Origin of the sequence: Synechococcus sp. CS-197 (genome assembly GCF_025128215.1) — a bacterium.
Taxonomy (GTDB): domain Bacteria; phylum Cyanobacteriota; class Cyanobacteriia; order PCC-6307; family Cyanobiaceae; genus Synechococcus_C.
On sequence record NZ_JAHLZC010000020.1, the window covers coordinates 110431 to 164206 of the forward strand.

At 59.5% G+C, this 53776-nt stretch carries 64 protein-coding genes (2 of these 64 running past the window's edge); 38 read left to right on the forward strand and 26 right to left on the reverse strand.

The annotated features are described in order from the left end of the window. Positions 1 to 805 carry the final stretch of an NAD(P)/FAD-dependent oxidoreductase gene (locus KQ296_RS09505; protein ID WP_011932561.1) on the forward strand. 851 nt of this gene lie to the left of the window's left edge, so 805 of the gene's 1656 nt are visible here — the last part of the coding sequence; its start codon lies off the left edge, out of view; its stop codon occupies positions 803 to 805. A gap of 24 nt (positions 806 to 829) precedes the next feature. Here the strand turns inward: KQ296_RS09505 and pgeF are convergent, their stop codons facing one another. From pgeF to KQ296_RS09520, 3 genes are read right to left on the reverse strand one after another with little or no spacing between them, the layout of a single operon-like run. Next, on the reverse strand, positions 830 to 1654 hold the full coding sequence (pgeF, locus tag KQ296_RS09510; protein WP_011932562.1) for a peptidoglycan editing factor PgeF: 825 nt from the start codon (positions 1652 to 1654) through the stop codon (positions 830 to 832). A gap of 2 nt (positions 1655 to 1656) precedes the next feature. Then, positions 1657 to 2571, reverse strand: a complete 915-nt coding sequence (locus KQ296_RS09515; RefSeq protein WP_011932563.1) for a Tab2/Atab2 family RNA-binding protein — start codon at positions 2569 to 2571, stop codon at positions 1657 to 1659. Continuing rightward, on the reverse strand, positions 2568 to 3860 hold the full coding sequence (locus KQ296_RS09520; protein WP_041428398.1) for a S1 RNA-binding domain-containing protein: 1293 nt from the start codon (positions 3858 to 3860) through the stop codon (positions 2568 to 2570). The genes KQ296_RS09515 and KQ296_RS09520 overlap by 4 nt, the downstream gene beginning before the upstream one ends. A 51-nt stretch (positions 3861 to 3911) precedes the next feature. Between KQ296_RS09520 and KQ296_RS09525 the strand changes: the two genes are divergently transcribed. From KQ296_RS09525 to folE, 6 genes are all read left to right on the forward strand, one after another. Then, a complete protein-coding gene (locus tag KQ296_RS09525; RefSeq protein ID WP_011932565.1) occupies positions 3912 to 4757 on the forward strand; it encodes a creatininase family protein in 846 nt (281 codons plus the stop codon). 49 nt (positions 4758 to 4806) lie between these two features. After that, complete coding sequence (locus KQ296_RS09530) at positions 4807 to 5538, forward strand: aldehyde oxygenase (deformylating) (RefSeq protein ID WP_011932566.1); 732 nt, start codon at positions 4807 to 4809, stop codon at positions 5536 to 5538. A 138-nt stretch (positions 5539 to 5676) separates the two neighbouring features. Continuing rightward, entirely contained in the window at positions 5677 to 6717 is a 1041-nt protein-coding gene (locus tag KQ296_RS09535; RefSeq protein WP_011932567.1) for a long-chain acyl-[acyl-carrier-protein] reductase, read from the forward strand. A gap of 20 nt (positions 6718 to 6737) precedes the next feature. Continuing rightward, positions 6738 to 7727: an acetyl-CoA carboxylase carboxyltransferase subunit alpha gene (locus KQ296_RS09540; RefSeq protein ID WP_011932568.1), complete on the forward strand. Its 990-nt coding sequence runs from the start codon at positions 6738 to 6740 to the stop codon at positions 7725 to 7727. Positions 7728 to 7751: 24 nt separating this feature from the next. Further along, the gene (locus tag KQ296_RS09545; protein ID WP_011932569.1) at positions 7752 to 8459 is read left to right on the forward strand and encodes an SDR family oxidoreductase; all 708 of its coding nucleotides are present in this window, start codon (positions 7752 to 7754) and stop codon (positions 8457 to 8459) included. Between the two features lie 12 nt (positions 8460 to 8471). Beyond that, positions 8472 to 9230, forward strand: a complete 759-nt coding sequence (gene folE / locus KQ296_RS09550) for a GTP cyclohydrolase I (RefSeq protein WP_011932570.1) — start codon at positions 8472 to 8474, stop codon at positions 9228 to 9230. A gap of 31 nt (positions 9231 to 9261) precedes the next feature. Here the strand turns inward: folE and KQ296_RS09555 are convergent, their stop codons facing one another. Both KQ296_RS09555 and KQ296_RS09560 read right to left on the reverse strand, forming a co-directional pair. Next, positions 9262 to 9753 carry a hypothetical protein gene (locus KQ296_RS09555; RefSeq protein ID WP_259726463.1) on the reverse strand — a complete coding sequence of 164 codons (492 nt, stop codon included), beginning with the start codon at positions 9751 to 9753 and terminating at the stop codon, positions 9262 to 9264. A 27-nt stretch (positions 9754 to 9780) separates the two neighbouring features. Further along, positions 9781 to 10458, reverse strand: a complete 678-nt coding sequence (locus KQ296_RS09560; RefSeq protein WP_011932572.1) for a phosphoribosylanthranilate isomerase — start codon at positions 10456 to 10458, stop codon at positions 9781 to 9783. 72 nt (positions 10459 to 10530) lie between these two features. Between KQ296_RS09560 and KQ296_RS09565 the strand changes: the two genes are divergently transcribed. Continuing rightward, positions 10531 to 11781, forward strand: a complete 1251-nt coding sequence (locus tag KQ296_RS09565; protein WP_041428773.1) for a site-2 protease family protein — start codon at positions 10531 to 10533, stop codon at positions 11779 to 11781. Here the strand turns inward: KQ296_RS09565 and KQ296_RS09570 are convergent. Continuing rightward, positions 11778 to 12545 (reverse strand): lipoyl protein ligase domain-containing protein, encoded by a 768-nt coding sequence (locus KQ296_RS09570; RefSeq protein ID WP_011932574.1) that lies wholly within the window; start codon positions 12543 to 12545, stop codon positions 11778 to 11780. The two genes, KQ296_RS09565 and KQ296_RS09570, sit on opposite strands and share 4 nt — an antisense overlap. Between KQ296_RS09570 and KQ296_RS09575 the strand changes: the two genes are divergently transcribed. Next, positions 12544 to 13323 (forward strand): sulfite exporter TauE/SafE family protein, encoded by a 780-nt coding sequence (locus KQ296_RS09575; RefSeq protein ID WP_011932575.1) that lies wholly within the window; start codon positions 12544 to 12546, stop codon positions 13321 to 13323. The two genes, KQ296_RS09570 and KQ296_RS09575, sit on opposite strands and share 2 nt — an antisense overlap. A gap of 2 nt (positions 13324 to 13325) precedes the next feature. Here KQ296_RS09575 and KQ296_RS09580 read toward each other — a convergent pair whose 3' ends face one another. The 3 genes from KQ296_RS09580 to KQ296_RS09590 form a co-directional block, all read right to left on the reverse strand. Beyond that, complete coding sequence (locus tag KQ296_RS09580) at positions 13326 to 14315, reverse strand: hypothetical protein (protein WP_011932576.1); 990 nt, start codon at positions 14313 to 14315, stop codon at positions 13326 to 13328. Between the two features lie 105 nt (positions 14316 to 14420). Further along, positions 14421 to 15032, reverse strand: a complete 612-nt coding sequence (locus KQ296_RS09585; RefSeq protein ID WP_011932577.1) for a hypothetical protein — start codon at positions 15030 to 15032, stop codon at positions 14421 to 14423. After that, a complete protein-coding gene (locus tag KQ296_RS09590) occupies positions 15029 to 15529 on the reverse strand; it encodes a CRR6 family NdhI maturation factor (RefSeq protein WP_011932578.1) in 501 nt (166 codons plus the stop codon). The genes KQ296_RS09585 and KQ296_RS09590 overlap by 4 nt, the downstream gene beginning before the upstream one ends. 78 nt (positions 15530 to 15607) lie before the next feature. On the opposite strand from KQ296_RS09590, the gene psaM reads away from it, so the two are divergent. From psaM to KQ296_RS09605, 3 genes are all read left to right on the forward strand, one after another. Next, positions 15608 to 15712, forward strand: a complete 105-nt coding sequence (gene psaM, locus KQ296_RS09595) for a photosystem I reaction center subunit XII (protein WP_006043638.1) — start codon at positions 15608 to 15610, stop codon at positions 15710 to 15712. Positions 15713 to 15775: 63 nt separating this feature from the next. After that, positions 15776 to 16117 carry a hypothetical protein gene (locus KQ296_RS09600; protein WP_041428776.1) on the forward strand — a complete coding sequence of 114 codons (342 nt, stop codon included), beginning with the start codon at positions 15776 to 15778 and terminating at the stop codon, positions 16115 to 16117. Positions 16118 to 16185: 68 nt separating this feature from the next. Then, complete coding sequence (locus KQ296_RS09605; protein WP_011932580.1) at positions 16186 to 17136, forward strand: protochlorophyllide reductase; 951 nt, start codon at positions 16186 to 16188, stop codon at positions 17134 to 17136. Here the strand turns inward: KQ296_RS09605 and bchL are convergent, their stop codons facing one another. The 3 genes from bchL to KQ296_RS09620 form a co-directional block, all read right to left on the reverse strand. Then, positions 17137 to 18027, reverse strand: coding sequence for a ferredoxin:protochlorophyllide reductase (ATP-dependent) iron-sulfur ATP-binding protein (gene bchL, locus KQ296_RS09610; protein ID WP_011932581.1), 891 nt, complete (start codon positions 18025 to 18027; stop codon positions 17137 to 17139). Between the two features lie 151 nt (positions 18028 to 18178). Then, complete coding sequence (locus tag KQ296_RS09615; RefSeq protein ID WP_011932582.1) at positions 18179 to 19771, reverse strand: ferredoxin:protochlorophyllide reductase (ATP-dependent) subunit B; 1593 nt, start codon at positions 19769 to 19771, stop codon at positions 18179 to 18181. Between the two features lie 4 nt (positions 19772 to 19775). Further along, positions 19776 to 21050 carry a ferredoxin:protochlorophyllide reductase (ATP-dependent) subunit N gene (locus KQ296_RS09620; RefSeq protein ID WP_041428401.1) on the reverse strand — a complete coding sequence of 425 codons (1275 nt, stop codon included), beginning with the start codon at positions 21048 to 21050 and terminating at the stop codon, positions 19776 to 19778. A gap of 137 nt (positions 21051 to 21187) precedes the next feature. Between KQ296_RS09620 and KQ296_RS09625 the strand changes: the two genes are divergently transcribed. Beyond that, a complete protein-coding gene (locus KQ296_RS09625) occupies positions 21188 to 21709 on the forward strand; it encodes a hypothetical protein (RefSeq protein WP_011932584.1) in 522 nt (173 codons plus the stop codon). A gap of 56 nt (positions 21710 to 21765) precedes the next feature. Here the strand turns inward: KQ296_RS09625 and KQ296_RS09630 are convergent, their stop codons facing one another. Continuing rightward, the gene (locus KQ296_RS09630) at positions 21766 to 22173 is read right to left on the reverse strand and encodes a hypothetical protein (RefSeq protein ID WP_011932585.1); all 408 of its coding nucleotides are present in this window, start codon (positions 22171 to 22173) and stop codon (positions 21766 to 21768) included. Between the two features lie 95 nt (positions 22174 to 22268). On the opposite strand from KQ296_RS09630, the gene KQ296_RS09635 reads away from it, so the two are divergent. Then, positions 22269 to 23054 carry a BMC domain-containing protein gene (locus KQ296_RS09635; protein WP_011932586.1) on the forward strand — a complete coding sequence of 262 codons (786 nt, stop codon included), beginning with the start codon at positions 22269 to 22271 and terminating at the stop codon, positions 23052 to 23054. A 1-nt stretch (position 23055) separates the two neighbouring features. On the opposite strand, the gene KQ296_RS09640 is transcribed toward KQ296_RS09635, so the two are convergent. Beyond that, positions 23056 to 23634: a non-canonical purine NTP pyrophosphatase gene (locus KQ296_RS09640; protein ID WP_011932587.1), complete on the reverse strand. Its 579-nt coding sequence runs from the start codon at positions 23632 to 23634 to the stop codon at positions 23056 to 23058. A 289-nt stretch (positions 23635 to 23923) separates the two neighbouring features. Between KQ296_RS09640 and KQ296_RS09645 the strand changes: the two genes are divergently transcribed. From KQ296_RS09645 to cbbX, 13 genes are all read left to right on the forward strand, one after another. Continuing rightward, a complete protein-coding gene (locus tag KQ296_RS09645; RefSeq protein WP_006169870.1) occupies positions 23924 to 24235 on the forward strand; it encodes a BMC domain-containing protein in 312 nt (103 codons plus the stop codon). Between the two features lie 71 nt (positions 24236 to 24306). Continuing rightward, a complete protein-coding gene (locus tag KQ296_RS09650; RefSeq protein ID WP_011932588.1) occupies positions 24307 to 25722 on the forward strand; it encodes a form I ribulose bisphosphate carboxylase large subunit in 1416 nt (471 codons plus the stop codon). Between the two features lie 59 nt (positions 25723 to 25781). Beyond that, positions 25782 to 26123: a ribulose bisphosphate carboxylase small subunit gene (locus tag KQ296_RS09655; protein ID WP_006043651.1), complete on the forward strand. Its 342-nt coding sequence runs from the start codon at positions 25782 to 25784 to the stop codon at positions 26121 to 26123. A 101-nt stretch (positions 26124 to 26224) separates the two neighbouring features. Continuing rightward, positions 26225 to 28564: a CsoS2 family carboxysome shell protein gene (locus KQ296_RS09660; protein WP_011932589.1), complete on the forward strand. Its 2340-nt coding sequence runs from the start codon at positions 26225 to 26227 to the stop codon at positions 28562 to 28564. A gap of 7 nt (positions 28565 to 28571) precedes the next feature. Further along, positions 28572 to 30320: a carboxysome shell carbonic anhydrase gene (locus tag KQ296_RS09665; protein ID WP_011932590.1), complete on the forward strand. Its 1749-nt coding sequence runs from the start codon at positions 28572 to 28574 to the stop codon at positions 30318 to 30320. A 2-nt stretch (positions 30321 to 30322) separates the two neighbouring features. Further along, positions 30323 to 30667: a carboxysome peptide A gene (locus KQ296_RS09670; protein ID WP_011932591.1), complete on the forward strand. Its 345-nt coding sequence runs from the start codon at positions 30323 to 30325 to the stop codon at positions 30665 to 30667. After that, the gene (locus KQ296_RS09675; protein ID WP_011932592.1) at positions 30667 to 30918 is read left to right on the forward strand and encodes a carboxysome peptide B; all 252 of its coding nucleotides are present in this window, start codon (positions 30667 to 30669) and stop codon (positions 30916 to 30918) included. Before KQ296_RS09670 ends, KQ296_RS09675 begins: the two co-directional genes overlap by 1 nt. A 52-nt stretch (positions 30919 to 30970) precedes the next feature. After that, positions 30971 to 31603 carry a BMC domain-containing protein gene (locus tag KQ296_RS12710; protein WP_041428403.1) on the forward strand — a complete coding sequence of 211 codons (633 nt, stop codon included), beginning with the start codon at positions 30971 to 30973 and terminating at the stop codon, positions 31601 to 31603. Positions 31604 to 31684: 81 nt separating this feature from the next. Beyond that, the gene (locus KQ296_RS09685; RefSeq protein ID WP_011932594.1) at positions 31685 to 33529 is read left to right on the forward strand and encodes an NAD(P)H-quinone oxidoreductase subunit F; all 1845 of its coding nucleotides are present in this window, start codon (positions 31685 to 31687) and stop codon (positions 33527 to 33529) included. 7 nt (positions 33530 to 33536) lie between these two features. Further along, complete coding sequence (locus KQ296_RS09690) at positions 33537 to 35036, forward strand: NADH-quinone oxidoreductase subunit M (protein WP_011932595.1); 1500 nt, start codon at positions 33537 to 33539, stop codon at positions 35034 to 35036. Further along, positions 35033 to 36178 carry a CO2 hydration protein gene (locus KQ296_RS09695; RefSeq protein ID WP_011932596.1) on the forward strand — a complete coding sequence of 382 codons (1146 nt, stop codon included), beginning with the start codon at positions 35033 to 35035 and terminating at the stop codon, positions 36176 to 36178. Before KQ296_RS09690 ends, KQ296_RS09695 begins: the two co-directional genes overlap by 4 nt. A 27-nt stretch (positions 36179 to 36205) precedes the next feature. Continuing rightward, positions 36206 to 36457, forward strand: coding sequence for a 4a-hydroxytetrahydrobiopterin dehydratase (locus KQ296_RS09700; protein WP_011932597.1), 252 nt, complete (start codon positions 36206 to 36208; stop codon positions 36455 to 36457). Next, positions 36441 to 37364, forward strand: coding sequence for a CbbX protein (cbbX, locus tag KQ296_RS09705; RefSeq protein ID WP_011932598.1), 924 nt, complete (start codon positions 36441 to 36443; stop codon positions 37362 to 37364). The genes KQ296_RS09700 and cbbX overlap by 17 nt, the downstream gene beginning before the upstream one ends. 9 nt (positions 37365 to 37373) lie before the next feature. Here the strand turns inward: cbbX and KQ296_RS09710 are convergent, their stop codons facing one another. From KQ296_RS09710 to KQ296_RS09720, 3 genes are all read right to left on the reverse strand, one after another. Beyond that, positions 37374 to 37601 carry a DUF3136 domain-containing protein gene (locus KQ296_RS09710; RefSeq protein WP_011932599.1) on the reverse strand — a complete coding sequence of 76 codons (228 nt, stop codon included), beginning with the start codon at positions 37599 to 37601 and terminating at the stop codon, positions 37374 to 37376. A 42-nt stretch (positions 37602 to 37643) separates the two neighbouring features. Further along, entirely contained in the window at positions 37644 to 38138 is a 495-nt protein-coding gene (locus tag KQ296_RS09715; RefSeq protein ID WP_011932600.1) for a hypothetical protein, read from the reverse strand. Positions 38139 to 38244: 106 nt separating this feature from the next. Further along, on the reverse strand, positions 38245 to 38643 hold the full coding sequence (locus tag KQ296_RS09720; protein WP_011932601.1) for a RidA family protein: 399 nt from the start codon (positions 38641 to 38643) through the stop codon (positions 38245 to 38247). Here KQ296_RS09720 and KQ296_RS09725 point away from each other — a divergent pair. Next, positions 38642 to 39772: an ABC transporter ATP-binding protein gene (locus KQ296_RS09725; RefSeq protein WP_011932602.1), complete on the forward strand. Its 1131-nt coding sequence runs from the start codon at positions 38642 to 38644 to the stop codon at positions 39770 to 39772. The two genes, KQ296_RS09720 and KQ296_RS09725, sit on opposite strands and share 2 nt — an antisense overlap. On the opposite strand, the gene gloB is transcribed toward KQ296_RS09725, so the two are convergent. Then, a complete protein-coding gene (gloB, locus tag KQ296_RS09730; RefSeq protein WP_011932603.1) occupies positions 39747 to 40514 on the reverse strand; it encodes a hydroxyacylglutathione hydrolase in 768 nt (255 codons plus the stop codon). The two genes, KQ296_RS09725 and gloB, sit on opposite strands and share 26 nt — an antisense overlap. Before the next feature lie 29 nt (positions 40515 to 40543). Between gloB and hisG the strand changes: the two genes are divergently transcribed. Both hisG and KQ296_RS09740 read left to right on the forward strand, forming a co-directional pair. Further along, positions 40544 to 41197, forward strand: a complete 654-nt coding sequence (gene hisG, locus KQ296_RS09735) for an ATP phosphoribosyltransferase (RefSeq protein ID WP_011932604.1) — start codon at positions 40544 to 40546, stop codon at positions 41195 to 41197. Next, positions 41197 to 43026, forward strand: a complete 1830-nt coding sequence (locus KQ296_RS09740) for an ABC transporter ATP-binding protein (protein ID WP_011932605.1) — start codon at positions 41197 to 41199, stop codon at positions 43024 to 43026. Before hisG ends, KQ296_RS09740 begins: the two co-directional genes overlap by 1 nt. On the opposite strand, the gene KQ296_RS09745 is transcribed toward KQ296_RS09740, so the two are convergent. Beyond that, positions 42999 to 43754, reverse strand: a complete 756-nt coding sequence (locus KQ296_RS09745; protein WP_011932606.1) for an alpha/beta fold hydrolase — start codon at positions 43752 to 43754, stop codon at positions 42999 to 43001. The two genes, KQ296_RS09740 and KQ296_RS09745, sit on opposite strands and share 28 nt — an antisense overlap. A 79-nt stretch (positions 43755 to 43833) precedes the next feature. Between KQ296_RS09745 and KQ296_RS09750 the strand changes: the two genes are divergently transcribed. After that, complete coding sequence (locus tag KQ296_RS09750) at positions 43834 to 44337, forward strand: GNAT family N-acetyltransferase (RefSeq protein ID WP_011932607.1); 504 nt, start codon at positions 43834 to 43836, stop codon at positions 44335 to 44337. Here the strand turns inward: KQ296_RS09750 and KQ296_RS09755 are convergent. The 3 genes from KQ296_RS09755 to KQ296_RS09765 are packed head-to-tail and all read right to left on the reverse strand — an operon-like array spanning position 44334 to position 46824. Next, positions 44334 to 45035: a TIGR04283 family arsenosugar biosynthesis glycosyltransferase gene (locus KQ296_RS09755; RefSeq protein ID WP_011932608.1), complete on the reverse strand. Its 702-nt coding sequence runs from the start codon at positions 45033 to 45035 to the stop codon at positions 44334 to 44336. The two genes, KQ296_RS09750 and KQ296_RS09755, sit on opposite strands and share 4 nt — an antisense overlap. Further along, on the reverse strand, positions 45032 to 45673 hold the full coding sequence (locus KQ296_RS09760; RefSeq protein ID WP_011932609.1) for a TIGR04282 family arsenosugar biosynthesis glycosyltransferase: 642 nt from the start codon (positions 45671 to 45673) through the stop codon (positions 45032 to 45034). The genes KQ296_RS09755 and KQ296_RS09760 overlap by 4 nt, the downstream gene beginning before the upstream one ends. After that, positions 45670 to 46824: a trypsin-like peptidase domain-containing protein gene (locus KQ296_RS09765; protein WP_011932610.1), complete on the reverse strand. Its 1155-nt coding sequence runs from the start codon at positions 46822 to 46824 to the stop codon at positions 45670 to 45672. The genes KQ296_RS09760 and KQ296_RS09765 overlap by 4 nt, the downstream gene beginning before the upstream one ends. An 86-nt stretch (positions 46825 to 46910) precedes the next feature. Here KQ296_RS09765 and dnaA point away from each other — a divergent pair, with 86 nt between their 5' ends. Continuing rightward, a complete protein-coding gene (gene dnaA / locus KQ296_RS09770) occupies positions 46911 to 48305 on the forward strand; it encodes a chromosomal replication initiator protein DnaA (RefSeq protein WP_011932611.1) in 1395 nt (464 codons plus the stop codon). Here dnaA and KQ296_RS09775 read toward each other — a convergent pair. From KQ296_RS09775 to KQ296_RS09785, 3 genes are read right to left on the reverse strand one after another with little or no spacing between them, the layout of a single operon-like run. Further along, the gene (locus tag KQ296_RS09775; RefSeq protein ID WP_050815872.1) at positions 48302 to 48958 is read right to left on the reverse strand and encodes a ParB-like protein; all 657 of its coding nucleotides are present in this window, start codon (positions 48956 to 48958) and stop codon (positions 48302 to 48304) included. The genes dnaA and KQ296_RS09775 overlap by 4 nt on opposite strands. 41 nt (positions 48959 to 48999) lie before the next feature. After that, positions 49000 to 49524 carry a DUF2808 domain-containing protein gene (locus tag KQ296_RS09780; protein WP_011932613.1) on the reverse strand — a complete coding sequence of 175 codons (525 nt, stop codon included), beginning with the start codon at positions 49522 to 49524 and terminating at the stop codon, positions 49000 to 49002. A 6-nt stretch (positions 49525 to 49530) separates the two neighbouring features. Further along, complete coding sequence (locus KQ296_RS09785; protein WP_011932614.1) at positions 49531 to 49773, reverse strand: hypothetical protein; 243 nt, start codon at positions 49771 to 49773, stop codon at positions 49531 to 49533. A 148-nt stretch (positions 49774 to 49921) separates the two neighbouring features. On the opposite strand from KQ296_RS09785, the gene gorA reads away from it, so the two are divergent. From gorA to KQ296_RS09815, 6 genes are all read left to right on the forward strand, one after another. Beyond that, a complete protein-coding gene (gene gorA, locus KQ296_RS09790) occupies positions 49922 to 51283 on the forward strand; it encodes a glutathione-disulfide reductase (RefSeq protein ID WP_011932615.1) in 1362 nt (453 codons plus the stop codon). Between the two features lie 87 nt (positions 51284 to 51370). Then, entirely contained in the window at positions 51371 to 51892 is a 522-nt protein-coding gene (locus tag KQ296_RS09795; protein ID WP_011932616.1) for a MotA/TolQ/ExbB proton channel family protein, read from the forward strand. After that, on the forward strand, positions 51892 to 52254 hold the full coding sequence (locus KQ296_RS09800; RefSeq protein ID WP_259726464.1) for a hypothetical protein: 363 nt from the start codon (positions 51892 to 51894) through the stop codon (positions 52252 to 52254). The genes KQ296_RS09795 and KQ296_RS09800 overlap by 1 nt, the downstream gene beginning before the upstream one ends. After that, the gene (locus KQ296_RS09805) at positions 52251 to 52610 is read left to right on the forward strand and encodes a hypothetical protein (RefSeq protein WP_011932618.1); all 360 of its coding nucleotides are present in this window, start codon (positions 52251 to 52253) and stop codon (positions 52608 to 52610) included. The genes KQ296_RS09800 and KQ296_RS09805 overlap by 4 nt, the downstream gene beginning before the upstream one ends. Beyond that, a complete protein-coding gene (locus KQ296_RS09810) occupies positions 52573 to 53217 on the forward strand; it encodes a hypothetical protein (protein ID WP_011932619.1) in 645 nt (214 codons plus the stop codon). The genes KQ296_RS09805 and KQ296_RS09810 overlap by 38 nt, the downstream gene beginning before the upstream one ends. Positions 53218 to 53282: 65 nt before the next feature. Further along, positions 53283 to 53753, forward strand: a complete 471-nt coding sequence (locus KQ296_RS09815; RefSeq protein ID WP_011932620.1) for a hypothetical protein — start codon at positions 53283 to 53285, stop codon at positions 53751 to 53753. On the opposite strand, the gene KQ296_RS09820 is transcribed toward KQ296_RS09815, so the two are convergent. After that, positions 53750 to 53776, reverse strand: partial view of a GMC oxidoreductase gene (locus tag KQ296_RS09820; RefSeq protein ID WP_011932621.1) — the end only. It continues 1494 nt past the right edge of the window; only the last 27 of its 1521 coding nucleotides appear in the window; its start codon lies off the right edge, out of view; it ends in the stop codon at positions 53750 to 53752. The genes KQ296_RS09815 and KQ296_RS09820 overlap by 4 nt on opposite strands.

The following is a 53776-nucleotide window of genomic DNA, read 5'->3' on the forward strand; positions in this document are numbered from 1 at the left end:
GATGCTGGAACGGGTTGGTGTGGCCCTGGAACGCAAACCATTTGCCATCGGCGTGCGTATCGAACACCCTCAGGCGTTGATCGATCGTGCGCGCTGGGGAGACTGCGCCGGTCATCCACTGCTCGGTGCTGCTGAATACAAGCTGGTGCATCACGCCAGCAACAGCCGCTGCGTTTACAGCTTTTGCATGTGCCCCGGTGGATTTGTCGTGGGAGCGACCTCTGAGCCAGGCCGTGTTGTGACGAACGGCATGAGCCAACACTCCCGCAATGAGCGCAATGCCAATAGTGGGCTGGTGATTCCAGTTCTGGACGAAGACCTGGAGCCCCATGAACGCTTCCAGGGGGATCCCCTCGCAGGCATGGCGTTTCAACGCACGCTCGAAGGCCGGGCCTTCGAATTGGGAGGGGGCGATTACTGCGCCCCTGTCCAGCGCTTGGAAGACCTGCTCGAGGGCCGTGCATCAACGGACCTGGGTTCGGTGACACCCTCCTACCAGCCAGGCGTTCGTCCTTGCGATCTCGCCGAACTGCTGCCAGCGTCGATGACCGCTGCGCTCAGGGAGGCGCTGCCGGCTTTTGCCAAGCAACTCCCGGGCTACGACCACCCGGATGCCGTGCTCACGGCAATTGAAACGCGAACATCCTCGCCGCTGCGCATTGCGCGCGATGAAGCCTATGAATCGATCAACGTGCAGGGGTTGACTCCCGCTGGCGAGGGAGCCGGGTTCGCAGGGGGCATTCTGTCGGCTGCCATTGATGGAATCCGGGTTGCTGAAGCTGTGGCCTTACGCCTCTCGGCATGACCCTCGCCGTCAAAAAGTCTGGGTTCAGGCCGCGGCCTGACCGACGATGCCACTCCACTGAACCGCTTTCACCTGATCGCGTCGCCAGGAATGGAACAGGTCGGGTTCACTGACTGTGCAAAGAGGGCACAGGCTGACCCTGTCCGCTCGTAGACCCAAGTTCACAAGCTGGAGGAAGGCGGCCCTGCGGATATCGAGGCGACAACGACCGTGCTCAGGATCCGCCTGAGTGACTCCGTCTCGTTCCAGGGTTTGCAGCGATTGCTGGCGACTGCCCAACGCATTGCCAACCATTTCAGCCACAGCGTTTTCAACCTGATAGTTGGGTGCGCTCACAGCAGGACCCAGGGCAACCAGGAGGCGCTCCCTCCGGGCACCTAGGGCTTCCAGTTGAGATACCGCTTCGGGAAGAATCCGGCTCGCCACCCCTCTCCATCCGGCATGACAGGCCGAGGCGTGACCGCTGTCGGGGTCGGCAATCAGCACCGGCGTGCAGTCCGCTCCGCAGACCCAGAGACTTTGCCCACCACGATCGCTCACCAGCCCATCAGCCTCAGGCCAAGGGGATTCAGTGGCTTTTGAGGCTGGCAGAACAACGTTGCCGTGAACCTGCTGAGGACGATGCACGCTCGCACCCGTTGAAAGGTACCCGGCGAGCTCCTCAGGTCCCCGACCCTGCCATCGACGGGTGAAAAAACCATGCTCAAACCCAGCGGCGTGCAGCAGATCAGCCGTGAGGTAGTACCCCCCGTAACAGCCAACCCATGTCCACTGCTCAAGAACATTGAAGTAGCGATCTGGGCGCTGGAAAGGCTCCCCACTGGGACGATGGGCTGGGGTTGGGGCCACGTTCAGACCTCGGGTTGATCCCTGAGCATCCAGAAGCCATCAAACCGCTGGCTGTCGGGTGTGGCCTGCACGGAGATGAACTGAAGTCCCCGAGACCGGTGGACAGAGTCCTCGAGGGCATCACGGCATTCAACCGCCTCCGTCTGGCCCAGGTCGCTGACCAACCAGCTGTCATCCTGCCCCGCATCAAGAATCAGTTGCTGGGCGTTCATACGCAGCCGGACGGGCTCCAGCCCACCCAGCCAGCCAGCCAGGGCGAGGGCGCGGGTTTGGCTGAAGAGGCGCAGGCCCGGAACCGGAAGCTCAGGATCCATCGCCTCTGGAATCGGGAGCAGATCGTTGAATCCCATGGGCCATTCGCTCGCTTCCCGCAGACTTCCCAGAGGCAGGGCTGCCCAACACCAGGCGTCTCCTCGGACGGCCTCAGGCAGGGGCAGCGGGGGGGTGGCGATCGGTGCGGGAGGTGGCGCGAGCGGGCCAGCCATATATCCCTTGTCTAGGGGATAGAGGTCGCGCTCTCGTTCCTCCAGCCAGTCGAGGAGTGCATAGGTTCTTCGGCTCGGGATCATTTCCAATTCGAGCTCGCTGGCGGCCCGCTGCACCATGGTGCGCATCGCGCTGCGCCAGGTCCGTAAACGCCTTGGAGACATCCACCCGTGTGCCTGGGCCGTGTCCAGCGCCTCGCGGAGAGCTGATGCCAGCCAGGTGGAATTCACATCACCGGCAGGACAGCGTTTCTCGAACCGAAAACAGTCCGGCGCTGATGGGGTGGGAGTGCTTGTGATGAGGAGCTCCCATCGCTTTTTCCCATCGGCTTCGAGAATGGGTCTCGAATAGAAGTCCAGTTCCCAGTCAGCCTGCTTCGGTGCCGAGGATCGCTCTCCGTTGTTCCCGGCTGTCTGTGGAGCGGTGATCATCCAGCTGACTGTTCTTGCTGCCTGAGGACGTTACGAGCTCTATTGGCACGTTCGGAAGCTTCCGCCATCACAGCGTCACGATTGATCAGGAGTTCGCCGGGCTGTCCCTCGAGCATGGCCGTGTTCAGAGCAATCCGGCCGCGTCCAGGGTCGAGCTCGGTGATGAGTGCCTTGACGGTATCCCCTTGGTCGAAGACCTCTCGCAGTGAGCGCAGGCTGCCCCCGGTGATCATCGACTGGTGAAGGAGTCCGCTGATGCCTCCGAGATCGATGAACAGTCCGTAGGGCTTCACAGCTGCCACGTGTCCTTCCACCAGCTGACCGACTTCCAGCTCGGCGAAACGGGCAGCCGTTGCGGCTTTTTTCTCCGAGAGCACAAGCTTTCGGGTTTCCGGATTGACCTCGAGGAAGGCGACACCAAGGGTTTTACCAACGAGTGCCTCATGGTTTTCGCCCTCTTGCAGCTGTGATCGGGGGATGAAGCCGCGCAGGCCCTCGAGATCACAGGTGACGCCTCCTCGGTTGAAGCCACTCACCTTCACCTGCGCCACTTTGCCTTCTTTCTCGAGCTGCTTCACCTTGTCCCAGCTCTGACGCAGTGCCAGGGCTCTGCAGCTGATGGTGACCATGCCATCAGCATTTTGTTCCCGGGTCACCAGGACCTCGATTTCTAAGCCTTTCGGGAAACGCTCTTTGAGATTCGTGATCACGCCCAGACCGCACTCACTTTTGGGCATGAAGCCAGGGGCCTTGCCGCCGATGTCGACATACACGCCATCGCTTTCCATGCCGATCACCGTTCCGGTGACCACATCGCCCGTCGTGCCCACGGGCTCGTTTTCGTCGAGAGCAGCCAGGAAGGCATCCTCATCAAAATCGAAGTCATCCACGCTGCGCTGAAGTCCGCCAGGGGCCTGCTGCCTTTGCGTGGGCTTCTGGCGCGGCTCGGATCCACCCATGAGATCGGCCATGGTCATGCCGCCGAAATCATCGTCATCAGGCGATCGAGGTACCTCCGGCTCCGCGACACGGGGCGCTGCAGGGGCCGCTGGCTGCGGAGGAGGTGCCAGGGATGTGCCGGCCTCGAGGGCCGCTTGTTCGAGTTGGGCAGCTTTCGCTGCTGCAGCGTCTGCCGCCGCCCTTGCTTCTTGCGCTTCGCGGCGCAGACGGTCCTGCTCCTCACGCTTGCTGATGTGCATCACCTGCAAGGGTTTCTTCGGTGGCTGAGCTGCCGGAGCCGCTGCCTTTCTGGACTCTGAAGATGAATTCTGACGTTCTGTGCCGGCCATGGGACCCGTCGTCCTTGATCGGCCATTTTGACAGGAGATGGTGAAGAGTCGATGGAGAGCTTGGAAACTCACAGCTCGCGACGACTGGATCACTTGCATTGGCCTGAGGCGGCCTCGCGCCTGCGTGAGGACCGTTCAACCCTGGTCTGGCCCTTCGGAGCACTGGAGCAGCACGGTCCTCAGCTGCCTCTGGCTACAGATGCTCTGTTCGCGGAGCGGATCCTCTCCCTCGTGCTGGAGTCTCTGCCCGACGCCTGGCCGATCTGGGCGCTGCCTCCGCAGTCGATTGGCCTGTCTCCGGAACACCGAGGGTTTCCTGGCACCTTGAGCCTGAGTGCTGATCTGTTGATTCGCCTGGTTGTGGAGGTGGGGGAGCAGATGGCTGACCAGGGGGTGAAGCGACTGGTGCTCTTCAACGCCCATGGAGGACAAATCGGATTGCTGCAGACAGCGGCCAGGGAGCTGGCAGCCCGCGCTCCATCGATGGCCGTGCTGCCCTGCTTCCTCTGGAGTGGTGTTCCTGGGCTCAAGGACCTGATCCCCAGCATGGAGCTGCAGAACGGATTGCATGCAGGGCTTGCGGAAACCAGTCTGATGCTGGCCCTCGCACCGGAACTCGTCGGACCGGAGCGGCCCTGCGATGGACTCGACTCCGCCATTCCCATCCCTGAGGGGTGGAGTCTTGAGGGGGCTGCCCCTTACGCCTGGTTCACAGCCGACATCAGCAGCAGCGGCGTTGTCGGAGACACGCGCGGAGCCGACGACTCTCTTGGAGAGCGTCTGAAGACCACCCTGATGGCGCACTGGATCAGCCTTTTCAGCAGTTTGATGCGTTCTGATTGGCCCCCTACTGCCGATGCCAGGCGTGTGAGAGGACCATCAACCATGCATCCATAAGCGGTGGCTCTGGTTACAGTCGGTCGCACTGAATAGTTTGGAACGATCCATGCCGACCCCTGTCACCTCCGAGGTCGCCGTCCTAGATGGGCAGGCTGGATCCGCCCAGGCTCTCCCCGACTTCTCCAGCGAGGCTTACAAGGACGCGTATAGCCGTATCAACGCGATCGTTATCGAAGGTGAGCAGGAAGCTCACGACAACTACATCTCCCTTGGCACTCTGATCCCCGAGCAGGCGGATGAGCTGGCACGACTGGCCAGGATGGAGATGAAGCACATGAAGGGCTTCATGTCCTGTGGACGGAATCTTGGTGTGGAGGCTGATATGCCTTTCGCGAAGGAGTTCTTTGGGCCTCTCCACGGCAATTTCCAGACAGCTCTGAAAGAGGGCAAGGTGGTGACATGCCTGCTCATTCAGGCATTGTTGATTGAAGCCTTTGCGATTTCCGCATATCACATCTACATCCCTGTCGCTGATCCCTTTGCTCGCAAGATCACTGAGGGGGTGGTGAAGGATGAATACACCCACCTCAACTACGGGCAGGAGTGGCTGAAAGCCAACTTCGAGGCGAGCCGCGAGGAGCTGATGGAAGCCAACAAAGTGAATCTTCCCCTGATTCGCTCCATGCTCGAGCAGGTGGCTAAAGACGCCGCTGTTCTCAAGATGGAGAAGGAAGATCTCATCGAGGATTTCCTCATCGCCTATCAAGAGGCACTCGAAGAGATTGGTTTCACATCCCGGGACATCGCTCGGATGGCTGCTGCGGCTCTCTCCATCTGAACCTCAAACCCCTTGGTTCGGTCCGGTTCGCCCACAGGCACGTTGTGCAGAACACGTGCCAACGTGGGACGATGATCGATCAGCCCACCATCGGGTGCGGTTCTGTTTCATGCGTTCACACACGACCGTTGGCGTCACATGTTTGGTCTGATCGGACATTCCACAAGTTTTGAAGCCGCCAGGCGGAAGGCTTCCGAACTTGGGTTCGATCACATCGCCGAGGGTGACCTCGATGTGTGGTGCAGCGCCCCTCCTCAGCTGGTGGAGCACGTTGAGGTCACCAGCGCCACGGGGCGAACCATTCAGGGTGCCTACATCGATTCCTGCTTCGTGCCGGAAATGCTCAGCCGTTTCAAGACGGCACGCCGCAAGGTGCTCAATGCCATGGAGCTCGCCCAGAAAAAGGGCATCGACATCACAGCTCTTGGCGGCTTCACGTCGATCATTTTCGAGAATTTCAACCTGCTGCAGCATCAGCACGTGCGCAGTACAACCCTGGCCTGGGAGCGCTTCACCACGGGCAATACCCACACAGCCTGGGTGATTTGCCGTCAGGTTGAAAACAACGCTCCCGCTTTAGGGATTGATCTCAAGAAGGCCTCCGTGGCAGTTGTAGGAGCAACCGGCGATATCGGCAGTGCCGTCTGTCGCTGGCTCTCGTCCCGCACCGGTGTGGCCGAACTGTTGCTCGTTGCCCGGCAACAGAAACCGCTCGAAGAGCTTCGGGAAGAGCTGGGTGGCGGTCGGATTCTCAGCCTTGAAGATGCCCTGCCAGAAGCGGATGTGGTGGTTTGGGTCGCCAGCATGCCTCGAACCCTGGAGATTGATACATCGCGACTGAAGACTCCCTGTCTGATGATTGATGGCGGTTATCCCAAAAACCTCGATGCCCGTGTGGCAGCCAAAGGCATTCACGTTCTGAAAGGGGGGATTGTTGAATTCTTCACCGACATCGGATGGTCGATGATGGAAATCGCCGAGATGGAGAAACCTCAGCGTCAGATGTTTGCGTGCTTCGCCGAGGCCATGCTTCTCGAGTTTGAGTCGCACCACACCAACTTCAGCTGGGGGCGCAACAACATCACCCTTGAGAAAATGGATTTCATCGGTGGGGCCTCCGTTCGCCACGGTTTCACCACCCTCAATCTGCAGGGCCTGCCGCAGGCTGCAGTCGCCTGACCTCACTCTCTTGATTCGCCATGCCACGCCGTCCGCTGCTCGAGTTCGAGAAACCCCTGGTTGAACTTGAGCAGCAGATTGAACAGATCCGGCAGCGTGCGCGCGACTCCGAGGTTGATGTCAGCCCCCAGCTTCATCAGCTCGAAACGCTTGCCGCGCGCCGTCGCGAGGAGATTTTTAAGTCCCTCACGCCAGCTCAAAAGATTCAAGTCGCGCGTCATCCCCACCGCCCAAGCACCCTGGACTACATCCAGATGCTCTGCGACGACTGGGTGGAGCTCCATGGTGATCGGCGCGGCAGTGACGATCAGGCCTTGATCGGAGGCATCGGTCGCCTGGGCGATCGTGCCGTGCTGTTGATCGGACATCAGAAGGGACGGGACACGAAAGAAAACGTGGCGCGTAACTTTGGAATGGCCACCCCCGGCGGCTATCGCAAGGCCCTGCGTCTGATGGACCATGCCAATCGCTTTGGGCTGCCCATCCTTTCGTTCATCGATACTCCCGGCGCCTATGCCGGTCTGTTGGCTGAAGAGCAGGGGCAAGGGGAAGCGATCGCGGTGAACCTGCGCGAGATGTTCCGATTCAGAGTGCCCATCATTGCCACCGTGATCGGAGAGGGCGGCTCCGGGGGCGCCCTAGGGATTGGCGTCGCCGACAAGCTGCTGATGTTCGAGCACAGTGTTTACACGGTTGCCAGTCCCGAGGCCTGCGCATCCATTCTTTGGCGTGATGCAGGAAAAGCATCCGAAGCAGCTTCGGCGCTCAAGATCACCGGACCGGATCTGCTCAGCCTCGGTGTGGTGGATGAGGTGCTTCCTGAGCCCGTTGGTGGCAATCACTGGGCTCCTTTGGAGGCTGGCGAGATCTTGAAGGAGGCCCTGACCCGCAATCTTGAGGGTCTTCTGCAGCTCTCCGAGGACGCATTGAGAGAGCAGCGCTACCGCAAATTCCGGGCCATGGGGCAGTTTCTTGATGATTTATCACCAGAAGCCCTCATGGCTGAGTAGGGTGCCTCGGCTTGCACGGATCCATTGCCTTCCGTACTGATCACAGGTGCATCCCGCGGTATTGGTCATGCTGCCGCCAAAGCCTTTGCCGCAGCCGGGTGGGATCTGCTTCTGGTGTCTCGAAGTGAGGCGGCGCTTCAGTCGCTCTCGGCTGAATTGTCCACCAGTGGCAGCCGCGTTGCCTATCGCGCCATCGACCTCACGGATTCTGAAGCGATCGCTCCTGGCCTCAACGAACTCCTTGGCCAGGGACTTCGCCCCTCGGTTCTGATCAACAATGCGGGTGCGGCTTACACGGGTGACTTGCTTGCCATGCCGCTTGATCGCTGGGAGTGGATGATGCAGCTCAATCTCACCAGTGTCTTTCAGGTTTGCGCTGCTGTGGTTCCCGCCATGCGACCCGCTGGTGGTCTCGTCATCAATGTGAGCAGCCATGCCGCACGCAACGCCTTCCCCGGTTGGGGGGCTTACTGCACGGTCAAAGCAGCCCTCGCCAGCTTCACCCGTTGCTTGGCGGAAGAGGAACGTGGCAACGGGATCCGTGTCTGCACACTCACGCTCGGTGCTGTGGATACGTCACTGTGGGATTCCCCTACAGTCGACAGCACTTTCGATCGCCGTGCGATGCTGCCCGTGAATCAGGCAGCGTCCGCACTCCTGCATCTTGCTCAGCAACCTGCCACTCAGGTCATCGAAGACCTCACTCTGATGCCGGCCACCGGCGCTTTCTGATCACAGTTTGATATGACTTCAACTCTCCCTGTCTCCACAAACGGCAACGGTTCCGCCAGCCAGAACGCAAAGCTTTCCGCGCTTCAATCCCGTGTGTCTGATCGGATTCGTGCACGATTGCGGGAACGGGATGTGTCGTTCCTTGCCAACGACAATGTGGCAGACCATCTCCTTCCCGGAGAACTTGATGCCTTGCAAGTTGAGGTGGCGGACCGTGTTCGCGATTTGCTGCATTCTCTTGTGATCGACATCGAGAATGATCACAACACCGCCGAGACGGCCGAGCGTGTGGCGAAGATGTACCTGCACGAGGTGTTCAAGGGCCGATATCACCAGCAGCCGAAAGTGGCCAGCTTCCCCAATGTGAAGCGCCTGGATGAAATTTATACCGTTGGGCCCATCACAGTGCGCTCGGCCTGTTCTCACCACCTGGTGCCCATCATGGGCAACTGCTGGATTGGTATCAAGCCCGGAGAGCGAGTCATCGGTCTGTCGAAATTCACCCGCGTTGCTGATTGGGTGTTTTCAAGGCCTCACATCCAAGAAGAGGCGGTGATGATCCTTGCCGACGAGATCGAGCGACTGTGCGAACCCCAGGGCTTGGGCATCATCATCAAAGCTCAGCACTACTGCATGAAATGGCGGGGTGTGAAAGAGCCCCAAACCAGCATGGTGAATTCAGTGGTTCGTGGTGATTTCCGCCATGACCCAAGCCTGAAGCAGGAATTCTTTGAACTCGTGCGTCAGCAAGAAGCGCTTCTCAGCACCTGATAGGGAGTGGGCCAACGCTGGCCCTCAACGGTCAATCGGTGACGGGTCCGAGCACGTTGCTCGAAATCCGTTGTACCTTTCCATCTGAGTTTTTGACGACAAGAACGGCCATCAATTGATGTCCGCGGTCACTGGGTTGAAGGCGGTAGCTGCTTTCACTGACGGTATTGACCAGCTGCCAGTTTCCCTGGTTGTTGCGTCGATACCAGTGGATGTGCACTTCATCGAACCCCCCACCTTGAAGCATCAGCTCAGCTTTGATCAGTTGTCCTTCCCTGGCTTTGCCGATCAGTTCAAAGCGCTTCAACCCTTCGATCGCTTGTTCGAGGTGGCCTTCGCTTTGGACGTCACGATTGATCTGGCCTTCCAAAACCTGAATCTGCTTCTGGGGACTGGCGGTGAGTCCTGGAACGCACTGAAGGCTGCCGTTTTCGAGACGGCAACCCGGCAGCAGGCCCTGGGCTGACATCCCCACCGGCAGTCCTGCCATCAAAACCAGAAGCAGGGGTGACAGCCGAATCATCAAGCTGGGGGGCATCAGGCATTCAACTTATCCAAGCCTGCGAGCTCTGTCTTCAAGAGAATCCACGAGCGCTTGCACCCGAGCGAGATCTTTCACCCCAGGGCTGATTTCCAATCGACTCGATGCATCAAGGCCGAAGGGATGCACGCTGTCGAGGTTGGGCACCCACTCCGCGCAGATTCCGCCGGCAAGCCACCAGGGAGCTCCTCCCTTGAGGTGCATCTGGACTTTGTTCAGCCAGATCGGGTTCAGTTGGTGCCCTGTGCCTCCCAGGTGCTGGGAGCTCCAGGCATCGATGAGCAGTGCATCCACGTGGTGGGTGTAGCGGTGGATCGCCTCAAGATCAGCATCATCCCGGAGGCGTAAGGCTTTCCACCAGCGGATGCTCGGGTACTTAGCCCGAAGGTCTGCGCAGCGTGCCTGTGATTCCTCACCATGCAGCTGAACCACCGACGGCATTCCTTCACCACTCAAGAGTTCATCAAGTGTGTTGTCGTCGGGGTCAGCGGCCACCCAAACGCGCTCAACATCGGATTGAGAGGCCAGCTTGGCGTAAATCTCCCTGCGCCTCTCGGGCGCGACGTAGCGAGGAGTTCCCTCCACGCCGATCACGCCGATGGCCTGCACCCCCATCGCAGCGATGGCGCAAGCTTGATCGCTGTCGGTCAGACCGCAGATCTTGAGGTGCAGGGCCAGGCCAGCCATGGCGAAAAGCGGCGATCGCAATCCTTTCTAGGATCATGGAATTGATGCCGACCGGCTTCGCCGGTGAATCTCTTGGGTGATGGCTGGCAACTGATGCGCATCGGTGGCATCCCACTGCGGGTCCATCCCAGCTGGTTCATCATTCTGGTGCTATTCACCTTGGCGTTTCAGCGCGAGGTCGCCCAACTTCCCGCAGCACAAGGCCTTGTCTGGGCCAGCTGGTTGACGGGATTTCTGACTGCCCTACTCCTCTTCGTCTCCGTTCTTCTGCACGAGCTAGGGCATTCGGTGATGGCGCTCCGCGAAGGGGTGAAGGTCAGCAGCATCACCCTCTTCCTTCTCGGTGGGGTGGCCAGAGTTGAAAAGGAATGCCCCACACCGATGGGTGCCTTGCGCGTCGCTGCAGCTGGCCCCGCTGTGAGCCTGATGCTTGCTGCCGCTCTGCTGGCCAGCATGCATGCAGCTGACCACGTGAATCCTCTGCTGGGAAATTTGGTCACCCAGCTTGGCTGGCTCAACCTGATTTTGGCCTTGTTCAACCTGCTGCCTGGCTTGCCTCTTGATGGCGGCCTGATTCTCAAAGCTTTGGTTTGGCAGTGGACGGGCAGTCAGCGCAAAGGCATTCAGGTGGCGACAGCCAGCGGCCGTTGTCTGTCGCTGCTGGCCATGATGATCGGCTTCTGGCTGATGTTCAAAGGGGGCGTTTGGACAGGCCTCTGGTTGGTGATGCTCGGCTGGTTCGGCATGGGCGCTTCACGCAGCCAAACCCAAACCCTGGCTTTGCAGCAGGTTCTTCAAAAAGAAACGGTCGGTAAGACGGCATCCCGACACTTTCGTGTTGTTGAAGCCGATCAGCCTCTGCGCACGCTGAGCCAGATGAGGCTCGGGGCTGTGGATAGCGATCAACCTCGCCTTTCCGATTGGGTGCTGGTCTGCAAGAACGGTCGTTGGGTCGGCTTCATTACCGATCAACCTCTGAGGGATTTGCCCGTGCAGCAGTGGGATCGGCAGACCATCAGTGATCATCTCCAGCCCCTCGACCGTTTGCCGTCCATCCAACAGTCATCGCCTCTTTGGAAGGCGGTGCTCGCTCTGGAGCAGAGCGAACAGGGACGTTTGCTCGTGCTCAGCCCTGCAGGTCTCCCCGACGGCACCCTGGATCGCAGTGAGCTTGGTGAAGCCGTGCTTCGAGGGCTGGCCGTGAAACTTCCCGATGCCATGTTGGAAAGCGCGAGGCGGAACAACACCTACCCCCTTGGTCTGCCCTTGCTGCAAGTGGTCAACAGCATGCAAGCTTCAGGCCTTCTCGATCCTCAGGCCTAAACAGACTCGAGGCTGTAGCGGTTCGCGAGTGCGTTCATCCGCTGAAGCTCTCTTGGGGAGAGGGCTTCCCTGCGCCATTCCAGATCGAGGCTGAGCCTTTGGAATGACTGCTGGAGGGCGAGTTCAAGGCTTGCTGCCGAGGGGGCCGAAGGCGTCCAGCAGGGGGGCGAGGTTGTAAACAAAGCCTCCCAGAGGCCCTCAGGAGGAGTGAGGGGTATTTCCCCGTGCTGCAACAGCTGACCCCGTTTCCAGAATTGGGCACTGCCGATGCGTTTGCAGCCGCGGGAATCGACCAGATCAGCCGTTGTGGACTGGGCGAAACAGTCAGCCATGATCCTGTCCGCCGCAGCCGTGCCCGGTTTGAGATGGAGACCCAGAGCCTTCAGTCCCTCCTGAAGACACTGGTTCACCTGGAGATAAGCCTGTCGGCGTTGACGGGGGGGATTGGCCCAGATCAGGGCATAGGTGAGTCCGCCTGCATGCAGCACGGCGCCACCTCCGCTGGGGCGCCGCACCAAATCCAAGTCACCGCGCGCGGCGAGCTGCCGCCACAGGTCGGTTGGGGGACCCTGGTGGCGTCCTAAGGAGAGGGTAGGGCGACTCCACTGGTAGAAACGCAAAATCAGGGCATCAGCCCTGCTGCTGCAGCTCTGCTCCAGCAGCAGGGTGTCAAGGGCCATCTGTTCAGCACCGCTGCGGGTCTGGGTCGGCACAAGCCGAGCTGGGCAGCGTCCGCCGGACGGGCAAGATGCAGGCAGCGTCATGGCAGCGATGACATTGGCAGAAGGTCTAGTGGTTCTGCCGATGGGACTGCTCGCGGGAGCTCTGGCAGGCCTGCTGGGCATCGGCGGCGGATTGATTTTCGCGCCCCTGTTGCTTTGGATGGGCCTCACTCCGCATCAGGCCCTCGCCACGAGCACCTTCGCCATTGTTCCCACCGCCATCGGTGGCAGTTTCACCCACTGGCGGAGCCGTTCCTTGCCGCTGCAGCCTGGCCTGGTGATTGGCCTGACGGCCTTTGCGACCGCATTGATCTTCAGTCGCCTTGGTGGTTTGGTGGCCGGCTGGCACCTCTTGGCCCTGCAGGCCCTGTTGTATCTCGTTTTGGCTGGCTCAATCCGAGCTGATCGTGAAGCATCTCCGACGAGTGATGGGCAGGAGCCATCGCCCTGGGGGTTGTCGGCTGTCGGCGCTGTGGCGGGTCTGTCCGGAGGACTGCTTGGCCTGGGTGGAGGGCTGTTGATGGTGCCCCTGATGGTGAGTGGATTGTCGATGCCCATCCGTCAGGCCATTCGACTGAGCACGTTGGCCGTGGCCTGTTCGGCCAGTGCAGCGTCGCTCCAGTTTCTCCAGGAAGGACGGGGATTGGCCTCGATGGGGGTGCTGCTCGGAGGCGTTGCTGCAGTTTCGGCCCAGTGGACTGCATCCCGCCTGGATCGGGTTAGGCCGGGAATGTTGGCCTGGCTTTTACGGCTCCTGGCCCTGGTGCTGGCCATCGACAGCGGACGACGGGCCATCGCCCTTGCGCTACCCCTGAATTGAACTCAGCCGCCAGTCCAGGCGATCAGAGGCTGCAGGCCAAGGGCGATCACCAGGCTGACAATCACGCCGATGAATGCTTTCCAAAGATCACTGCCGATGATTTTGCCGAGACTGCCTCCGGATCGGTTGGTGAAGACGTACTCGAATTCCTGTTCTTTGATGCGCAGGGCAATTTCACGACCACCCAGCAAACCCAGGAACACCCACGTTGTGCTCAACGGGAAGGTGCTCAGAAATGCCTTGTACAGCAGGCAAAGTCCGAACATGAAGTCGATCACCGTGGCCGAACGCAGGTCGGCGGTGTTGGTTTTGCTGCGCAGAACACCCTGAATCGGACCGCCGCCGATAGCGACGAGCACACACAGCCCGATGCAGAGGATGGCGGTGCAGACCAGCATCGGGAATAACCCAAGCTCGCGGGGAAGGAAGACGAAAATGTTGGCGAGATCCTGCACCATCCACATGCTCCAGAGGAAGCCGGTGGAGAACCACTGCAGGCCGTACCAAACCCTGTTGAAATCCTTGCCTTCCTGGGTCCGCCGGAACACCCAACGCTCCAGCAGCCACATACCAAGTCCCCAGGCCGCCAGACCGAGGCAGAACGCCAAGAAGTAACCGGAGAGCGAACTTTCAAGAAGTTTGGGGATGTTCTTGGGAACAAATGCGGAAAGCACCAGGAAGGATGTGCTCACCGGTGCACCCCAGGCGGTGAGGCCCAGCACCGCAATCGGCGGAATGATGTAGACCCAGGTGAAGTTTTCGGGAATCGGGAATTTCTCCAGCCGTCCCCAGGCCGGTTCGCCGCCATTGATGAACCAGCCGAGCATCAACACGACGATCGTGACGCTGCAGATGAACAGCATCTGCACCACTTTGGGGGTGCGTTTCTTGTTCGACGAGATATAGGTGCCAAGGGTCTGGAGCGAGTCGTTGGCGACCACTGAATAAGCGGCCAACAAAAAGCCGATGATCATCCAGATGTTGACGTCCATCAAACCGGTTCAATCTCCACCTTTTTTAGTGATCAGCCATTGCTGCCAGTGTGTTGCGCACAACAGCTGCAGTGTTCCCGTCCTCACTGCTGCCTTTTCTAGAGGTCAATTCAAAACAGTCAGCGTCTGAATCGGCACTGCTTTGGCCCAATTGGCGAGGGCCTCGAGTGCGGAGCGATCGGGAAGACAAATGCAGCCACTGCCGGGGTTGCATCCATGGATGCCCAAGCCTGAGCGGGTCGTTTCAAAACGGGGCGTGAGGGTGAGCCAGATGTCATCTCCCCAGGCTTCAGGCAGACCCAGGGAGTACTGGCCTGAGGGAAGAGGGGCCCCGTTGCCTGGAGACCAACGGCGATCGAGGAATTGGCTGGATGCAAATCCGCTCACGGCCTCCCAGCGGGCCAGGAGTCGTTCCTTCTGGTGGAGCTCCAGGGTCCAGAGGCGTTCTCCATCAGGGCGTTGGCGCTGCGTGCGCTGAGCCGTCAGCGACAGGGAGGCTGAGCTCAGCGTGGCAAGGAGTTCCTGGGTGGGGCCGAGCTGTCCTGGTGGCTGCGTGCTCTGCGCCTTTGGTTTTGATCGACGCTCGAGGCTGGAGGCCTCTGCTGATGCAGGGGATGGGAAGACTTGTTCCAGTGGCGTCCGCCTCCAGCAGCCCTGGAGAAGCACTGCAGCCAGCACCGGCCAACACCAGTGTGCGTGCGGTGTTCCACGGGTCATCGCGCCCGGTCCAGCAGTTCCCAGAAGCCTGCGTCCAGCTCGAAGCCCAGGCTTGCGGCCATTAGGGAGAGGTTGCCGCGTTGATGTCCGGGAACCCCGGCCTCTGCCCCCAGTTGATCCAGCACCATCAACCGGTGCGTGACCCAGAGCTCGAGTGCCTGGGGGTCGAAGCGGATTCCTTCGCTGGGGCGAAAATCATGGGGAACCAGCATGGCCACATGCTGGATGAGGCATCCCTTGGGACGATCCAACAGCAGGGGAAGCCAGGGATAGCGGGCATCAGCGCGTAGCGCCCAAAGCCTGGGTTCGGCACACTCACTGAGCTCCCGAGGATCTTCCGGCGGACGGGGCCATTCGTAGCTGAGCTCGAGAACAGCCCCGTTGTTCAACAGCTTGGACAGGGGCTGATCCATCCACTGGACCAGGGCCTTCAGATCCAGCCGCTGGATCGCATCGGCGGTAACGGTCAGCGAAGGCTGGTGGCATCCGGCTTCCATAAAGGTGTGACAGGCCTTTGCGAATGATGGCGTTTGACGGGGGCGAGGCGGAAGAATGCAAGGGTTTCCAGGTCCGACATGGTCAGCTCCATCACCCAGGCCGAAATCTTCATTGCTCTCGTGGTCGCTGCCCACGCAGGGGTGCTTGCCGTTCGTCTTTGCGTCAGCCTCTACCGCGCTTGATCGCACCCGAAGGCTGCACGCTTGTCCCCTTGGCAGGGTGTGTTCTCTGCGTTACAAGCGGACATGCAAAACGCAGTTCCCAAGCCAACGGATGCGGCCTCTCTCGCTGCGCTTCTCCAGCATCAAAACGATCGCAGGGAACTGGTGTGCAGTTCCTTGGCGTTGGCTGTAAAGCTCGGCCTCACCCTCCTGGGTGTGGTCAGCTTGTTTCGTCTGTCGGTGGCTTACCAGGAGCGACTGGATCGCCATGGTGAGATGGCTGCTGTTGTCGACGTCGAGACCTCCAAACTTCAGTCATTGCAGCGGCGTTTCGACACGTTGTTCACCCTTGGTGGTGATGAGCGTTTGATGGATGAGCAGGATCAATGGATCGCACCGAACCGTCTGAGGGTGATTTGGCGCTGAGTTTCGTGATCCAGCGCTGAGGGTTGCAGCATTGAAGGGCAGACTGGCTTTCTTCCAAGGGTTTTGAGATGTCCACGCCCGGCACCGTTCTGATCACCGGCACCACGTCAGGTGTGGGCCTGAATGCCACCTGTGCTCTGGTGAAGCGGGGCTGGACGGTGATCACCGCCAACCGCAGCCCCCAGAGGGCCGCGGCGGCGGCTGATGAGATGGACCTGCCCAAGGAGCGGCTTCAGCACGTGTTGATGGATCTGGGCGATCTCGACAGTGTGCGCCGAGCGGTGGATGCCTTGCCGGATCGATTGGATGCCGTGGTGTGCAACGCCGCGGTGTACAAACCGAAGCTGAAGCAGCCGGAGCGTTCGCCTCAGGGCTACGAGATCTCAATGGCCACCAATCACTTCGGCCATTTCCTGTTGGTGCAGCTGCTGTTGGGCCGTCTGCAGAACTCCAGCCATCCCTCCAGGCGGGTGGTGATCCTGGGCACCGTGACAGCCAACTCGAAGGAGCTGGGGGGCAAGATTCCTATCCCCGCACCGGCGGATCTTGGGGACTTGTCCGGGTTTGAGGCTGGCTTCAAAGACCCGATTGCCATGGCCAGCGGCAAGCCGTTCAAGCCCGGCAAGGCCTACAAAGACAGCAAGCTCTGCAACATGATCACCACCCAGGAGCTGCATCGTCGCTTGCACGGGGAGACGGGGATCACCTTCACCTCGCTTTACCCAGGCTGCGTGGCGGACTCCCCTCTGTTCCGCAACACCCCCAAGGCCTTTCAGACGATTTTTCCCTGGTTCCAGAAAAACATCACCGGCGGTTACGTCTCCCAGGCCTTAGCCGGAGAACGCGTGGCGGATGTGGTCGCCAATCCCGACTTCGCCGAATCCGGCGTGCATTGGAGCTGGGGCAACCGCCAGAAGAAGGATGGACAGCAGTTCAGCCAGGAGCTTTCTGACAAGGCCACCGACCCAGACACCGCTCGGCGGGTCTGGGACCTGTCGATGCGGTTGGTGGGACTCTGATCAGTCGAAGCCGAGGAGGTCGAAGATCTCCCGATCCTTCAAGGATGTGGCTTCGAGGGGCTCCACGTTGTCGAGCATGTTCTGAGCGAGGCGCAGGTATTCCTCACGGACAGCTTGCACCGCTTCGTCGTCATCATCCATCTCGAAAATCGTGCACTTCTTCAGCCGGGATCGACGAATCGCATCCACATCCTTGAAGTGGGCCATGGTGCGCAGGCCCGTGCGTTCGTTGAACTTGTCGATCTGATCGGTGTCCGCCGAGCGGTTGGCCACGACGCCGCCAAGCCGCACTTTGTAGTTCTTGGCTTTGGCCTGAATCGCCTGAACGATCCGATTCATCGCGAAGATCGAATCGAAATCGTTGGCCGTCACGATCAGGCAGTAGTTGGCGTGCTGCAGCGGGGCGGCGAAACCACCACACACCACATCACCCAACACATCAAAGATCACCACGTCGGTGTCTTCCAGCAGGTGGTGCTCCTTCAGCAATTTCACCGTCTGGCCGGTGACATAACCACCACAGCCCGTCCCAGCCGGAGGACCACCACTTTCAACGCACTGCACACCGTTGAAGCCGGAGAAAACGAAGTCCTCCGGACGCAGCTCCTCGCTGTGGAAGTCGACTTCCTCAAGGATGTCGATCACCGTCGGCACCATTTTGTGGGTGAGGGTGAAGGTGCTGTCGTGCTTGGGGTCGCAGCCGATCTGCAGCACCCGTTTGCCCAGCTTGGAGAACGCGGCCGAAAGGTTGGACGAGGTGGTTGATTTGCCGATGCCTCCCTTGCCGTAAACGGCAATCACCAGGGTTTCCTCTTCGATGTTGACGGAGGGGTCCTGATGGACCTGCACACTGCCTTCGCCGTCCGTGGGACGCTTCAGGGTCGTGGTCATGCAGCGACCTTCGCACAATGGATCAATATCATTCAACAGCAGTGGATGTGTTCTGTCTGGGATTCAGCGAGAAATGAAAGATCTGCTTTCAGAAGCTTGAGCTTGGCGATCGATTATTGGTTGGTTGGCTTAAATAATTGAGTGAAAATGCTCATGCCTTGTAGTGGGCTTTGGCGTCATAGAGCGTTTCGCTGCTGATTTCCTTGCATCCCACGGTCCTGGCATACGACTCAGCATTGCGCCGAACTTTTCCACGCACAAAGAATGGGATTTTCTTCAGTTCTGCTTCGCCATCAGCGGTCCAAATCAATTGCCCTGATGGGGCTTCATCCTGGCAGCCAGATGCGCGCACGCTCTCAGTGCCGTGGTTGTTGCCGGCGCCCGCACCGCCTGCATGACCCAGATGACTCTGGTGTCCATCCACAAACTCGAAGTCGTGGCGGAACATGCCGATGAGGTGCTCTTCCAGACCCATCATCAAGGGGTGCACCCAGGCATCGAAAATCACATTGGCGCCTTCCCACCCCATCTGAGGGCTGAGGCGGGCCGGAACATCCTGAACATGCATCGGCGTGCTGATCACAGCGCAGGGAATGCCAAGTCGTTTGGCGCTGTGCCGCTCCATCTGGGTGCCCAGGACCAGTTCAGGAGCCGCCTCGGCCATGGCGGCCTCGACCGCGAGATAGTCGTCACAGATCAGGGCCTCGAGACCCAGCTTTTTGGCGGCTGCGCGCACAGGTCTGGCCATTTCCCTGCTGTAAGAGCCCAGTCCCACCACGGTGAATCCCAGTTCTTCGCTGCAGATCCTCGCTGCGGCAATGGCGTGGGTGCCGTCCCCGAAGATGAACACCCGCTTGCCCGTGAGGTACGTGGAGTCCACCGACTCGGAGTACCAGGGCATCCGGGATCGCTGGTATCCCTCGGCAGCTTCCGGGGGAGTCATCCCCAGCAAGGCATGCACCTCAACGAGAAAGTCGTGGGTTGCCCCCATCCCGATCGGCACCGTTTTGCTGAACGGAATGCCGAAATTGCGTTCCAGCCAGCTGCAGCTGGATTCAGCCACTTCCGGATAAAGACACACATTCAGGTCGGCCTGGGGGAGCCGAAGGATGTCCTCCACACCCGCACCCAGAGGAGCGACAACGCCGACGTCGATGCCGTGCAGCGATAGCAGTCGCTGCACTTCAAGCACATCGTCTCGACAGCGGAAACCAAGCAGGGATGGACCCAGCAGATTCACCCGCGGGCGACGCCCCTCATGCTTCCAGGCCTGCACGTCATGCGACGGTTGGGGCGGCACAGACTGTTTGAGCAGGCCGCGCATCAGTTGGTAAAAGGTCTCAGAGGCTCCCCAGTTTTCTTTCTTGCTGTAGGCGGGCAGCTCCAGGGTGACCACAGGCATGGGTAAGCCCATTCCCTGTGCCAACGCACCAGGCTGGTCTTGGATCAATTCAGCTGTGCAGCTTTCTCCCACAAGCAACGCATCGGGTTGAAAGCGATCCGCTGCTTCTTGCACGTGCCGCTTGACCAGTTCTGCCGTATCGCCTCCCAGATCCCTGGCCTGAAAGGTGGTGTAGGTCACCGGTGGTCGCTGCCCGCGGCGTTCGATCATCGTGAAGAGGAGATCGGCATAGGTGTCGCCTTGCGGTGCATGGAGCACGTAGTGAACCCCGTGCATCGAGGCGGCAATGCGCATGGCTCCCACATGGGGTGGGCCTTCATAAGTCCAGAGGGTTAATTCCATCGATTCAGGCGTGGACGGGGTGGTCGGAAGCTTGTGGATGCAGGGCTGAATGAATCAACTGGCGCCTGTGCAGTGGCCGGGAGAACAATTCGGCAAGGTCGCCTGCCTGGTCGATGCCATGGATCGGACTGAACACCAGTTCGATCGACCATTTGGTGGTGATCCCCTCCGCTTCCAAAGGGTTGGCGAGCCCCATCCCGCACACCACCAGATCCGGGTGGCCTGCGCGCACCCGATCCAACTGCCGTTCCACGTGCTGCCCCTCCACCACGGTTGTTCCATCAGGAAGCAAGGCCAGTTCTTCGGCCATCTGCTCCCGATTGAGATAAGGAACCCCGACTTCCACCAAGTCCATGCCGCATTCCCTGTGCAAAAAACGGGCTAGGGGAAGTTCAAGTTGGGATTCCGGCAGCAAGAAGATGCGCTTTCCTGCCAGAACCTCTCGATGGGGGGCGAGGGCGATCCGGGCCCGGGCTTCGAGAGGATCGAGCACGGCCCGAACGCTGGCTTCCGGACAATGGAAGTCGGCTGCGGCAGCTTCCATCCAGCGCCTGCTGCCCTCGGCGCCGAGGGGGAACGGTGCCTTGAGCACCGTGGCACCCCGATCACGCAGCAACCGTGCGGTCTCTGTGAGGAAAGGCTGTGTCAGCAGCACCGTGGTACCGGAACCCACCGGTGGCAGCTCGGAAGACTGGCGCGGCGGGAGACTGCGCACGCTCTCGATGCCGAGTTTTGAGAAGAGGTGGATCAGGCGATCCTCCACGGCATCAGCCAATGTGCCCACCAGGAGAAGCTGACGGGACTCGCTGGCCGGCAGCAGAGGCACGAGGGCTGCCAGCGCCCCGTCTTCCCCCTGGGTGAAGGTGGTTTCGATACCACTCCCGGAATAATTCACAACCCGAACGCGCCCCTGAAGCTCTTCATTGAGGCGTTCGGCGGCTCGGGCCAGATCCAGCTTGATGACCTCGCTGGGACAGGACCCCACCAGAAAAAGCGTGCGGATTTCTGGGCGCCGCATTAGAAGTTCCCGGGCAACGCGGTCGAGTTCGTCGTGGGCGTCAGCCAGTCCGGCAAGATCACGCTCACTGAGAATGGCCGTGCCGAAGCGAGGTTCGGCAAAGATCATCACTCCGGCGGCGCTCTGGATCAGGTGGGCGCAGGTGCGTGATCCCACAACCAGAAAAAAAGCATCGGGCATGCGGCGGTGCAGCCACACGATCGATGTCAGGCCGCAGAACACCTCCCGAGGCCCAGACTCCTTGAGAAGATTGGCGCTCATGACGTCTGCGTCCACAGGTACTGGTCTCACCATGACGCTGGAAACTCAAAAGGAGCCAACTCCCTGAAACTCTTTGGGATCGTCACGGTCCACATCTGGAAATCTGACTACATTTCGACCGTCGATCAGACGATTTCATGGCTTCACTGCGTGTTCTCCCTGCCGTTCTGGCTCTCGGCCTTGCCCTCGCTGCCTGCCAATCCGCTGAAAAGAAAGCGGCTACGGATGAAGTGAAGGTGGCCAAAGGTGTTGAGGCGGTTTGTGCCGCTCAGGCTGATGTTGATGCAGCCGTGATCGCCGTCAATGCACTCACACCGGAGTCAACCGTTGCTGATGCTGAGAAAGCAGGCAAAAAGCTCAATAACGCACTGTCTTCACTCAACAAAGCTGAGGATCAGCTTGCCAAGGCGGAAGTGAAGGAATACCGCGATCAAGTGGAACTCTTCCGTCAAGCGGTCGACGACGTCAGTAAAAACAAAGATCTCACCCTTGCCGAAGCCGCCGAACAGTTGAAAGGCAAAGCCGCACCCGTGGTGGCCGCTCGCGAACAACTGGCTGCGACCACCGTTTGCGTGGCTGTGGAAGAAGACACCAAAGCCGAGGACTCCATGAAGGAGGACTCCATGAAGGATGACACCCAGAAAGATGACGCCAAGTAAGACGATTCCATGAAGCAGGGCGCCGATCAGGATCCCTCTTCAACGCGCAGCGTCGTTCAGAGGCGACGGCGGAAGCGATCGTCGCCGTAGCTTCCGCCCGATGTGGCGTTGGAATCATCGATTTTCGTGAGCCGCCACACGTTTCGGCTCACACGCTTGGCGCACAGCCCACCGCGCTCCACCTGCTCGGTCCCAGGCCGGGCACCAAGCAGAAATCCCACTTCCGCAGTGCTCAGCGGAGCACCTGTTTCCAGAGCGAGTGCTGTGAGCTCGAGCCGCTGCCGCAAGTGCTGAAGGGTTTGGCCTTTGTCGTGATTTTGGGATTGCAGCCAAGGCAATTCTCCGTGCCCCTCCCCGGCTAAACGCTGCATTAGGCCGTAGCTCACTAGTCCAAGTGCCTGTTCGGCATTCAGCTCAGTGACTGACTGTTCTTCGTTCAGGCGGGGCTCCGGCGCAGACGTCATCAATCCTGATGCAGTTGGGCTGAAGGTATCGGCTTGTCTGAACAGCGCAAGCGCAATCCAAAGAAGCCCACTCGGCTTCCGGTAATATCCGCGCCATGAATCGTTTCGCCGGCTTCGATGCCAGGGAGCGGCGCGTTGGCGGCAGCGCCCTCGTCACCGGTACAGAGGTCCAACCCTCTGCGAGCGGAGCCAGCTGTGTTGTCACCACCGACTCTGAATCGTCGCGCTTGACCCGGCGTAATAGCCACGTGCAGTCGATCGAATTGCGCACGCACGTGTTCATCGACTCTCTCCAGCCTCAACTGGCTGCCTATATGGGGTCAGTGAGTCAGGGATTTCTTCCCATTCCAGGGGATGCCTGTTTGTGGATGGAAGTGTCTCCTGGAATGGCCGTTCACCGTGTCACTGACATCGCCCTAAAGGCCAGCAATGTGCGGCTGGGCCAGATGGTGGTGGAACGGGCGTTCGGCTCGATGGCTCTTTACCACCGTGATCAGAGCACGGTGCTCCACTCCGGAGATGTGGTGCTCGAGGCGATTGGCAGTTCTATCGACCAGCGCAGTCCTGCTGAAGTGAGCTGGACTGAAGTGATCCGTGCCATCACGCCTGACCATGCGGTGCTGATCAATCGCCAGAACCGCCGGGGTTCGATGATCGAGGCGGGGATGAGCATGTTCATCCTCGAGACCGAGCCGGCTGGTTACGTGCTCATCGCTGCGAATGAAGCCGAGAAGTCATCCAACATCACACTGGTTGATGTGAAGGCGGTTGGTGCTTTCGGACGGCTCACCCTTGCGGGTCGAGAAGGGGATGTTGAAGAGGCTGCAGCCGCCGCGATGCGCGCCATCGACCAAGTGAATCAGCGAACAAGATTGCGCTAATTCAGTCCAGTTGAAGGCGTCGTCGCAGTCCTGCCGCCAGGTTGCGTGCTGCTTTCCCGCGGCTGCCCAGTCTCGATAGCTGGGACGCATTGAGTTGGCCGTAACTGCAGCCTGCCTCCCGCACCCAGAACAGGGATTCAATCCCTCCACCTGGATAGGCAGGGGCATGAAGCAGCTCACCCCAACAGAATCCCTCCGCTTCCTCGTCACAGTTGCCTTCAGGTGAGCAGAGCACCATGGCGCTGCGGAAGCAGGCGCTTCGGTAGGGACTGTCGGCCATGGCGGCGAGAAGGCGTTCCAGCTTGTCGTGGTCCGATGCTGCGAACCTCGCCGTGTAGAGCCCCGGAGCACCGTCAAGAGCATCGATTTCCAGGCCGGAATCGTCAGCAAGCGCCCAGCAGCCTGTGCGTTCCGCTGCGGCTCGTGCTTTCAACCGAGCGTTTTCGAGGTATGAGCTGCCTGTTTCCTCAACATCAAGATCGGAGGGTTGGCGACAGACGTCGACATCGATCGGGCCGAGCATGGCTTCAATCTCGGCAACCTTGTGTGGATTGCCACTGGCGATGATCAGCCTGCGCAAGGCACCGTCCTAAGAGCGTTCCATTGTGTGGGATCAAGGGCGCATCGCGGCAACGGTTTTGGCATGACGCTTTGTAAACAAAGACTTTGTGAGGCGCTGGCAACCCAATGTGTTCGAGCGCTCACCGGAGCAGCAGCAGTGGTTCGCATCAGTGATGGCAAGGGTCATTAGCTGGCCTTATGAAGTTCACTATGGACAGTGATCTCGAGAGGTCTCTGAATCGCTTGACGGCCAGGCCTCTGGCAGAGCAGTCTCGGCGGCGAACATCCTCCTCCTTTCTCGGTAGGCAATGGCTAACGAAACCATGGGCATCGCTCTCGGCATGATCGAGACCCGCGGCCTCGTCCCCGCGATCGAAGCTGCTGACGCCATGACCAAGGCCGCCGAAGTGCGCCTGATCGGTCGTGAGTTCGTCGGTGGCGGTTACGTCACCGTGCTCGTGCGCGGCGAGACCGGTGCAGTGAACGCTGCAGTGCGCGCTGGCGCCGATGCCTGTGAGCGTGTGGGCGACGGCCTTGTTGCTGCTCACATCATTGCTCGCCCCCACCGCGAAGTGGAGCCTGCACTGGGCAACGGCAACTTCCTTGGTCAGAAGGACTGAGATCAGTTGATCCTCTAAATCAGAGGTTCGCCTGTTCAACACCCCCTTCACCGACTTAACGGAGTTTTCTCATGAGCAAGAAGTACGACGCCGGGGTCAAGGAGTACAGAGACACTTACTGGACTCCCGATTACGTTCCCCTCGACACCGACCTGCTGGCCTGCTTCAAGTGCACCGGCCAGGAAGGTGTGCCCAAGGAAGAAGTTGCCGCTGCTGTGGCTGCTGAATCCTCAACCGGCACCTGGTCCACTGTGTGGTCCGAGCTCCTCACCGACCTCGACTTCTACAAGGGCCGCTGCTACCGCATCGAAGACGTCCCTGGTGACAAGGAGTCGTTCTATGCCTTCATCGCTTACCCCCTCGACCTGTTCGAAGAGGGTTCCATCACCAACGTTCTGACCTCCCTGGTCGGCAACGTGTTCGGTTTCAAGGCCCTGCGTCACCTCCGTCTGGAAGACATCCGCTTCCCGATGGCGTTCATCAAGAGCTGCTACGGCCCGCCGAACGGCATCCAGGTCGAGCGCGACCGGATGAACAAGTACGGCCGTCCCCTGCTGGGTTGCACCATCAAGCCGAAGCTCGGCCTGAGCGGCAAGAACTACGGCCGTGTGGTCTATGAGTGCCTGCGTGGCGGTCTGGACTTCACCAAGGACGACGAGAACATCAACTCCCAGCCCTTCCAGCGTTGGCAGAACCGCTTCGAATTCGTTGCGGAAGCCATCAAGCTGTCCGAGCAGGAGACCGGTGAGCGCAAGGGTCACTACCTCAACGTGACCGCCAACACTCCCGAAGAGATGTATGAGCGCGCTGAGTTCGCCAAGGAACTCGGCATGCCGATCATCATGCACGACTTCATCACCGGTGGCTTCACGGCCAACACCGGTCTGTCGAAGTGGTGCCGCAAGAACGGCATGTTGCTGCACATCCACCGCGCCATGCACGCGGTGATCGACCGTCACCCCAAGCACGGCATCCACTTCCGCGTTCTCGCGAAGTGTCTGCGTCTGTCCGGTGGTGACCAGCTCCACACCGGCACCGTGGTCGGAAAGCTGGAAGGTGATCGTCAGACCACCCTCGGCTATATCGACCAGCTGCGCGAATCCTTCGTGCCCGAAGACCGCAGCCGCGGCAACTTCTTCGATCAGGACTGGGGTTCCATGCCTGGCGTGTTCGCCGTTGCTTCCGGCGGTATCCACGTCTGGCACATGCCCGCCCTGGTCACCATCTTCGGCGACGACTCCGTTCTGCAGTTCGGTGGTGGTACCCACGGTCACCCCTGGGGTTCCGCTGCAGGTGCTGCGGCCAACCGCGTGGCCCTCGAGGCCTGCGTCAAGGCCCGCAACGCCGGCCGTCATCTCGAGAAAGAGAGCCGCGACATCCTTATGGAAGCCGGCAAGCACAGCCCCGAGCTGGCTATCGCCCTCGAGACCTGGAAGGAGATCAAGTTCGAGTTCGACACCGTCGACAAGCTCGACGTTCAGAACTGATCGTCTCTTTGGCCGGTTGATGCAACCGGCCCAACATTTTTCTAACTACCAGGATCCCCATGCCTTTCCAGAGCACCGTGGGTGACTATCAAACAGTCGCCACCCTGGAGACCTTCGGCTTTCTTCCGCCGATGACCCAGGACGAGATCTACGACCAGATCGCGTACATCATTGCCCAGGGTTGGAGCCCGCTCGTCGAGCACGTCCACCCCAGCAATTCCATGGCCACCTATTGGTCCTATTGGAAGCTCCCCTTCTTCGGTGAGAAGGACCTCAACGTTGTTGTGAGTGAGCTCGAGGCTTGCCACCGCGCTTACCCCGACCACCACGTGCGCATCGTCGGTTACGACGCCTACACCCAGAGCCAGGGTGCCTGCTTCGTGGTTTTCGAAGGACGCTGATCCTTCGACCCTTTGGTTCCGAGCCCTGACTTGATCAGGGCTCAAGCTTTTTTCGGAGGGGCAGGTGCCCCTTCACTTCACGACGACACCCACGGGCGGACATGGCAAGACTTTCCAGTCGCGAACTCGCACTTGAGCGCCGCAAGGCGCTGACCACCTCCGGCAAGAAGTCCTCTGTGGCTGCAGGCGATGGCGCGAATCGCGTGCGTACTGCCGCTGATGCCCGTCCAACCCGCACGGACGCTGCTGCCGCCGTTGAGCCCACGGCTCCAGCTGCTGCCGCTCCTGCGAAATCCTCGGTGTCGTTCACCCCAGCATCTCCTTCCCGCCATTCCCAGGTGAAGCCCCAGCGTCATCCCAGCCGGGATCTCGTGCTCGCCCGTCGTGAGGCCCTGTCCCGCCGCGGCAAGATCGCCGACACCAGCCGCGACCGCAACCGCGCTGACGTTGCCCGTCAGACTCAACCAGCGCAAGCCGTTCCAGCTGCCGAACCCACCAAGAGTTGCGGCTGTGGTGGTCAGCGTGCTGCTGAGAAGACTGCATTGAGCGTTCCCGCACCCAAGCTGTCAGCCCGGACCGAGCGTCGCTCTGCAACCCCCAAGCGTCGTGCCATCGAGAACCCCAGCCGCGCGCTGGTGTTGGCACGCCGCGAGGCGATGTCGAAGCACGGCAAAACCGCTGGTAAGCAACCCACCAGTGCCGCTGCTGTGGCCCGTCAGGCCAACCCCGACCTCACCAGCCGTGAGTTGGCTCAACAAGTGCGTGAGCTTCGGGCGAAAGCCGGCGCCCGTAATAAGCAGAGCGCTGGGGTGACCCGGCCCACTGGACCCAACCGTCACGGAGCCAAGCAAGCGGCTGCCGCTGATGCCCACTGGAAGGTCGGTGAGAGCACCACGAGTTCTGGCCAAACTGTCACCGGCACTCAGGCCAACCGTTCGGTGAAGACCACCGGTAACGAGGCCAGCACCTGCCGCTCGATCACGGGCACCGAATATCTGGGCGCCGAAGTGTTCCAGACGTTCTGTCAGCAGGCACCTGAGCCCACCACCCCCGCCAAGGTTCGTATCACCGCCACCAGCCATGGCAACCGCGTCACCGGCAACGAAGTCGGTCGTTCGGAAAAAGTCACTGGCGACGAGCCCGGCACCTGCAAGAACGTGACCGGCACCGAGTACATCTCTGCCAACCAGTCCGCCGCCTATTGCGGTAGCGGTGTGACGTCCCCGCGCAAGGTGGGCCACAGCCTCACCGAACAGGGACGTCCTGTGAGTGGTGTGATGGTGGGTCGCTCCGCCAGCGTCACCGGCGATGAAGCCGGGTCTGGCCGCAGCCTCACCGGTGATCAATATCTTGGTTCAGATCCTTTGCCCGATGGTCGGCCTGCCGCCAAGGTGGGCCTGTCTGGAACCCTGTCTGGTACCGGCGTCACAGGCACCATGGTGGGTCGTTCGGCCCAGGTCACTGGTGATGAATTTGGCTCCTGCCATCGCGTCACCGGCGATCAATACATCAGTGCTGAACAGGTCAATGCCTTCTGTGGCGGCAAGCCTGAGCCGGAAGCCGCCAAGGTCGGTTTCAGCATCACCAACCGCAATCAGGTGGTGAGTGGCACCCGCACCGGTCGTTCTGAACGGGTCACCGGCGATGAGCCCGGCAGCTGTCAGGCCGTCACTGGTACTCCCTATGCAGGTCTCGAGCAGGCTGGTCAGCACTGCGGTACTCCTGCTGTGCAGGCCATTCGCGAACGCACGCCTGTGCGCCCCGGCACGCCGTCTGCCGCCATGACAGGCATTCAGCCCGGTGTGGGTGGTGTGATGACGGGCGATGAAAAAGGAGCCTGCGAAGCCATTACCGGTACCCCTTATGTGGGCGCAGATCAGCTGGCCACAGCTTGCGGTAATGACGCTCCCGCTGGAACTGAAAGCCACGGTCAATCCCCTGAGGGTGCAGCCTGGACCCGCTTCAGTGTGATGTCTCCCGCTCGCGCCGCTCAGCAGCAGCGTGATTCCCGTGGTGCGGTCACCGGCACGTCCTATGAGCAGGGCAATCGCATTACCGGCCCTTTTGACATGGCCGGTGGCAAGGTCACCGGCACCGAGCAGTTCCGTTTCGACAATCGCGAATTCCAGCGTCGTCAGTTCCAACCCACCGTGGCGGTGGTGAGCGAACCGGACGAAAAGCCCGCCTCCCGCGTCACCGGCGAGGGATCTTCCACCAAGATCACTGGTGATGACTGGGATCGTGGTGAGCATGTCACCGGAACTGAGGGTGCCTCGGCTCGCCGGCGTAACCCAACCCGTCCCGGCCCGATGAGCGCCATGGCTCCCTACGAGCGCAAGCGCAATCAGGAGAACGAATGGCCTGTCAGCCGTGTGACTGGTTCCAGTGGCAACACGGAAAAGGGTTCCCTGATCACCGTCTCCGGCGGCGCAAGGGGCTGATCCGCTGATGGTTCGCTCCATGCCATTTCGCGGCGGGCGACCTCAGGCGCCCACGGCTCCGACTCGGCGTCAGCTGGCTTCCCAAGAAGGTTCGGCGTCGACATCCACCGGGGCCTCGATTCCCTTAACCCGCTCGGCGACGCGTTCCTCGGCTCTGCAGCGCCGTCAAGCCCTCACCACTGCCGGTAAGGCCGCTGTTGTGAATTCAGGATCCGTCACTGCTGGACGGGTTCGTAATCAGCAAGATCGCCCTGCACGCTCGAGTCAACAGCCCTCTTGGGTGAAAAAGTCGTCTCAGTCGACGTCAACACCTGTCAATCTCAGCCGCTCCTCCCTTCCTTGGACTGTTGAGGTTCACCCCCTAACGGATCAACAGCTCAACGATCAGCTTCAGTCTTACGAACATGAGGTGAAAGGCAGGTTTGATCGAATCGTTCCTGTGCTCAAACAGGTCTCGGTTCTGCAGCATGAGCCTGATTTCATCACGCAGGCGCAACGACTGGCGCGGTCGGAACTCGGCTTTGATCTGCCTGATCACATCCTTGAACAGTCCTGGGTTCGTCCCTTGGACATGAGAGCACTGTTTGCTTGGTGCGTTTTTCAATCCCACCAGCAGTTCAGTGATCACTTCTTTCAGGAAGATCCTCTTCATGGCGCCGCTGGGAGTGCCAATGCAGAAGCATTTGAGGCTTTTCTGCTCGAGTGCGGATTCCATTTACTGGATGTTTCTCCCTGCGCAGACGGCCGATTGGCTCACACCATTGCCTATGCACTGCGCATTCCCTTCAGTGCAGTGCGCCGGCGTTCCCATGCCGGTGCGATGTTCGATGTTGAAAACACCGTGAATCGGTGGGTCAAGACTGAGCATCGCCGCTTTCGTGAGCAGGTTCCCAATGAAGCGCATGCCGACACGCGTTATCTGAAAGTGGTGGCTTACCACTTCAGTTCCGTTGATCCTTTGCACCAAGGCTGTGCAGCCCACGGCAGCGATGATTCCCTGGCGGCATCTTCCGGACTTCGTCGCTTACTTGATTTCAAAGAGGCCGTGGAAAACAGCTTCTGTTGCGGCGCATCCGTTGATCTGCTCCTGATCGGTCTTGATACCGATACAGATGCGATCCGTGTGCATGTTCCCGATCAGTCAGGCGAGATTCGACTTGATCAATGGCTGTGTGCCAAAGCCCTTTACGACAGCACGGTGTCCATGACACCGCAGCAGGCCCATGAAGCCGTTGAGGCTTCTGTGAAAACCCACGTGGCTTCAGCTCCCGCGGCTGGCATGGTGCGCTTTATCTCCCGTTTGCTGATGAACAACTTCTCCCAGCAGGACTATGTTCGCTCTCAGCATCGAGGACCTTATCCCGATGCGGGGCATGCCGAGCGATTCATCGGTGTTGGGATTGGTTTCAAGGAAGTTCATCTTCGTAATCTCACTTACTTTGCGCACCTGGACACGGTTGAACAGGGGGCTCCAGATCTGGATGTGGGAGTGAAAATTTTCAAGGGTTTGAATGTATCCCGCGACCTCCCTATCCCTGTTGTGGTGCGTTTCGATTATTCAGGAAAAGTTCCCGGTGCCCGCGACCGGGCGATTGCTGACTGCCATCGCATCCAATCGGCGATCCACGATCGCTATTCCCCTTTGGTGAGCCAGGGTTTGTTGCATACCCTGCTGACCGTTCGCGACCGCGATCAGCCCCATTCCGCTGTTGTGGTTGGTTCAACCCTTGATCCAGTTCAACAGGAGGCTCACTGATCATGTTGATCGTCAAGGTCATCAAGCCGCTCGTGTCCACCAATCGGATTCCGGATTTCGAGCACAAGCATCTTCAAGTCGTGCAAGACGGCAGTACAAAGAAAGTTGCGGTGGATGCGGTCGGTGCCAAACCAGGCGACTGGGTGATCTGCGTGAGCAGTTCGGCTGCTCGTGAAGCTGCAGGCAGCAAGTCTTATCCCAGCGATCTCACGATTGTGGGAATCATCGACCACTGGGAACCAGACCCTCCCAAGTCTCCGGCAACCCCGTCAGCTCCGACGACGCCATCGACGCCCGCACCACCATCAGCGCCTCCAGGGAATTCCTCGGGAGGTCAGAGCGCCTAATGGAAATCATGCAGGTGATGGGAACACTGGTGTGCAGCTTCCGCGTGGCGGGACTGGACCACATGCACCTGCGTGTTTTGCGCAATTCCAAGGGCAAGAAATTGGTGGCAGTGGATCCTGTGGGTGCCCGTGAGGGCAACTGGGTGTTCACCGCCAGTGGTTCCGCAGCCCGGCATGCCTGCCCGGACAACAAGGTTCTCACCGATCTCACGATCGGCGGCATTATCGATTTCTGGAATCCGGACGGATAGGGAGTCTTCCCTCTCTCCTCCGTTTCCGTTCCGCTTCCACACCGCGAATTCCATGGCTACCCCTTCTTCTTCCCCTCGTCGTCGCACCACTCGCAGCAGTGCTGCTGCGAACAAGACTGTTGATGTGAAGCCGGTGGCCGCCTCTGCCCCCGCTGCTGCCGCTCCCGCTTCAGCAGCTCCCGCCTCAGCAGCTCCCGCTGCAAGCACCATTCCAGCGGCATCGTCTGGTTCATCATCCAGTGGGTCAGCGGCCTCCCGTTCTTCCGCTGGTCGTTCCTCGACAACGACCCGTCGCTCCACGACCAGCAACCGTGCAGCCGCTGGATCCGGCGGGAGAGGCAGCGTGGCGAAGCCTGGCCCGGCGTCTCCTGCTCCAGCGGCTCAGCCCGTGCAGGGAATCGCTTTGGGGATGATTGAAACGCGGGGCATGGTTCCTGCGATCGAAGCGGCAGATGCGATGACGAAGGCTGCTGAAGTCACCCTGATCAGTCGTGAGTACGTCGGGGGCGGCTATGTGACCGTGATGGTGCGTGGAGAAACCGGTGCAGTGAATGCCTCCGTTCGTGCGGGTGCTGACGCCTGTGAGCGTGTTGGAGATGGTCTGGTGGCTGCTCATATCATCGCCAGGCCTCACCAGGAAGTTGAACCCGCTCTGATTCCCACCCATGTGCGTCGACGGGGTTGAACCGGGGGCCCACTCCCCAACATTTCAGGGTAGATTCCCCGGCCAACACGCCCTACGTAGATCGCTACGGTCTCGTTGCCTTTGACTTCAGCACTGACGCTGCCACTTCAGACCGCCTGGCTCATTCCCCTCTACGGGTTGGCCGGGATGCTCGTGTCACTTCCCTGGGCTTTCGGCTGGTTCCGTCGGGATGCCCACAAACCCCCTGCGTATCTCAACATCCTGTTGACGCTGATTGCGGTGGTCCATGGCAGCCTGGTACTCAGGGACGTGATGCTCACTGGGCCTGCCTTGATCCAGGTGCCCTGGCTCTCAGTTGCTGATCTCGATCTCGAAATCAGTTTTAGCCTTTCACTCACCAATGTCTCCGCGCTCGAGCTGATTACTGGCTTGAGCCTCTTGTCCCAGATTTATTCACTTGGATACATGGACAAAGAATGGGCTTTGGCTCGGTTCTTTGCGCTTCTTGGCTTTTTCGAAGGGGCCATGTCTGGTGTCGTCCTCAGTGACTCCCTCTTTCAGAGTTATTTCCTGTTGGAAATGTTGACTCTGTCAACTTATTTGCTCGTTGGTTTTTGGTATGCACAGCCACTGGTTGTGACTGCGGCACGTGATGCATTTCTAACCAAAAGAGTTGGAGATGTGCTGCTTTTGATGAGTGTTGTGGCGGTCACGGCATGGTCGGGTGTGACGAGCTTTGAGGACCTTTACACCTGGTCTGCACAGAAGACACTCCTCCCACTCTCCGCAACTCTCCTCGGACTGGGCCTGATTGCTGGACCCACTGGAAAGTGTGCGCAATTCCCCATGCACCTTTGGTTGGATGAGGCGATGGAGGGTCCGAATCCAGCCTCCATTCTTCGTAATTCCGTGGTGGTGACCTGCGGAGCCATCGTTCTGCTGAAGGTGATGCCACTTCTCCAGAATGCACCTGTCACTTTGGTGGTTCTCCAGGTCATTGGCGTGATCAGCGCGATTGGCGGTTCGCTGGTGTCAATTGCTCAGGTGGATATCAAGCGCACACTCTCGTATTCCACAACCGCCTACCTGGGGCTTGTTTTTATTGCCATTTCCCTCCAGGTTCCTGTCCTGGCATTGCTTCTTCTCTATGCGCATGCGGTGTCGAAAGCACTGCTCTCGATGAGCGTTGGGGGAGTGATTGCTTCGACCAATTGTCAAGACATCACCGAACTCGGTGGATTGGCCAGTCGTATGCCAGCGACAACAGGTTCATTTCTGATCGGAGGTGCTGGACTCGTTGGCTTGTTGCCTTTGGGCGGCTTTCTCTGCCTTGCTCAGGCAGTGGAGTTGATTGGCGCTCGGGGAGTGATTTTCGTACCTGTTTTCCTGGCAACGAATGTTCTCACGGCTCTGAATCTCACCCGGGTGTTCAGGCAGGTGTTTTTAGGCCAGTCACTTGCAAAAACCAGGCGAGCTGCTGAGGTGAATTGGTTGATGGCACTACCCATGGTGGCGCTGTCTGTGATCGTGCTCTTAACCCCGCTTCTGCTCATTCGATTGGAATCTCTTGATGGGCTGTTGGCTTTCCCCTGGTGGGCTGCTGCGCTTGTGGTGATCAGTGGAATGGTCGGTCTTCTGGTTGGTGCTTTGATTCCGTTGAACAAGGCATGGTCTCGATCGCTCAACCCCCTGTTGCGTTGGTGCCAGGATTTGTTCGAAAACGACTTCTACACAGAACGCTTCTACAGGGTCACGATCGTGAATGTTGTGGCAAGCTTCGCGCGCTTGGCTGGTTGGTTTGATCGCAATGTTGTTGATGGAATCCTTCACGGCTTGGCTAGATTCTCCCTCCAGTCAGCTGAAGGACTCAAACTGAGCATCAGTGGTCAGACGCAATCGTATGTACTCACCGTGATTGCGGCGATCGTGATTCTCTTGTCTTCTTTGAGTTGGATTTTGAACTGAGGGTGCCATGCTGACGATTCTTCTTTTAATTCCATTTCTCGGAGCGCTGGTGATCAGTGTTCTCCCGTCTGATGAGTCCGGGAGGAACCGGTCTCTCGCGCTCCTCACCCTTGCTGTTCAGTGTGTCGTTAGCTTTGCCTTATTGATTCCCTTCCAGGCATCAGAGACTGGTCAGCAGCTTGTTGACAGTGTGCCTTGGCTCCCAGTGGTCGGTCTTGATTTCAGCCTTGGTGTGGATGGACTGTCTTTACCCCTGGTGTTGATGAATGCGGTTCTCTGTTTGGTTGCCGCTTTGGCATCGCGTTCTGTAGAGAATCGTTCCAGGCTTTATTTTTCTTTGATTTTGGTGATCAGTGGTGCTGTTAATGGAGCGTTCCTGGCGCAAAATTTACTGCTGTTCTTTATCTTTTACGAGCTGGAATTGATTCCTTTGTGGCTCCTGATCGCTATCTGGGGAGGTGCGAATCGAGCCTATGCCTCAACCAAGTTCCTGATTATCACAGCTGTTTCAGGAGTCTTGATTCTTGGCGCTTTCCTGGGCATCGCCTTGGTCACAGGGACGGCAGATTTTGGCGTCAGCCCCATCCTTGCTGGCCAGATGAGCCTCGTGACGCAGCTCGTTCTGATGGGTGCGCTCTTGATCGGGTTTGGCATCAAGATCCCGCTGTTTCCTTTTCACACCTGGCTGCCTGACGCTCACACCGAGGCATCAACCCCTGTTTCTGTGTTGCTCGCAGGGGTCCTCCTCAAGTTGGGCACCTACGGCCTCCTGCGTTTCTGTCTGGGGCTCTTCCCCGAAGCTTGGTCGTATGCAGCCCCATGGCTCGCGGGCTGGGCAGCGATCTCGGTGTTGTACGGATCTCTCGCTGCGATTGCGCAAACAGATATGAAACGCATGGTGGCTTATAGCTCTGTTGGACACATGGGGTATGTGTTGCTTGCGGCCGCTGCAGCAACACCCATGGCCATCATGGGTGCTCTTTTCCAGATGGTGAGTCATGGCCTGATCTCTGCTGTGTTGTTTCTGGCGGTTGGGGTTGTTTATGAACGAACGGGAACTCGCGATCTCAATGTTCTTCGAGGGCTGTTGAACCCACAGAGAGGCTTGCCCCTTACAGGGACACTCATGATTATTGGCGTGATGGCCAGTGCGGGGATTCCTGGAATGGCAGGCTTCATCTCTGAGTTTTTGATCTTCAAGGGAAGTTTCGAGCCTTTCCCTCTGGCGACTCTGCTGTCGATGATTGGTTCTGGTCTCACTGCCGTTTACTTCCTTCTGCTTGTGAATCGCGCCTTCTTTGGGCGGCTTGCCACGGCTTCTGGCGGCACACCCAATCCGTCGATTCTCAGTAAGGTTTCCTTCGGGCAGCAGATCCCTGGTCTGTCGATGTCCGTGCTGATTCTTATCCTTGGTTTGGCCCCCCATCTCCTTGTGGGACTGAGCCAGGCAGCCACCACCCAGCTCAGCGAACTTGCCGCGCTGGTCCCTTCTGGAGGACTCGCATGACCACCACAGTTCAGCCGTTGCTCCAAAATGCGGCCCAGGGCCTTCCTGAGCAGGACGAGCTCGTTCGCCGTCTGTTGTCCGATAGTCCTCTTCTTGCTGACACCTCAGATCACTTGCTGCAGGTGGTCAATGTGCTGGAGAGTTATGGCCTTGTTCTTGATGCTTATAGTCGCAATCTGATTCACCAGGGAAAGACTCAGCTTCTGAATCCTTTCCCTGTGATGCGGTTTTTCCACGAAGGTTTTTCTGTTGAGCGTCTTTGGGAGCATCTTCTTGGAGACCGCATTAATTTTGAATACGCTGAATATTGCCAAAAAGCAATGTTTTGGCACGGCACCGGTGGAATGGATGCCTATTTCGATACGGATGAATTTGAGAATGCCTGTCAACAGGTAATTCGTTTGCGCAGTCGTCGCGATCCTCTGCTGCGACTTGTGAATGCTCTTTATCCAGGATTCGCGCCAGAAGCGATCCGTTCAATGACAACGATTTATGCCCTTGGCCTGTTCTGGCGGGTCATGAGTGATGTGTTTATTGATCTTGCCCGTCGCTATCGAATCGGCGAAGTTGCCTGTGTTCTCGATGTTGTGCATCACATCCGCGATGGACTTGTTGCTGCAGCCGGAAACCCAATCACCTATGAAGTGACTCTAGGGAAAGAGTCTGTGTGGCTTCTGCCTCCAAAAGCAGGGCTGACGTTCCTTGTGGATGTGGCGGTCCCTTATGTGGAGGCTGTCTTTTTTCGTGGCATGCCTTTTCTTGGAACGGTTTCCTACAACGCACAAGCGCGTCAGATTTCCCCTGATCAAAGTCAATTCAAATACGGCGCGTTGTACGCCGACCCCGTTCCCAGCATGGGTGCTGGCATTCCGCCAAGCCTTTGCATGCAGGACATGTTCCGCAATCTTCCTGACGAGCTGAGTTCCTGGTACGAATCCCATGGCCGCTCCGATGCTGACGTGCATGTGCAGATCTGTGTGAGTTTTCAGAAATCCATGTTCTGCGTCACGAACGCAGCCATTGCAGGCACCATGCCCCATCCTCTTGATAGTGAAGATCCCAGTCACCAGGAGGCGAACAGGGCCTATGCAGAGGCCTGGGCCGGTCGTTTGATGGGATGCCAGCGAGGGGCTCTCCTTTAGCTTTCTCCCAGTTGGTTTGATACTGGGATGGATCAGTGGAGCGAGCGTCAGCGTCCGGTTTGTTTGGAGAAGCGCTTCGAGTTCTCAACCTACGGCGACACAAGGGATTTTCTTGATCGGCTTGGTCATTTGAGTGAAGCTCAAGATCGTTTCCCCGATCTCAGTTTCGGCAAAACCTATGTGAACGTAACCCTGCGTCCTGCGAGTGACGATGTTGATGCAGCATTGACAGCTGATGACCATACATTCGCCCAACACATCGATGAGCTCATTGATTGATCTCGCAGCTTCTTTTGAGTCTTCCGGTGTCGCCGATGTGCTGCAGGGTCTTGACGAGGAGTTGATCGGTCTACGTCCGGTTAAGACCCGCATTCGTGAGATCGCCGCACTTTTGCTTGTTGATCAGGCTCGACGTCAACTCGACCTTGTGAGCACCGCCCCCAGTCTGCACATGTCCTTCACCGGGCAGCCGGGCACTGGCAAAACAACGGTGGCTCTTCGCATGTCATTGATCCTGCATCGTTTGGGTTATCTCAGGAAAGGGCATGTCGTGACTGTCACGCGTGATGATTTGGTGGGGCAATACGTTGGCCATACAGCGCCTAAAACAAAAGAGATGATCAAGAGAGCCCATGGAGGTGTTCTTTTTATTGACGAGGCTTATTACCTTTACAAGCCTGGCAATGAGCGGGATTACGGGGGTGAAGCGATTGAAATTCTCTTGCAGGAGATGGAGTCTCAGCGCAATGATTTTGTGGTGATTTTTGCTGGCTATAAAGATAAAATGGATGATTTTTATTTATCCAATCCCGGTTTGTCGTCCCGTGTAGCGCACCATATTGATTTTCCGGACTACACCGAGTCTGAGTTGCTGCAAATCACCACCTTGCTGCTTCATCAGCAGAACTATGAATTCAGTGCTGATGCCGTCGATGCCTTTCGGGCTTACATCGCCAGGCGTCGTCAGCTGCCTTTTTTCGCGAATGCCCGATCCATGCGCAACGCAGTGGATCGCCTACGCCTGAGGCAAGCCAATCGCCTCTTCTCGCAGATGCACACCCCTGTTCAACGGACGGACCTTGTCACGATTGAAGCTGGCGATGTTTTGTCCAGCCGTGTTTTTCAGGGCGTGGTGGAGGGAGCGGATCCCTCCATTCCCCTCACGGAGTCGCCCACGTTGTCTTGAGGAGCCCAGTCAGGTGGCGCTGGCCTGCTCGAGATCACGCCTGATTAATGCCATGAGGTACGAAGGCGCCTTGTAGCGGCCTGGAAGGCAGCGGTTGAGGGTCTCAAGGTGTCCCCAACACACCGTCCTCTCGATCTCTTTCACTTCGCGCCCTTCCTTCAGGAGTCTTCGTAAAGCCTTGCAGTACAAGGGGTAACCCGCTTCCAGTTCGCCGATGGTCAGCTTTGCCTGGGGCATGAGGGTTGCTCGGGTGCAACCCTCAACCTATGAAACCGTCGGTCAGCTGTTGGGTCCAAGGCCGGCGAGGTGAAGCGCCAGTTGGCTGCCGTGCGCCTCGGCGATCGCTTCGATGGTTGCAATCGGATCCTGCAACCAGCGAGCCACCTGCAGCATGGCCTTGAGGTCGAGGGGTTGCGCCATCGAAGGGTCGCTCGTACCGCTCAACCGGCATAACGTCATCCGCTCAACGCCTTGTTCCTCCAGCCAGAGTCGCAGTGGGAGGCTCAGTTGACGGTTGCAGGCTTCGATCCAGAGATCCCAGTCAGCTCCAACGTTCTCCCCTTGCTCGAGAGGAATCTGCAGGCTGATTTGCAAGCTTTCACTGGGATCGAGCAGGGTGACGCTGGCTCGGTGGGGGGTGAGTGCTGAATACAGACGCTGCCAGCCGTGATCCACAAGTGATCGGGTCGCTTCCTCGCGCGCTTGCAGCCAAGGGATCAAACGCTCAGGCGCTTGTGGATCGGCTTGTTCTGATGGATGCAGTAAGGCGTTCATAGTCGGTCTGGATCGATGTCGATCGACTTAAGGAACGCCCACAGCTGTCGGCCGTTCGCCCCCACACTTCATGGGGAGATCCGCATCGGTCGGGGCGTGATGCCGTTCAGCCCACGTAGGCAATGCAATCGATCTCAACCCGTGATCCCTTCGGCAATGCAGCCACCTGAACGCAGGCTCTGGCAGGACTCACTCCCTCGCCGAAGCATTCGCCATAGATCGCATTCACCGCTTGAAAATCGTTCAGATCCACCAGGTAAACCGTTGTGCGCACCACCCGCGATGGTGTGGTGCCGGCTGCCTGTAGGACAGCTTCAAGATTTTTCAGCACCTGGCGCGTTTCCGCTTCCACATCGCCCCCGCCCACCATCTCGCCGGTAGCGGGGTCGAGAGGAATCTGCCCTGAGCAATAAAGCCAACCATTGGCTTGCACGGCTTGGTTGTAGGGACCCACTGGAGCCGGAGCCTGGTCGGTGATCACGGCCTGAAGCGGCGCTGCGGACATGGTCGAGCTTCACAATGAAATGGCATCTTCGCGTTTCATGCCGATGGGGGCGTTGCCCGTCCAGATCGATGGCCTCTGGCATCGCTACAACGAATCCGTTGATGATTGGACTCTGCAGGGGATTGATCTCAAGCTTCACAACGGAGAGTTGGTGGGCTTGTTGGGGCCATCCGGTTGTGGCAAGACCACCTTGTTGCGGCTGATCGCCGGTTTTGAGACCCCTACCCGAGGGGCTGTGCGCCTCCACGGCCGCGAGGTGGCGACCCCTGGGCGATCCCTGGCGCCAGAGCGGCGCGGTGTGGGCATGGTGTTTCAGGACTATGCCTTGTTCCCGCATCTCAATGCCTGGGAGAACACCTGCTTTGGCCTACGCCGTGGTCAGGACACCAGCCGGGCCAGCTGGCTTCTGGAATTGCTCGGCCTCGAGCGGCTTCAGCAGCGCTATCCCCATGAGCTGTCAGGAGGACAGCGACAGCGCCTGGCCTTGGCACGGGCTCTGGCACCAGCCCCATCGGTGGTGCTCCTTGATGAGCCTTTCTCCAACCTTGATGTGGAGGTGAGGTTGCGCCTGCGCAGTGAACTTCCAGCCGTTCTCAGTGCTTGTGGTGCCAGCGGAGTGCTGGTGACCCATGACCCCGAAGAGGCACTGGCGATCTGTCATCGCGTGGCTGTTCTGCGCGATGGGGCGTTGCATCAGTGCGCCAGCCCAAGAGACCTTGTGGAATCACCGGCCACTCCCTTCGTCGGTCGCTTTGTGTTGCAGAGCAATGTGCTGCCGGTTTGGGCTGAGACCTCAGCGGGTTGTCTGCGCTGCCCTCTCGGTGATCTGGACGATCCCGAAGGATTTCGTGAGGGGGAGCTGCCCTCCGATGCCACCGTTCTCGTTGCGCCGGAAGCGATTGGATTGCACCCTGATCCTTCCGGTGAGGACTGCGTGATGGGCCGGGAATTCCTCGGCCATGGCTGGCTTTACAGAGTGCAGAGCGGTGAGCGTCAGCTTCGCCTTCTCAGACCTCTCTCCGACGATTACGAACGGGGACTGCGCTGTCGGTTGCAGCTTCAAGAGGGGGTGACCGTGCTGCTGCACCCGCAACGCAAGGTTCTCAGAAGCCTTTCCAATCGTCTTTGAGCTGGCGTAATCGACCGAGTTCAGCCGCAGATTGTGCGCGAAGAAAGAGGTTCGACCGATGCTCCTCCGCAAGCGTGCTCGGAATCGTGAGTTTGTGTTGCGTTCTCAGCGCAATGACGTCTTCGAGTCGTGCCTTGATCGCTCGGTCTTCAGGTTGCAGTGCATGGGCCCAGCGGAGATTGCCCTCGGTGTACTCGTGGGCGCAGTAAATGCGCGTGGACTCAGGCAGGGTGGCGAGTGTCTGCAAGGCCCGATGCATGTCGTCGGGTGTGCCCTCAAACAGGCGTCCGCATCCCCCACTGAACAGGGTGTCGCCGCAGAAGAGCGCAGGGGGGTGTCCGCCTGGCGAACAGCCCTCAGGAAGGAAAAAGGCGAGATGAGCACTGGTGTGCGCACGCACGTCGATGACGTCTACAGGCACACCAAGCAGAGTGAAGCGTGTGCCGGCAGCCACCGGTTGGGTCTGGAAAGGGATCCTGCCTCGATCCTGTCCTGAGGCGATCACCGCGGCGTCGGGCCATTGACGAAGAAGGTCGGGCGTGCCGCCGATGTGATCGGCGTGATGGTGGGTTTGGAGCACTGCGATCAGTGTCAGTCCCTTCTGCTGAAGTGCCTCGATCACTGGCTCGGCAACAGCGGGATCCACCACCACCGCTTCGGATCCACAAGACCAAATCCAGATGATGTTGTCCTGCAGGACAGGCAAAGGCGCGATCGCTCCCCTCTCCAGCGTCAGGCTCATCGTTAAAGTCCAATGGATTGCTCACGTCCATGATCACCGTTGCACTGGCCAAGGGCGCGCTGTTGCGGGAATCCGTTGAGCGCTTCCAAGCAGCCGGTCTGGATTTTTCAGCGGTGCTTGATCCGGATAATCGTCAATTGATGGTTCCCTCCACCTGCGGACGGGCCCGGGCTCTGCTCGTGCGTAATGGAGATGTGCCTGTGTACGTGGCTTACGGACAAGCCCAGCTTGGAATCGTCGGCTACGACGTGCTGCGTGAACATCAAATGCCCGTGGCCCATCTCGTGGATCTGGGTTTCGGAGGTTGCAGGATGTCTGTGGCTGTGAAGAACACCAGCGGTTACACCAGAGCCACTGATCTCCCTCCGCACTGCAGGGTGGCCAGCAAGTTCACCCGTTGTGCACGTCAGTATTTCGATTCCATCGATCTTCCTGTGGAACTGGTGCATCTCACAGGTTCTGTGGAGCTCGGACCGATCACGGGAATTGCTGAAGCCATTGTCGACCTCGTGGCCACCGGTCGCACCCTGCGTGACAACGGTTTGGTGGCCATCGAGGATCTTTTTCACACGACAGCTCGCCTTGTCGGCCATCCGCTTGCTCTGCGACTCGATCAAGGCGAGCTTCAAAGCATCATCGATGTGATGCAGCGCTCGCCGCATGATGCGGTGGGTGTGAACTGATGGCTGGATCAGATCTGCAGCGAATCCGCCGTTTGGGGCGTTATTTGGGTCGTGATCGTCGCCGCCTTCTGCTGACGCTGACGTTATTGGTTCCCTTGGCATTGGCTGGAGCGATCCAGCCTCTCCTGGTGGGTCAGGCCATTTCAGTTCTGCGCAGTGTGGCCGGAGCCACGAATGAGTCGGTTCTTCCTGCTCTTCAAAGCCTCGACAGCACGATGGCCATTCGCCTGATCATCGGCACCCTGTTTTTGTCTGTTCTGCTGCGTTTAGCTCTGCAGGGATATCAATCGTTCAATATTCAAACCGTGGGGCAGCGTCTTACGGCACGGATCCGGCGTGATTTGTTTGCGCATGCCATGGATCTTTCGCTCCGGTTCCATGACCGCATGCCCGTGGGCAAGCTTCTCACCAGGCTGACCAGTGATGTGGACGCTCTGGCTGAAGTGTTCGGCAGTGGAGCTGTGGGTGTGCTCGGCGATCTGGTGTCCCTCACGGTGATTGCCATCTCCATGCTGCTGATTGAGTGGCGCCTCGGCTTGCTTCTGCTCGTGACGCAAGTTCCGGTCACTTTGTTCATCCTCTGGCTGCAGCGTCGCTATCGGAAGGCGAATTACAGGGTTCGAGAAGAGCTCTCCCAGCTCAATGCTGACTTCCAGGAAAATCTTCAGGGATTGGAAGTGGTTCAGATGTACAGGCGGGAAGCCTTTAACGGTGTCCGGTTTGAGACCACTGGTCTGGCTTACCGAAGGGCCGTGAATGGAACGATCTTCTACGACAGCAGCATTTCCGCCTTTCTGGAATGGGTGTCGCTCGGTGCCGTCGCGATCGTTCTGGCACTGGGTGGATGGATGGTGACAGCAGGAGCGATGGGATTAGGCACGCTCACCACATTCATCCTCTATTCACAACGTTTGTTTGATCCTCTTCGCCAGATGGCGGAACGCTTCACGCAGATCCAGGGTGGGCTGACGGCGGTGGAGCGCATTGGTGAGTTGCTCGAGGAGCCCCTCGAGATCCAGACGCAACCCATGACCACCGCTGGCACGCAGCCCTCCACCCCCACCCAACCCCTTCAACTCATCCGGGCGCCTCGGGGGGAAGTGGTGTTCGAAAACGTGCATTTCGCCTATCGCCCTGACGAGCCGATCATCGAGGACCTCAGTTTCCGCATTGCACCGGGCGAGCATGTGGCGTTGGTCGGTCCGACCGGTTCCGGGAAGACCACCGTGATCCGGTTGCTCTGCCGCCTGTACGAGCCCCAACAGGGGAGAATCCTTCTCGATGGTCAAGACATCCGCACCTTGTCGCTGTCTGAGTTGCGCCATCAGCTCGGTGTGGTTCTTCAAGACACATTTCTCTTCAGCGGCAGCATCGCCGACAATCTGCGCCTCGATCAGGTCATCAACGAGCAGAAGCTGGAAGAGATCTGCAGGGATCTCGGTCTCGGTGGCCTCCTTCAGCGTCTGCCGGAGGGACTCGACACTGAACTGCGGGAACGGGGAGGAAATCTCAGTTCGGGAGAGAGGCAGCTGTTGGCTGTGGCCCGGGTGGCCATTCGCAATCCAACCGTGTTGGTGATGGATGAAGCCACTGCGTTCCTCGACCCTTCCACGGAAGCCACGTTGCAACGGGATCTGGATCGGCTGCTGGAACGACGCACAGCTGTGGTGATTGCGCACCGTTTGGCCACCGTGGAGGCCGCCGATCGAATTCTGGTGCTGCGTCGTGGTCGCCTGGTGGAGCAGGGAAGCCATCTCCAGCTTCGGGCTCAGGGTGGCTTGTACGCCGAACTGGCTGAACTTCAGGAGCGTGGTTTGGCCAGGCTCTGAGCAATCAGCCAAGTTTCAATCTCGTTGCACAACATGTCTGGTTGCTCCTGCATCGGCAGATGCCCGCAGTTGGCAATTTCTCGGTACTCGTGAGCAGGGCTGTATCCGGCCAGGTGGCGGACATACCCAGGTTCCATGACCTTGTCGCGCTCCCCACTGATCCAGAGGCTGTTTACGGATAGCTGCGTCACCATCTCCGGCAGCTGGCGTACAGCGGCTCTGCTGGTGCTGTTCACAAGCAGGCCACGGGCCGCACGACCCTCGGCACGCACCGGACCCAAGTGTCCGAGAGGGGGAGGAAGCCTTTGCAGGACCTCCGGTCGCAGCTCAACCACGCGCCGGCCGATCGCGCGCAGTTGCCGGAACGGTTTGGGCTGATAAATGCCTCCTCCGGCTGCCACACAAACCAGACCTTGCAAGCCTGGGGTGGCATTCCCGCGCAGTTCCGCTTCCGCGTGCAGCACAACGCTTCCTCCGAGGGAATGACCCATGAGGATGAAGGGCCGACCTCCTGCTCGCTCCTGTGCCTGTGCAGCCAACCAGCGTCCGTAGGCAGCCAGAGTTGGCAGAAGAGCCTTAGGGCGGCTCCGCTCTCCGAAGCCCGGCAGGTCAGGGCACCACAAGCGGACAGGGATTCCCCTCTGTTCCCACCTCTGCACAAAGGGTTCCCAAACCCGTCGGCTCAGCATCCAGCCATGCACGGCGATCAGGAGGGGAGCGTCGTTCATCACAGCATCAGAGGCCCGACCAGCCTGCCGTGTTCTCGGCCTATGGTGCGACAAGATCACTCCAACGAAGCACTGGCAGGTGATCAGCGGTTCCTCCCTCACACCAGAACTCCTGCAGGCCATGTATGGCGAGCAGGCCAAGCTGTGCACGTCCCCCAACGAGCAGCTCACCCTGGTGTTCAGTCAGCACCGGGCTTTCGATTTGGTGGAGCTGGAACAGCTGCTGGAGGCGGTGGGTTGGAGCCGTCGCCCGGTGCGCAGAGTTCGCAAGGCCCTGGATCACAGCCTTCTGCGGGTTGGTCTTTGGCGGCATGACGCGCGCATCCCCCGGTTGGTTGGTTTTGCGCGCTGCACCGGCGATGGGGTGCTCGAGGCCACGATCTGGGATGTGGCCGTGCATCCCCTCTATCAGGGGGCAGGTCTCGGCAAGCAACTCATGGATTACATCCTTGATTGTTTGCGCGCTTTAGGGACTGAGCGCGCCACTTTGTTCGCTGATCCCGGGGTTTTGCCGTTTTACCAACGGCTGGGGTGGGACCTGGAGCCCGGCGGCCATCGTTGCGGCTTCTGGTACGCCAACTAAGACGCGTAGTACTCGCGGGCCAGTGTTTCCAGGGCCACACCCTGCTTCCATCGGCGCTTGAGCTTGAAGTTCTGCAAGCTGCGCTGAAGCACACCGCAACGGTCCCAGCGACGCCCGTCGGTGGTCAAAGGGAGTCTCAGAGGGCGAAGGGTGCTGACGGCACTCAGTCGTTCCACAAGGTCGAGGTCTTCCATCAACGGGACAGGCGCGAATCCCCCGCAGCTCTCATAAAGAGTCTGGTGAATGAGAAGTCCCTGGTCTCCGTAAGGCCTTTGCAGCCATCGGCTGCGCAGGGCGACCGCCTGGGCCAGCAAATGCCGCATCGGGGTTCCAGGGTGGATGTGGAGATCGAAATACCAGGCGGATGCTGCTGCCTGCGGTGCGAGAAGAATCGAGCGGATGCGTTCGGCCCAGGTCTTCGGCAGCCGACTGTCGGCATGGAGAAACAGCAACCAGCGTCCGGACGCCCGCCGGGCGCCTGCCGCAAGCTGACGCCCTCGACCGGCAGGCTCAACGGTGATCACATGGGCTCCGCTAAGCCTGGCGATGACTGGGCTGCCATCGATGCTGCCCCCATCGGCGATCACCAGTTCGTGATCGTGGCTTCCGAGCTGAAGATCTGCCAGCAACAACGGCAATCGCTCACTCTCATTCAGGCAAGGAATCACCACACTCAGCGATGGGATCGCCAAGGTCATGCCAGCCAATCCTGCAGGTCGTCGACTGTATCGATGTCATTGCGCCAACTCAGCAGCTCAGGTGTGATCCCCCGATGCCGCGCCCTTTCAACGGTCAGCCTGCAGACCGCATCCGTTCCCCAGGGGATGGAGTGAAAGGCCCAGTGAGGATCCTCCTCTGCAGCGAGCCCCAGAAGCCAGTACCCCCCATCACGGGACGGTCCCAGCACCAAGGGAGAACACGTCAGTTTGTCGATGGCGATCAGAAGGTCCTGCTGATGAAGGTCGGGCAGATCGGTACCGATCAGGATCACCGGAGAGGCGGGTCGGCTGCTCCGCGCTCTGAGCACTTCGTGACAGAGGCGGTTGCCCAAGCCACCACGACTCTGGGCGTTGATGGACACGCCCGGTTGCGGAGCCAGCCAACGCCGACAAGCTTTTGGGCCCGCTCCGCTGACAGCGATTCGCGCCTCCAGTACCCCGCCCTGAGCAAGGCTCGCGGCCACGGCCAGCGTATGACTGATCAAACGGCTTTGAATCCTTGCGGCGGAATCATCCCCAAGGGTTTGGGCCAGTCGGCGCTTGCAGCGCCCGCTGGCAGGCCAGCGGGTCATCACGACCAGCGTGGGCAGGCCAGCGGCATCAACCTCAAGGCTCATTGCTGTCGAGGGAGTTCTTCGGGGGTGACGTTGAGCGTGAGGCGTTCGCCGTCTCTCTCCACCACGATTGGCATCGCCTCCCCGACGCGACCACGGTCGACAGCCAGCTGCACCTGTGATGGGTCCTTTACCTCAGTGCCGTTCACGTCGCGGATCAGATCGCAGGGCTTGATTCCCGCTTCCGCTGCGGGGCTGTTCTCCACAACTTCGATCACAAGCACGCCGTTGAGTTCAGGCACCTTGCACAGATCGATGGTGGCATTGATCTCTTTGGCAAGCTGAGGCGTGAGGCTTTGCAGCCTCACGCCGATAAAGGGATGGGACGCCTGCCCCGTGCTGATGATCTGCTGAGCGATCCTTTTGGCGAGATTGATCGGAATCGCGAAGCTCAATCCAGCACCTGGTGCCTGCCGGATGGCCGTGTTGATGCCGATCACCTGGCCTGAGGCATTGATCAGCGGACCACCGCTGTTGCCGGGATTCACGGCTGCATCGGTCTGGATGTAAGGGACCCGCTGTCCCTCACCCACTGCATTGGTGCGGTCCACCGCACTGATGATTCCTGCCGTCACCGTGTTGTTCAGTCCGAGGGGGTTGCCAATGGCAATTGCCCACTCTCCGGGCTTGAGGTCGTTGGAATTGCCCAATGGCGCCACGGGGAGTTTGTCGGCCACAACGCGCACCACTGCAACATCCGTCAGCGGATCTCCGCCGAGAACCCGCCCACTGAAACTGCGGCCATCGGGAAGGGTGACCGACACCTGATCAGCACCTTCCACCACGTGGGCGTTGGTGAAGATCAATCCGTCTGAGCGGGTGATGAAGCCGGATCCCTGCCCCGCCTGCTTCTGGATCGGTGCCCGGCCCCCGAACAGATTCCCAAGCGGGCTGGCGACCCGTTTGAGGGTGTCGATGCGGACCACAGCGGGGCCCACACGGTCCACCGCTTCCACGATCACGTTGTCTCCGGGTTTCAGCGGTGCTGAACGCGGCCCGTCACTCACCTCCGGGAGCGGTTCGGCCACAGGTTGCTTCTCAATGCCGATGCGCTGGCGCCAGGCCCCGTTGCAACTGCTGATGCCGAAGCTCAGAAGGCCAAGACTCAGCGCGGTCAGGAATGACGTGCGGGAACGCTTGATGGCGGAAGCCATGAAGAGAGGGTTGTGCTCAGTGCCTCATTAAAGGCGGATTGCCCGACCGGAGGTGCGTAGATTCAGCAGCGCAAAGCCGGAGGGGTGTGGAGCTGACGGGAAGTGAACTTTGGAGCAAGGTTCAGCAGACCCTTCAGAGCAACCTCAGCAAGCCCACGTTCGAGACCTGGATCAGGCCTGCGCAGTGCAGCGCCTTCACCGGCGGAACGCTGACCCTTCTGGCGCCCAACAGCTTCGCGTGCAACTGGCTGCGCAAGAACTACGCGGGCACGATCGCTGATGTTGCCGGAGAGATCCTCGGGCGTTCCGTGGTGGTGATGGTGGAGGCACGGGACGTGGAGCCCCGTGCCGAGGCCTCAACCCCACGGACGCCTGCAGAGCCTGCAGAGTCCGCGCCGCCGGCCCCCATGCCCGAGGCGGTGACGACAGCTCCAAAGCCCTTGCGCCGTCTCCCCGGCCTGAACATGCGCTACGTGTTCAACCGATTTGTGGTGGGGCCGAACAGCCGGATGGCCCATGCTGCGGCTCTGGCCGTGGCGGAGGCACCGGGTCGCGAATTCAATCCGCTGTTCATCTGCGGTGGTGTGGGCCTTGGCAAGACCCATCTGATGCAAGCCATCGGCCATTACAGGCTTGAAATCGATCCTGAGGCACGGGTTTTCTACGTTTCCACCGAAACCTTCACGAATGATCTGATCGTTGCGATCCGTCGAGACGGAATGCAGGCGTTCCGTGACCGCTATCGCGCTGCTGATTTGATTTTGGTCGATGACATTCAGTTCATTGAGGGCAAGGAATACACGCAGGAAGAGTTCTTTCACACCTTCAACGCGCTCCATGAAGCAGGCCGCCAGATTGTGATTGCCAGTGACCGCCCCCCCAGTCAAATTCCCAGGCTTCAAGAGCGTTTGATCTCGCGATTCTCCATGGGGTTGATTGCCGATATCCAGGCACCAGACCTGGAAACGCGCATGGCCATTCTGCAGAAGAAGGCAGAGCAGGAGCGTGTGGCATTGCCCAGAGACCTCATTCAGTACATCTCCGGACGGTTCACATCCAACATCCGCGAGCTGGAAGGTGCACTCACCAGGGCCGTCGCTTTTGCGTCCATTACCGGCATGCCGATGACGGTTGAATCGGTTGCTCCGATGCTTGATCCCAGTGGTCAGGGCGTGGAGGTGACCCCGCAACAGGTGATCGACAAAGTCTCTGAAGTGTTCGGAGTCAGTGTTGATGACATGCGCAGCAGCAGTCGCCGCCGGGCTGTCAGTCAGGCCCGGCAGGTGGGCATGTTTCTGATGCGACAAGGAACAGGGCTCAGCCTTCCCCGGATTGGTGACACCTTCGGGGGCAAAGATCACACCACGGTGATGTATGCCATCGAACAGATCGAAAAGAAACTATCGAGTGACCCGCAACTGGCCAGTCAGGTGCAGAAGGTGAAGGATCTTCTGCAAATTGATTCTCGCCGCAAGCGTTAGTGATCGAGACCGCGCCAACCGGCGAGATGGCGAGCGGCTTCCGACCGGGCCAGGCATCGCGCTGCCGGCAAGGCTGGCCCCAAGCGGGCGGAACTGAAAGGAGGCAGGGGCCTGGTGCGCAACCAATGTCCCCAACGGAACTCGTGGTATGGAATCAGGGGCTGTGGTTTGATCACTCCTTCTTTCTTCAGTTTCCAAACCAGGCTTCGGTAGGGATCATCCTGAAGGCCGAGCAAGCTATGGGGAAGTTCTGCAGCCGGTAGCGGCCCATGGCCACGACCGTCAAACAGGTAGAGCCAGCCCCGTGCTTGCAGAGCTTCAAGCGCTGCCTCCCTGGATTCACTGTCAAGCTCTGCAATCACATAGCCGAAGGAGGTGACGGATCGGTCCAGTTCGAGAAGAGCCCGCAGCCTGTGGTGGCGATCCACCATCCAGAGCTGCCCCAGGCGGTTGCGGACGAGCGGTACCGGTTTGCCGCGGAGATAACGGCGTCTGTCTTTTGCGCTTTCGCTCTGGAAATCCTGCTGTCTGCTCCACACTTCGGACAGCCCGACGCACATCTGTGTGGGCTGGAGATCATTAACCCTTACCTCGAAGAGTTCGTGGTCGCTGCCGTGATCAGGAATGGAGTCGTATTGAGAACGTTGCAGCACTCCTCCTCCTGTCGCTAAAGCAGCTTATTCGCAGGATTGGCTTAGTTGGCGTTGAGGATATCGAGCTGCACAACGCCCACCACTTGTGGAATCGGATTGGGCCCAAAAGGAATCGCTGCCAGCGTGAAGGTATAGAGGTCTGCTGGAGGGTTGGTTCCCGCCTTGAAGGCAACGGTCACTGTGTTGCCTGGGGAAACAGGTTCTTCGAATTGAACGTTGATGCTGCGAGCCTGATTGCTGAACTCGGCAATAGCGGGAATGGTTCGGCCCTCTCGCCGCGGCGTGCCAATGAACGCTTTCACAGGGACAGCCCCGTACGAAAAGGCAGGCTGAACGCCCCGGATTTGTTCAAGACTGATGCCGCCAAGTCCAGCGTCGGCTCCTTGGGGAAACTCAAGAACCACGTAGTAGATCGCACGGCCCTCAAAGGCGTACCACTGGTAGTTCACCAGTCGGGCTTTGGTCGGCACTGCCACGAAGCTGGTCTGGCCATTCACCTCTAACGTTCGCGCGGGCAGCGGCGCCAGCATCAGCGAGGTCGCCAGAACGGAGGGGATCAGTCGCATCGATGATCAGCGCTCGTTTCGCCTGAGATGGGGGGCGAACAGCACTTCGGTGGGGCTGGAGCTGCCCTGCCAGTCTCCAAGTTCTCGCATGAGAGCGAGGCAGTCGTCGCGCTTTCCTTCCTTCGCGAGTTCTTTGAGTCGCTGCTTCATGTCGTCTTTGGTGACAATCATGACCAGTTCGCGGCGCTGATCAGCCTGCAGAGGAAAGTTGTCCGGTGGCTGGACCCTGCGAAAACGCTTCGAGCTCATGGTGGCTAGGGCAGATATGAAACAACCCTGACTGGGTCTTACTCAGACCATAATCAAGCCTTTACGTGAATGCCGTATTCCGGCGCACATCCCATTGTTTGGATCGAAGCGGCCGCCTCATCAGAATGATTGAGTTCAGGGTGGGCTGATGGACCAAGCTTTTGATCTCGTGGTGATCGGCGCCGGCTCCGGTGGTCTCGCTGCCGCCAAACGGGCCTCGGCCCATGGTGCGCGTGTCGCGCTTGTCGAAGGCGACAAGGTTGGCGGGACTTGCGTGATCCGTGGGTGTGTGCCGAAGAAATTGCTTGTCTACGGCTCTCAGGTATCAGAACATCTGGCCGATGCACCGAGCTATGGCGTCGATGTCCCTGCGGCGACGATCAACACCGCTGTGCTTCTGCAGGCAGTGCGGGCTGAGGTGGATCGCCTGAATGCTCTGCACATCAGCCTCCTCGAGAAAGCGGGCGTCACCCTGGTCCGCGGCTGGGGTCGTTTTGACGATGATCACCGCATTGCGGTGTCCTCCAAACCCGGAGGTGATGTCGAGCACTTTCTGAAGGCCGACCGCGTACTCATCGCTGTGGGAGGACGTCCCCATCGCCCCTCGATCCCAGGTGCAGAGCTGGGCTGGGTGAGTGACGACATGTTCTTGCTGGAACGCTTCCCTGAGCATGTTGTGGTGGTGGGTGCCGGCTTCATCGCTTGCGAGTTCGCCTGCATCCTCCGGGGACTCGGCATTGCCGTGACCCAGCTGGTGCGGCGCGATGGTGTCCTGCGTGGTTTCGATCGGGAACTCGCGGCCGCTGTGCAGGAGGGCATGGTGGAGAAGGGTGTGGACCTGCGTTGTTCCACGAGTCCTGCTGCCATCGAGGGCTCGCCCGGCGATCTGGTTGTTGTGACGGATCAAGGAGAGCGAATCCCCGCCGGAGGAGTGCTGCTGGCGACTGGGCGGCAGCCTTTCCTGCAGGGATTGAATCTTGAAGCCGCAGGTCTCTCAAGTGAGGACAGGAAGCTTGCGGTGGACGCTGACCAGCGCACCACTGTTCCTCATATCTTCGCGGTGGGAGATGTGACCGATCGCATCTGCCTCACCCCGGTGGCCGTGGATGAGGGCCGAGCGTTTGCCGACACCGAATTTGGCGGCCGGCCGCGCCAGGTGAATCACGACCTTGTTGCGAGTGCTGTGTTCAGTCAGCCCGAGCTGGCCACTGTCGGCCTTTCTGAAGAAGCCGCGATCAGCCGATTGGGCGCCGATGCCGTGGTGATCCACAGGGCACGGTTCCGCTCCATGGCCCAGGCACTGCCCAAGCGTGGTCCGCGCACCCTGCTCAAGCTGGTCGTTGAGGCGCGCACCGACAAGGTGCTGGGCTGTCACATGGTGGGAGAGCACGCCGCTGAAGTCGTTCAGATGGCAGCGATTGCCGTTGGGATGGGTGCCACCAAAGCCGACTTTGATCGCACCATGGCTCTCCATCCCACCGTGTCAGAGGAATTCGTCACCATGGCCTGATCCTTGGGCCAAGCGCTGTCAAGGTTCAGCGCCACTGCGGGGCTTAAGAAGACCCACTAATTTGCGCGCAGTTCGTTGGATCGAGCAGTGCTGACACTTGAGGCTCTGCGTCGTGGAGGGGTGCTGATCGTGCCCCTGATGCTGGTCTCCATCGCTGTTGTTTCGATTGGGGTGGAGCGTCTTCGCTTCTGGTGGCAATGGGGCCGCGGCGATTGTGTCAGCCCTGAACTTGCTCTGCCTGAACTGGATCAACTCAAGCCATCGCAAGCGTCACTGCGTCAGCAGTTGCTTCAGGAGCGCCTCGAGCGCCAGCTTTGCCGATGGGATGGAATTCTTGAACTTTGCATGGTTCTCGGGCCTCTTCTGGGGTTGTTGGCCACCGTGATCGGCTTGATGCAGTTGCTGCAAGCGCTCGGCCCCGGACTCACCCTGCCGTCGCAGGGGGGAGACCTGATCGCCGGCTATGGCCAGGTGCTCATCGGCACGGTTCTTGGTCTTTCCATTGCGGCTTTGGCCCTCTTGGTGCAACGCCTGAACCGCCTTCGCGCCCAAGTGGTTCTGGATGCCTTTTCCGATCATTGTCTGGAGCGCCGTTCCGGCCAGATCTGATGCCCCTCGTTCTTTCGTTCAGCGTTGTTGTGTTGACGCTAACGACGTTCCTCGCATCCGTTCCGTTACTCGTGGAGCAACCCTCCACATCGAGGCCAAGCGAGTGGTCTGGGACCACTGCACCGACGCGTTGGTTGGTGGTCCGATCCCTTGGAGGCAGTTGGTACCTCAATGGACAACCCATGTCAGCTGCCGTGCTCAGTCGGCAGCTTGATCAGCGTGACGACCGGCCGGATGAGCTTGTGCTGCTTCCCTCCAGCGCCTTGCCCGCAGCGGCCGTTGCCGCCGACCTTGCCTGGCTCAGGCGCCAGTCATCGATCCCGGTCCGTTTGCAGGGTGGTGCGGAGGTGATGACCCCATGACCCTTCCTCTTGCTCAGCGTCGCGCTCTCGGCTACTCGGTGGCCTCTCTTTGCCTCACCCTTGGGGCGACAGCCATGCTGTTGCTCCCCCAGTGGCAGCAACAGCGGCCGGCGAGCGACGGTGTGATCGTGATCCATCTCGCTGCCGATGGTGGTCTGCGTCTTTGGAATCAACCGATTGAGCGATCGATGATCCCGGCACTGCTCGCTCGCCTCAATCGTCTTGATCCGGACACGCGCATCCGCGTGTCCCTGGCTCCTCAGGTTCCCTGGGGAGTGGTGCAGGACCTGATTCCGTTCTTCGATTCCAGCTCTCTCGATGTGGATCTTCAACTCCCTGCGGCGGCGCGCTCCTGAGACCCTCTCTTTGGTGGCCCTGCCGGTGGCGATCGCAATAGCCGGACATGCTGCTGTGATTGGAACCAGCACCGTGCTGGCGACTCGGACGTCGGAGAACCCCACGCCTCCCAGAGTTGTGGACAATTCCCGTGAGTTGGTGCGCTTGAGCCGGCGCGTGGCCCAGAGCCGCTCCTTGGCCGCGGTTGGCCTGAATCTGAGCGACACCTTGCCGCCGCCACCTGCTCCCACTCTTCTCGATGACCCGTCCAAGGGGACGAAGGATCCAGATTGCTCAATCGACAACGATGCCGATCGGGCCGAGAAGCCGAATCGCCCCGATGGGCAAGAAGAGGCCGAAGGCTCTAGCCGAGTGGCGTTGTTACCACCCCTGGAGATTGAGCGAATTAGCTCCTTGTGGGAGACAGCAGATCCCGTGGAGACCTGGCCTGAGGCGTTGGGTGCGTTTCCCGAAGACTCCGAGGTGCGGGAGGTGCCGCTGAAGGCCTTTCGCCCTCGCACCACGAAGCAGTTGAACGCGCTTGTGATCACATCGGCAGACACGCAGTTCCTGCTTCGCGCCAGGGATGAGTCCGTCTGGATCGTCCGCCGTTCGTTAATTGAGTAGCAATTCCTACTTGAGAATGGTATTAAGACCCGTAAGAATGGCGGTTAAGAGATTGTTAACGATGGATGCCGTTATTCGTTCTGGTGTTTCTGGCGTCGTTTGCAGGTGTCACCACCGTGAACGGCGGGGATGGTTGTGAGGCCACGGCCCATTATTTGGGAAGTTTTGACCCGGATCGCCAAAGGGTGAGCCTCTGCTCTGATGCTGCGATGCAAGGGCAGCGATCCCTTGGCGAAGTGGCCCGTCATGAGTTTTTTCATGCCATTCAGCACCGTTTTGGTTACGGAGGCCAGGGGTTTCTGCCTGATGCTTTGCTGACGCCACTGGTGCGCCACGGCATGGACGATCGAGAAGTGATGACCGTGCTCAGCCTCTATCCGGAAGACGAAGTGAACGGGGAGCTGGAAGCACGGCTGGCCTCAAGGATCATTCCCAACGCGCTGATCGCCGGAGGCTTAATCAGTGGTGCGCTGATTCATGACGACAACGCCAGTGGACCCATTGGCAAGATTCGGGCATTTCTGCTGCCCCGTTAGCCATCGAAGCGTTGCTTGAGGGC

Coding starts and splice junctions, on each gene's coding strand:
- KQ296_RS09515 (WP_011932563.1), bottom strand. CDS start 2,571: ATGATCACCGCTCCACAGACAGCCGGGAACAACGGAGAGCGATCCTCG.
- KQ296_RS09520 (WP_041428398.1), bottom strand. CDS start 3,860: ATGGCCGGCACAGAACGTCAGAATTCATCTTCAGAGTCCAGAAAGGCA.
- KQ296_RS09525 (WP_011932565.1), top strand. CDS start 3,912: ATGGAGAGCTTGGAAACTCACAGCTCGCGACGACTGGATCACTTGCAT.
- KQ296_RS09530 (WP_011932566.1), top strand. CDS start 4,807: ATGCCGACCCCTGTCACCTCCGAGGTCGCCGTCCTAGATGGGCAGGCT.
- KQ296_RS09535 (WP_011932567.1), top strand. CDS start 5,677: ATGTTTGGTCTGATCGGACATTCCACAAGTTTTGAAGCCGCCAGGCGG.
- KQ296_RS09540 (WP_011932568.1), top strand. CDS start 6,738: ATGCCACGCCGTCCGCTGCTCGAGTTCGAGAAACCCCTGGTTGAACTT.
- folE (WP_011932570.1), top strand. CDS start 8,472: ATGACTTCAACTCTCCCTGTCTCCACAAACGGCAACGGTTCCGCCAGC.
- KQ296_RS09555 (WP_259726463.1), bottom strand. CDS start 9,753: ATGATTCGGCTGTCACCCCTGCTTCTGGTTTTGATGGCAGGACTGCCG.
- KQ296_RS09560 (WP_011932572.1), bottom strand. CDS start 10,458: ATGGCTGGCCTGGCCCTGCACCTCAAGATCTGCGGTCTGACCGACAGC.
- KQ296_RS09575 (WP_011932575.1), top strand. CDS start 12,544: ATGGCAGCGATGACATTGGCAGAAGGTCTAGTGGTTCTGCCGATGGGA.
- KQ296_RS09570 (WP_011932574.1), bottom strand. CDS start 12,545: ATGACGCTGCCTGCATCTTGCCCGTCCGGCGGACGCTGCCCAGCTCGG.
- KQ296_RS09580 (WP_011932576.1), bottom strand. CDS start 14,315: ATGGACGTCAACATCTGGATGATCATCGGCTTTTTGTTGGCCGCTTAT.
- KQ296_RS09585 (WP_011932577.1), bottom strand. CDS start 15,032: ATGACCCGTGGAACACCGCACGCACACTGGTGTTGGCCGGTGCTGGCT.
- KQ296_RS09590 (WP_011932578.1), bottom strand. CDS start 15,529: ATGGAAGCCGGATGCCACCAGCCTTCGCTGACCGTTACCGCCGATGCG.
- psaM (WP_006043638.1), top strand. CDS start 15,608: ATGGTCAGCTCCATCACCCAGGCCGAAATCTTCATTGCTCTCGTGGTC.
- KQ296_RS09600 (WP_041428776.1), top strand. CDS start 15,776: ATGCAAAACGCAGTTCCCAAGCCAACGGATGCGGCCTCTCTCGCTGCG.
- KQ296_RS09605 (WP_011932580.1), top strand. CDS start 16,186: ATGTCCACGCCCGGCACCGTTCTGATCACCGGCACCACGTCAGGTGTG.
- bchL (WP_011932581.1), bottom strand. CDS start 18,027: ATGACCACGACCCTGAAGCGTCCCACGGACGGCGAAGGCAGTGTGCAG.
- KQ296_RS09615 (WP_011932582.1), bottom strand. CDS start 19,771: ATGGAATTAACCCTCTGGACTTATGAAGGCCCACCCCATGTGGGAGCC.
- KQ296_RS09620 (WP_041428401.1), bottom strand. CDS start 21,050: ATGAGCGCCAATCTTCTCAAGGAGTCTGGGCCTCGGGAGGTGTTCTGC.
- KQ296_RS09625 (WP_011932584.1), top strand. CDS start 21,188: ATGGCTTCACTGCGTGTTCTCCCTGCCGTTCTGGCTCTCGGCCTTGCC.
- KQ296_RS09630 (WP_011932585.1), bottom strand. CDS start 22,173: ATGACGTCTGCGCCGGAGCCCCGCCTGAACGAAGAACAGTCAGTCACT.
- KQ296_RS09635 (WP_011932586.1), top strand. CDS start 22,269: ATGAATCGTTTCGCCGGCTTCGATGCCAGGGAGCGGCGCGTTGGCGGC.
- KQ296_RS09645 (WP_006169870.1), top strand. CDS start 23,924: ATGGCTAACGAAACCATGGGCATCGCTCTCGGCATGATCGAGACCCGC.
- KQ296_RS09650 (WP_011932588.1), top strand. CDS start 24,307: ATGAGCAAGAAGTACGACGCCGGGGTCAAGGAGTACAGAGACACTTAC.
- KQ296_RS09655 (WP_006043651.1), top strand. CDS start 25,782: ATGCCTTTCCAGAGCACCGTGGGTGACTATCAAACAGTCGCCACCCTG.
- KQ296_RS09660 (WP_011932589.1), top strand. CDS start 26,225: ATGGCAAGACTTTCCAGTCGCGAACTCGCACTTGAGCGCCGCAAGGCG.
- KQ296_RS09665 (WP_011932590.1), top strand. CDS start 28,572: ATGGTTCGCTCCATGCCATTTCGCGGCGGGCGACCTCAGGCGCCCACG.
- KQ296_RS09670 (WP_011932591.1), top strand. CDS start 30,323: ATGTTGATCGTCAAGGTCATCAAGCCGCTCGTGTCCACCAATCGGATT.
- KQ296_RS09675 (WP_011932592.1), top strand. CDS start 30,667: ATGGAAATCATGCAGGTGATGGGAACACTGGTGTGCAGCTTCCGCGTG.
- KQ296_RS12710 (WP_041428403.1), top strand. CDS start 30,971: ATGGCTACCCCTTCTTCTTCCCCTCGTCGTCGCACCACTCGCAGCAGT.
- KQ296_RS09690 (WP_011932595.1), top strand. CDS start 33,537: ATGCTGACGATTCTTCTTTTAATTCCATTTCTCGGAGCGCTGGTGATC.
- KQ296_RS09695 (WP_011932596.1), top strand. CDS start 35,033: ATGACCACCACAGTTCAGCCGTTGCTCCAAAATGCGGCCCAGGGCCTT.
- KQ296_RS09700 (WP_011932597.1), top strand. CDS start 36,206: ATGGATCAGTGGAGCGAGCGTCAGCGTCCGGTTTGTTTGGAGAAGCGC.
- cbbX (WP_011932598.1), top strand. CDS start 36,441: ATGAGCTCATTGATTGATCTCGCAGCTTCTTTTGAGTCTTCCGGTGTC.
- KQ296_RS09710 (WP_011932599.1), bottom strand. CDS start 37,601: ATGCCCCAGGCAAAGCTGACCATCGGCGAACTGGAAGCGGGTTACCCC.
- KQ296_RS09715 (WP_011932600.1), bottom strand. CDS start 38,138: ATGAACGCCTTACTGCATCCATCAGAACAAGCCGATCCACAAGCGCCT.
- KQ296_RS09725 (WP_011932602.1), top strand. CDS start 38,642: ATGGTCGAGCTTCACAATGAAATGGCATCTTCGCGTTTCATGCCGATG.
- KQ296_RS09720 (WP_011932601.1), bottom strand. CDS start 38,643: ATGTCCGCAGCGCCGCTTCAGGCCGTGATCACCGACCAGGCTCCGGCT.
- gloB (WP_011932603.1), bottom strand. CDS start 40,514: ATGAGCCTGACGCTGGAGAGGGGAGCGATCGCGCCTTTGCCTGTCCTG.
- hisG (WP_011932604.1), top strand. CDS start 40,544: ATGATCACCGTTGCACTGGCCAAGGGCGCGCTGTTGCGGGAATCCGTT.
- KQ296_RS09740 (WP_011932605.1), top strand. CDS start 41,197: ATGGCTGGATCAGATCTGCAGCGAATCCGCCGTTTGGGGCGTTATTTG.
- KQ296_RS09745 (WP_011932606.1), bottom strand. CDS start 43,754: ATGAACGACGCTCCCCTCCTGATCGCCGTGCATGGCTGGATGCTGAGC.
- KQ296_RS09755 (WP_011932608.1), bottom strand. CDS start 45,035: ATGACCTTGGCGATCCCATCGCTGAGTGTGGTGATTCCTTGCCTGAAT.
- KQ296_RS09760 (WP_011932609.1), bottom strand. CDS start 45,673: ATGAGCCTTGAGGTTGATGCCGCTGGCCTGCCCACGCTGGTCGTGATG.
- KQ296_RS09765 (WP_011932610.1), bottom strand. CDS start 46,824: ATGGCTTCCGCCATCAAGCGTTCCCGCACGTCATTCCTGACCGCGCTG.
- KQ296_RS09780 (WP_011932613.1), bottom strand. CDS start 49,524: ATGCGACTGATCCCCTCCGTTCTGGCGACCTCGCTGATGCTGGCGCCG.
- KQ296_RS09785 (WP_011932614.1), bottom strand. CDS start 49,773: ATGAGCTCGAAGCGTTTTCGCAGGGTCCAGCCACCGGACAACTTTCCT.
- gorA (WP_011932615.1), top strand. CDS start 49,922: ATGGACCAAGCTTTTGATCTCGTGGTGATCGGCGCCGGCTCCGGTGGT.
- KQ296_RS09800 (WP_259726464.1), top strand. CDS start 51,892: ATGCCCCTCGTTCTTTCGTTCAGCGTTGTTGTGTTGACGCTAACGACG.
- KQ296_RS09805 (WP_011932618.1), top strand. CDS start 52,251: ATGACCCTTCCTCTTGCTCAGCGTCGCGCTCTCGGCTACTCGGTGGCC.
- KQ296_RS09810 (WP_011932619.1), top strand. CDS start 52,573: ATGTGGATCTTCAACTCCCTGCGGCGGCGCGCTCCTGAGACCCTCTCT.
- KQ296_RS09815 (WP_011932620.1), top strand. CDS start 53,283: ATGCCGTTATTCGTTCTGGTGTTTCTGGCGTCGTTTGCAGGTGTCACC.